The organism is Slackia sp. (genome assembly GCF_977041755.1).
Genome location: NZ_CDRRGL010000002.1, coordinates 1 through 57,512, shown reverse-complemented (window position 1 = coordinate 57,512; position 57,512 = coordinate 1). Strand labels below are relative to the sequence as shown.

The window sequence follows — 57,512 nt, the reverse complement described above, 5'->3', positions numbered from 1 at the left end:
TTCGCTACTTGTGCCTGCGTTTAAGTCTGCACTCCGCTCTTCTTTGCTCACGCTCATTTGACTCTGTCGAATTTCTTTCGATGCATCCATTTTGCCGCATGCTCCGTCTCGACGCATTCGATGCCTGAAATGATATTCAAACAGGCGCATATGCTAAAAATGGCGGCACGATGGCCGCCATACATGCATCTATCTTATTGCTACTGTTCGTCAGAGCGCTCTGACGAACTACTTCGATTCAATCATGGGAATTTCGTCTTCGCACACTTCATCAAGATTGCCATCGTAGATATAGTGCTGAGTCTCGCGTGCGATAAGGCCGGAAAGCGCGAGCACCATGATGATGTTTGGAATGGCCATAAGCGCATTGCCAATGTCGGAAACGAGCCAGACGGCGTCGCCGATACCCACAGCGCCCAAAAAGCCGATGATAACGTAGAACACCTGGTAAGGAAGCTGGGCTTTCGCGCCGAATAGATAGGTCACGCAGCGGTTTCCGTAGTAGCTCCAGCCCAAAATGGTGGAGTACGCGAAGCTCACCATGCCGAGCACCAGAATTGGGGTGCCAATGTAAGGAATGGTTGCGAACGCCGCCGAAGCGAGCGCGGCGCCTTCCTTAATGCCGCCATTTTCGATGAGGCCGGGATTGGCAATGCCAACGGCAACGAGCACGATGCCCGTAACGGCACAAATCACGACGGTCGACCAGAACGTGCCCGTCATGGCGACGAGCGCCTGGCGTGCGGGGTTCTTCGTTGCAGCAGCAGCCGCAACGATAGGAGCCGAGCCCAAGCCCGATTCGTTCGAGAACAAGCCGCGCGCGCAGCCGAACTGCAAGGCAACCATGATGCCCGAACCCACTGCACCGCCGAATGCGGCCTTCGACGTGAACGCGCATTCGAAAATCATCGCGAGCGCGGGGCCGACGTATTGCCAGTTGATAGCGAGAATAACCATGCAGCCGCCGAAATATGCTACGGCCATGAACGGCACGAGCTTCTCGGCAACGCTCGAGATGGATTTCACGCCGCCAAAAATAACGAGCGCCACGGCGATGGCAATCACGAGCGCGATAGCCCAATCGGGAACGCCCGGAAAGCTCGACTCGATGATGCCGGTAATGGCAGCCGACTGCACTGCGGAGCCCGTGCCGATGGTGGCGATAACGGCGAAGGCGGCAAACGCAACCGCTCCAAGCTTGGCCCACCAGGGCACGCTGCCGTCGGAGCGCTTGAACGCACGCTCCCATGCGTACATCGCGCCACCGAGCATTTCGCCCTTGTGGTCTTTCACGCGGTATTTGACCGACGCGAATACCTCGCAGTATTTGGTGGCGATGCCGAATACGCCGGTGAGCCACATCCAGAAGACGGCACCCGGGCCGCCGGCGATAATGGCGGTCGCAACGCCGACGATGGATCCCGTGCCGATGGTGCCGGCGAGAGCCGTGACAAGCGCGCCAAATTGGCTTACGTCGCCTTCGGCGTCTTCGTCTTTAGCGAGGGACATTTTGATGGCTGTCGGCAGCTTGCGCTGGATAAACCCTGTACGAATGGTCAGGAAGATATGCGAGCCTAAGAGCAGGCAAATCATCGCCGGGCCCCATACAACAGCATCGATTTGAGTGAGAGCATTAATTATTGTATCCATGAGGCCATATGATACCACTCGCGCAATTTAATCTGGGCTTTACAAAGATGAACGACACCAAATCGAAAGAAAAATGATGCAGCGGTGAAGTGGTTGCTCGCGGAACGAACCAATCGCCCCTGCGAGCAATTGGCGGAAGCGATTGGTTCACGTGAGGTTGTAGACTCGTGTGAGGCGGGCGAGCGGGCTGCGATCGAGCAAAACATCGGGTTGGCGTGTGGCTTAGAACTGAAACTTTCGCTCGCTGCCGTCGATGTCGCAAACGCGGCACGTGCCGTTCTTCACGCTGAAAAACGCAAGACGGCCGTCGTTGGGCGAATCGTGGTGCTCGCCGATGCCTACCATGTGCTCGAAGCCCGCTTGACGAACTTCGTCGGGGCATATCTCGTCGTCGGCGAGCTCGGCTTCGCCTTCCACAACAATCCAGCACTCGCCGGGTTTCCACCCGGAAAGCTCGAACTTGGCATTCGCCTCAAGCTCGCGCCAAACGTCTTTGTCGCGTGACGTGGAAAACCACAGCTTGCCGTCGGCCTGCGCGGCGAACGAGAACGGGCGCACGCGAGGCTGCGTGGGGTCGGCCGCGTCGATGGTGGCCAAATACCATGCGGGAATGCCCGTGAGATACTGTACGATTTCGTCCATGCGTACTCCTTATATATATTTGTCTACACGCTGTGTCGTGCGGGCTCTGTGTATCGCCTCTTACGGCGAAGCCGTGCCGTGCGGGGTGCGGAAGCTTACAGTTCCACAGGCACCCACTCTTCGTGGTCGCAAATCCATGCTTGGAGCTCATCGGCGCTGAAGAATACGAGCGTCTCATCGTTTGGTCCGTCGTAGTGCTCGCCAAGGCCTTCGAGGTGTTGCCATCCAGCTTCGCGCATTTCGGGCGACGCCTCGTCGACCAACCCCGCCTTGCCGCGCAAAATGAGCCAGCCATGCCCCGGCCACCATGAGGTAGCTTCGAAGAGCTGGTTTTGCAGAAGCTCCTGCCACACGTCTTTCGTGGTGGCGGTTACGAACCACAGCTTGCCATCTTGGATTTGGGCGAACGAGAATGGACGCACGTGGGGCTGGCCGTCGACGCTCGTCGCCAAATACCAGGCGGGCACCGAGGTCATATATTGCAGAACCTTTTCGAGCCCTTCGGCGGGCATTTCGTTTTCAGACATGGCCTTTCCTTTCTAGAGCAGCACGTTCACGGCGACAACGCCGCACACGAGCACGGCGAACGCGGCAATGGCAAATGCGTCGAATTTCGAATAGCGCAGCGGGTGGAGCCTCGTGCGGCCCTCCTCGCCGTGGTAGCAGCGCGCATCCATGGCGGCCGACAGCGTTTCTGCATGGCGGAAGACGCTCGCGAACAGCGGAATCGTCACGCTTGAAAGCATGCGCAGGCCCTTCACGGGGCTGCCGTCGAGCGCAGCGCCTCGGCTGATTTGCGCGTGGTAGACGTTGGCGAGCTCGGTTGCGAATTGCGGCATGAAACGCAGGGCAATGCCCATGATCATGCCCAGCTCGTGCGCGGGCACGCCGAAGCGGGCGAAGGGATGCAGCATTTGCTCAACGGCCGCAGTAAGGTCGAGCGTCGTGGTCGTCATGGTGATGAGGCTCATGCCCATCATCATTAAAATGATACGGCAGCCGACGAACAGGCACGAATGCACGCTGCCGGTGCTGATTTCGATGATGCCCCACTTGAACAGCGTTTCGCCGCTTTGGTCGACGAAGAGGTTCAGCAGCGCGCAAATAAGCGCGATTGCCATGAGCGGCGCGAGCGAGCGCATGGCCTTGCCGAATGGGATGCGCGATACCACATAGAGGAATGCCACGAACACCGCGATCACGCCCAGGCCAGCAAACCCCTGTGCCATAAGCGCAACGATCAAGAACACGAATCCAAGCGTGAGCTTCGTGCGCGCGTCGCATTTGTGCAAGGGGCTATCCCCGGGGTAATAACTTCCGAAAGAGAACACTTCGTTCATCGCGCACCGCCTTCCGCGATGGAGGCGATTTCGGCAGCGAGCGAGTCGATTGAATAGAGCTCATCGGCGCTCAGCGGCGCGCCCGCATCGATGAGCGCATAGGCCATGCGCTGCGGTGCGGGAAGGCCCAGGCCGATCTCGTTGAGCTTGGCGGCGTGCATGAACACGTGCGCTGGCGTGCCCTGGCGCACGATTTCGCCTTCCTTGAGCACGACCACGCGGTCGCACATCGCGGCCAAGTCGTCCATGCTGTGCGACACCATGACGATCGTCGTGCCCTGTTTGTGCAGCTGGGCAATGAGCTCCAAGAATTCGCGGCGCGCCACAGGGTCGAGGCCCGCCACGGGCTCGTCGAGCACGAGCGCCTCGGGGTTCATGGCGAGCACGCCGGCGAAAGCGACGCGGCGCTGCTGGCCACCCGAAAGCTCAAAAGGGCTCATGTCGCGCAGGCTGTCGATGGAAAGGCCCACGCGGGAAAGCGACTCGCGAACGCGCGCTTCAACCTCATCGCCCGAAAGGCCAAGGTTGCGCGGGCCAAACGCGACATCGTCGAACACGGTGGTAGCGAACAGCTGGCGCTCGGGGTATTGAAATACGATGCCGATGCGCGCTTTCGCCGCCGCGGCGGCTTTTTTGTCGGCCAGGTCCTCGCCGCCCACGAGCACGCGCCCGCGGCTTGGCTGAAGCAGGCCATTCATATGCTGAAGAAGGGTCGATTTGCCCGATCCCGTGTGACCTGCGATGCCCAAGAATTCGCCGCGGCGCAGCTCGAACGAGATATCTTTGAGAGCCCACACTTCATTGGGGTCATTGCCCCAGGCCGCGCGTTCTTCGGGTTTCGAACCGAGCTTCTTGCGCTTGCGTTCTTTCTTCGATTTCGTATAGGTGAAGAAAACGTCCTCGAAGCGCAGCAACGCGTCTTCCGAAGGCGCGGGAGCAGTCGCATGGAAGGCGGGGTCGATATCTTTCGCATGGCCCGCTTCGCCAAGTTTGCCCACTTCAGAGAGCTTCGCGGCGATTTCTGCGACCATCTGCGTTTCATTCACGTGCGGCACAACGTGCATGCCCGCCTTTTGGAGCGCCAAGCCCAGCTGGCAGGAATACGGCACGTCCAGGTTGAGCGCCGCCAGCTCGTCGGCCTGCGTGAGCACCTCTTCGGGCGTGCCTTCGCACGCGATGCGACCTTCATTCATGACCACAACGCGATCGGCCGCCGCGGCTTCTTCCATGTAATGGGTGATCATGATAATGGTCATGCCTCGGTCGTTGAGCTCGCGGCATACGCGCATGAGGCCTTTGCGGCCGCGGGGGTCGAGCATCGAAGAGGCTTCGTCCAAAATGAGCGCGCGCGGCTCCATGGCGAGCACGCCGGCAATGGCGACGCGCTGCTTCTGGCCGCCTGAAAGCGCGTGGGTTTCGTGACGCTCGAAGCCAACGAGGCCCACTTCTTTAAGCGCTTGCTTTACGCGCTCGGCGATGTGTGCGCTTTCGACGCCGAGGTTTTCAGGACCGAATGCCACGTCGTCTTCCACGAGCGATGCGACGAGCTGGTCGTCGGGGTTCTGGAACACCATGCCTGCGGTGGAGCGAATGTCGTAGACGTATTCTTCGTCTTGCGTATCGTGGCCCGCAACGCGCACGCAGCCCTCGTCGGGCACGAGCAAGGCATTCATGTGCTTCGCGAGCGTCGATTTGCCGGAGCCGTTGCCGCCCAGGATACAGACGAATTCGCCGTCGGCGATATGCAAATCGATGCCTCGCAGCACGAAGCGCTCGCCATCGTAGGTGAATCGAACGTTGGAGCAATCGATCATAATCGGGTCCTTCATAAACACGTCTGGCCGCTGCACATGCAACGGCCAGCTTGGGGAGGAGGCGCGTTATTCGGAAACGCGGCCCTTAACTTGCTTCTTCTTCGGGGTGATAAGGTTCGAGACGGCCTTATACACAACGAGCGTGAGCACGGAGTTCAAAATAGTCTTCAAAAGGTTGAACGGAATAACCGCGGGAATCATGAGCGGCAAAATCACGTCGGCGGAACCGTACCAGAACCACACGCCAATGGTGAGGTTGGCCACGATGGAGCCGAGCGTTGCGAGCACGACGCCCAGAATCAAGCCGATAATCGCGCCTTTGTAGGTGTGCATCTTCTTGTACAGAATAGCAGCGGGCAAAATGAACAGCAGCGCCGCAACGAGGTTCATGAGCGCGCCAACCCAGTCGCCGGTGATGAGCGCGTGAATCACGATTGCGAGTGCACCAACTGCCGCGCCGGGGCCGGCGCCGTATGCGAAGCCGACGACCATTGCGGGAACGAACGACGGGTCATACGTCAGAAACGGTGCTGCCGGAAGCAGCGGAATTTGCACGAACATGAAAAGCGTGGCAATAGCGCACATAAGCGCCATGGTCACGAGTTGCTTCGTGTCCCACTTATTCGTGTTCTTGAATTGGATATGCGTAGACTGTTCGGACATAAGATCACCTGCCTCTTCCATCCGGACTTTAACCGTTGGTCTTGGACTCTCACCAAATCAGCCTTGCCAACGCGCCAGCACTGGAAGGGTCGCGGACTGCCGGTTCGCGAACGGCCCAGATGCCGAACGCCTGCGTGCCCTTTGCCCGCAGCCGGTTCACCGCCAGTGGGGAATTTCACCCCGCCCTGAAACAGCGACATGAATGTTAGCACTGCTGCCTTGCCTTGTGAACCACTTTATTTAACGAAAGCAAATGACAATGGATCGTGTCGAATTCCATAGGCTCGCCGTGTTGTTTTCCGGCGGGCTGATTGAACGCGAAATGCGGGCGGCCTTCCCGCGACGCCATTTTGCTCGCAAACGGCGGCGAAGGCTCTCGTGCGAAAAGAAGAACGCCGACGCATTCACGCCGGCGTTCTAGGCTCGAAACGTCAATTTACTTTGCGCGCTTCGCGTAAATGTACCAGTAGGCCATGCCGACAAGCACGCCGCCGACAATATTGCCGAGCGTGGCAGCGCTCAGGTTGAACAGAATGCCGCCCATCGTAATTGCGCCTTCGGCGCCAATGCCCATGGAGTTGAGCAAAAGGCCGGTGGGCAGGAAGAACATGTTGGCAACGCAGTGCTCGAAGCCGCAGGCGACGAAGGCGGAAATCGGGAGGATGATGCCGATAACCTTGTCGGTCACCGTGCGTGCCGCAAAGCCAATCCATACCGCCAGACACACTAAGATGTTGCACATAATGCCCTTCGCGAACAGCGTGAACCAATCGGGCGAAACCTTGCCGGCTGCAACACTGACCATCGCTTGGCCAACGGCGCCACCGTTCATGGCGTAGACCTGAGCGAAGTAGATCAGAGCAACGGCGACGAGCGCGCCGGCGAGGTTGCCGAACCACACAATGACCCAGTTCTTCAGCATGCCGGCCCAGTCGATTTTGCCCGATGCCTTCGCGCAGCACATAAGCGAGTTGCCCGTGAACAGCTCAGCGCCGCAGCACAGCACAAGCACGAGGCCGAGGCAGAAGCAAATGCCGCCAACCATGCGTTGCGCCGCGAACGGAATTGTTGGGTCGCCTAAGAATACGCAGAAATACATGCCGCCGAACGCGATGAACGCGCCCGCGAGCATCGCCGATACGAAGCATTTGCCCGTGGCCATTCCCGCTTTCGTTACGCCGATGCCTTCGGTTTTGGCCTCGGTTTCCGCAGGTGAAAGCGCATCGGGCTTCATTGCTGCGACGCATTTCCCATCGAGCGTGACGGAGTCTTTCGCTTCCATACCAACCTCCATCCATTTTGGGGTACCATACCCCATTTTTTACGAAGCCCTCGCGGGTGAAATTGCTTCCCGCTTTCAGCATTCCGTAAATTTTCTCAACCGCCTCGTGCACCGCAGGTGTCAGCGGGCTCATAAACTCGAGCTGCGCCAGTTGGATGCCGAGGAACACGACACTACCACAACAGCTTTTGAGCTCCTTGAGCAGAAAAGAAATTGGGAGTGAGTGGGTGGTAAAAAGCATGTTTGTGGCGACGTCGGCCTCGACCGTGACGGTCACCTGGTCTTTCGCCTGCCATTCAGAAGCATCGAGAACACGAATTCGAGATGCGCGACTGAAACTCCGCAAATCGCTTCTGGTAAGGTCGTTTTTTTCTGCATTGAAAGCAAGTAAGGCTCGCTGGCGCTTTGGCCTGCGAGCCTTACTTATATATGCTTGAGCTCTATGGGGAGGGAGGTATGCTCAAGCCGCGTAGTTGGAGTGCGTTAGGCTTCCAGGAATTTCCCGACCGCCTTGCCGCATTCGCGACCAAGGGTAATCGCCATGCCGAGGCTGCAGCCCGGAATCGGTGTGATATATTCAGCGCCGAAGCGACGGCCGCAGTCGTTGCCGGAAACGTAGAGGCCCGGAATCGGTTCAAAATTTTTGTCGAGCGCATTCTGGTCTCCGTCGGTGATAATGCCGCCGCAGGTGACCATCGTTTCGCCGAGCTCAGGTTCAAATTTGCAGGCATAATACGGTGCCTTGTTCACAGGGAACAAAACCGATGCGTCGCGTCCGAATTGCTGGTCGGCGCCCGCTTCGCAGTATGCATTGTATTGCTCGACCTGCTCGAGGAATGCCTTGGCGTCCTCCCCTTCCAGGCCCATTTGGCTGGCAAGGCCTTCAAGGGTGTCATCTGCGATATACTCAACGGAAACCATGGGTCCGCCCTGAGGGCCGTTGTCTTTCTTTTCTTCTTCGGTATAGGTGCCCTTGAATTTGCCGTATGCTTTATCGAGCGATGCTCGAAGATCGGCGATATTTTGCTCACTTGCGGTAAAGCCTGCGTGCTGCGGAATCGTGTACTGGCGGTATTCGGTGAAGTTGTCGTCGACCACGGCCCATTTTGCCTTGCGGCTGCGGAATACGGTAGACAGTCCGCGCTGCTCGGCGGTCGCGTAATACTCATTGCAGAAACGCTTGCCGTGTTCGTCGATCCACATAGCCTGGGGCAGGCAGTTCATCTTGCCGGGCACCGAGAGGCCGCGGAAGTTCATGCCGGGGATCGGCGTGGTCTCGAGGTGGGCACCGGCCCAGTATGCCATTTGTACGCCACGGCCGTCATTCGCCGACATTGACTTGAGCTCTTCGTCTCCAACGAGATTGCCCTGAACGTCATAGATGAGGTCTTTCATCATTTCAGGATTGCCGCCGAAGCCGCCGCACGCGATAACCACGGCTTTGCAGTTAAACTTGATGTTGCCGTCGGAATTCGTCGCAACAAGGCCGGCAACCTTACCGTTTTCCATGACGACATACTGCGCCTCGGTCGCGAAGTAGAATTCTGCGCCGTGCTCTTTGGCTAAATCGCGGTTGTAACCATGAATCTTCGTCTGATTGCAATCGGGGCTGTAGAAGCTGCAGACACTCGGCCAGAATTTGATGACGCCCATGTGATCCATCTGATGCTCCGTTTGCGGGAAAAACGAAGTGGACATGGCCGCCTTGTCTTCGTCGGTCAAAGCCGAGAGATACCAATTCGAGTTTTCTTCCGAGTGCTGGGCGAACTTCATGACGAGTTCTTGGTTCACCGAATTGCCTGTAATCGTCATCCAGTTTTGGAAGAATTCAACAGGATCGATGTGGGGCACGCCGCGCTCCTGCAGAACTTGGGCATTCAATGCGGCGAATTCGTTACCCACAGGGGCAAATGAGTCTTCGGGCTGCTTCTCGACAAGCACGACCTTTTTGCCTTCTTCAGCAAGCTCTCGGCACGCGGTAATGCCCGCAAAGCCATGGCCGCATACGACCACGTCGCAGTCGATGGTTTGGGCGAAATCGGTGATTTCCGCAGGAGCGGTGCGCCAGGTGGCTTCGCTTGCGGATGGTGCAGCCGAATCGTTGGTTTTCGTTTTGGTGTTCGATGCGGGCGCGCATCCTGCCAATGCGGCTCCTGCTGCGGCCGTTGCTCCTACGAGCCCCATGCCCTTCAAGAAATTACGGCGCGAAAAATCGGTATTCATAATCTCCCCTATCTCCCTTATTCCTTCCTTGAAACCTATCGCTGTGGTTCCCATTGGTATGTGGGCGTGCCCCAGCGAGCGCGTGTTCCCTGTTTCACGCTGGAACCAGTATTGGCCACGCTTGAGGCATCGAGGAATCGTGGGAGTTGGGTAATTTGTCATAATCCCAGGTGGTAGGCCATCATGGGAATTAGGTATTTACTCATATTGGCGCTTCGATACAATAATTGCGGGAGGGGATCATATGAATTCACAAAGCGTACGCGCGTCGCTGCGCCTATCGGGGCTTGTTGCTTTTTTCGCAACGATGCCTATTTACTCGCCGAATATCGTGCCGCTTTTTTCGGCTCTTGCCGATAGCGATCTTACGGGGGCATTTGTATGGCCCTTTATGATCGCTGTTGCTGTTGTTTCCCTTGTTCTCTCGATTTTGCCCCATAGTGTGCTGAAAGGGACGTTTGCTTCGCATGCACCAGCATGCGTCGTTGTCGCGTACCCTTTAGTTACAGCGCTTTTCTACTTGATAATGTTGGGCTTTTTGCCGTCTTCGATGGTTGTCGCACGATTGCTGGGAGCGATTTCAGGCGTGCTGTTCGTGCCATGCTCTATCGTTCTCGCGCGCGCTCTTTCGCCCTGCCCTCTCGAGAGCGCTCTTGTAACGGTGTCCATCGCTGCGGGCTCTTCTGCCCTATTGAATTGGTTCTCGACGTATCTCTCTGCCATTCCCCTTGCGGTGCTGTATATCTTGCTCTTAGGGACGATAGCGGTTTTGTATTTTACTGAACCCAGCAAATGTTCATGCGATATTTCGTTCCCTGCAGAATCATGCGAATCGTTTCTTGAAATCGTGATCCGATTTGCATCGGTTATGGCTCCTGCTCTCATCGGCCTATCCATGTTCGCGTTTTTTATGGGCGTCTCGCGTCCGAATATTACGGAGAACACAAGCGCCGATGTTGTGGGAATGTTGCTTGCTGCTGTAACGCTGGCTCCTTTATGCCTCTTTGCGCGGCGATTCCATCACCCTTTGCAAACTTTTTTCCACCAAATGTTGCTGCCATTGCTTGCTGTTATGATTCTGGCCGCATTCGCAGTATTCGAACCGTTGGCGGGCTGCGTTGTGTGTGCTCTTTTGTCGATTGGCATGTATTATTTCTTCGGCGTTGCGGCCCTGTTTGCCGTCGCCTTCGCGATTGCGGGTTCGAGCGCTCGCGAGTTCTCTCCCACATTGGTCCTTTCGGTGGTCATGGGGTGTTTCTCTCTGTCAACTATGGCCGGAATCGCGTTCGGTGGGCACTTGCACCTGCCTGAGAGCCAGGTGGTTTTCATGCCTGTTGTCGTGGTCGCGATTTATTGCGTATTCCTTGTTGCCTATTCTATCGTGGGGTTTTGGCGCAATACGTCCTCCTGCTCGGATTCTGAAGAAGATACGGTCGATTCGGTTGAGCCGACATCTATTGCCGCGCGCTGTGAAAGCTTGTCGGAAGAATTCGCTCTCTCGCCGCGGGAGAGCGAAATTCTCGGCTTTTTAGCACGTGGCCATGCGGCAAGCTTCATCGCCAAAACGCTCATTATTTCTGAGAGCACGGTTTATACACATACGCGCAACATCTATCAGAAAATGGGGATTGGTTCGCGAGAAGAGCTTCTCTGTCTTATCGAACGCGACGAATAGCCTGTTCAGGTAGTTTTTCATAGAGCGCGTGGAGTTGAGGCTTTCTTTGATTGAACGATTGGTTGCATGGTTTTCGTACGCTCTGCAAACATCGTTTCACCACATTTGCCAGAACTGAACATGACCCCTTTGATGTTCATGCCAAACTCCAGCACAATAGGAACCCATAAAGAGAGGTCTCAAGGCGTCGGCCTTGCATCTGGAAGGAAGCTCCTATGCTGAAAGTTTCGAAAACCGCGCTGCTCTTCATCGCCGGTATCGTTTGGCTCGCGGCAGGCGTGAATATCGCTCGACTCGGCATTCTTTCGTTCGGCCAAATGAGCCAGGGCGTGTGGTGGCTGCTCATCATCGGCGCAATCGCTGTGTTCACCGTGTTTCATATCAAGATTTTCTCGAAGATGGTCGGAAAGCACGCGAACCGCATCGCCGGCTACGTTGAGGATAAAATCGCCTTCTGGCGCTTCTTCGATGCCTCCGGCTATATCATGATGGTCATCATGATGACGGGCGGCATGAGTCTTCGTGCTTTCGGCCTGGTTCCGAATTGGTTCATTGCCTTCTTTTACACCGGCCTCGGCATTGCCTTGGCGCTTTCGGGCATGAGCTTCCTGGGTCGTTTCGCTCGCCGTGGCAACCTGCCCGTTCCTTGCACCGCGCTTTTCCGCTCCTTCTCTCGCGAGTAGCATTCGATCCAAAACCTGCTAAATGCTCGTAGTATTTAGCAGGTCGCGATAAGCGAGCTCGTCACAAGGATTCTCCTCGTTAGTCCTCCCCTGCTTCCTGTGCTCATGATTGGCTTCGGAAGCGGGGGTTTCTTTTGCCTGTAAACCTGCTTAATGTTCGTAGCATTTAACAGGTTCCAAGCTTTTTCGTCTAACATAAAAGGCCCCGACGTATGCCGGGGCCTTGCTGCGGGCTTAAAGCTTTTTACGCCTCGATAGCTTCCGCGTCGTCTCCGTCGTATTCGCGATGGTCGGAAATCAGGAAGATGAAGACCAACGAGCTGATGAGCAGCATGAAGGGGTAGAACAAGCACGGAATAATCTGGAATGCCGTTATTGCATAGCCTGCGCTTGCGGTCGTTGCAATGGCAATGAGCATTTGGGCGCCATAGGGGATGATGCCCTGGAAAACGCACGAGAACGTATCGAGGATAGATGCGGTCTTGCGACGCGAGATGTTGTAGGTTTTTGCCATGTCCGCCGCGATGGGATTCGCCATAACAATTGCCACGGTGTTGTTCGCGGTTGCGATATCCATGCATCCAACTAAGATGCCCATGCCGAGTTGGCCGCCTTTGCGGTTCTTGAACGTGTTCTTGATGGCGTTGAGCAGCCATACGAAGCCACCATATTCGCGAATGAGCGCGCAGATGGCGGAGACCAGAATGGCGACCATCGTGGTCTCGAACATACCTGCGGCGCCAGTGCCCATGCTCGTAAGCAAATCGGTTGCGGCGGTGGCTCCCGTTGCAACCATGATAATGGCGCCGGAAAGAATGCCCAGAAGCAAAACAATGAAGACGTTGATGCCAATAATGCCGCCCGCCAAAACAATCAAGTACGGGATGAGCTCGATAAGCTCGTATTCATGAATCACCGCGCCTGTGATGTTCGCGTTGAACGACAGCACCAAAATAATCGCGAGCGACGCCAGCGCGGCAGGCAGCGCAATCTTAAAGTTCTCGCGGAACTTGTCCTTCATTGCGCATCCTTGACCCTGGCACGCCGCGATTGTCGTGTCCGAGATGAAGGACAGGTTGTCGCCGAACATCGCGCCACCCATGACCGACGCTACGCAGAGCGGCAGGTCGAAACCGGAGGCTGCGGACACGGCAACAGAAATGGGCGTAATGAGCGTGATAGTTCCCACCGAGGTTCCCATGGCGAGCGAAACGAAGCAGCTCACGACGAACAGGACGGCCACCGCAAACTCAGGCGGAATGAATGAGAGCATGAGGTATGCGACGCTTTCGGCGCTGTTGCGGCCTACGGTGCCTACGAATATGCCGGCCGCCATGAAGATGAGAATCATGGTGACGATCGTCTTATCGCCAATGCCGCGGCCCATGATGGCCAGCTTGTCATCGAAGCTGAGTTTGCGATTCTGGAAACATGCCACCAGAAGCGCCACAAGGAAGATTACGACGATGGGAATGCTGTAAAAGCCCATCTCAATCTTCAGGACGTACTCGAAGAGAATTCCCAGGCCCAGGTAAAGCACAAGGAATACCCCGATCGGAGCGAGCGCCCGAAGGTTACCTTTTTCCATTTTGATTATTCCTCTCTGTTTGCATAGCCTTTCTATTGTAGCGAGGAATGCGAACGTTCCAGGTGACAACGACGGTTATTGCTCATCAAATTGGATGTTTGGCTTCGATATCGTGTTGTGCGAGCTTTTATGCCAGGTTTTGAGCGCAGTTGCTCCTCCGCAGGTCAATTGATTGTTGTAGGCTCCCGTTCTGCAAACACGGCCCGCACATTGCTCGATGCCAAAAGGAATGGCTCTTTCTGATAGTTGGCTTTGAGGCAGTGCCCTATCATGGGACATGCTTTATGTATTTACGGTTTCCAGCCACCATTCGCCCTGGCTCGTTTTTATAAGCGCTATTCGATGCTTTGGTGGTTGCAACAAAACGTTATCGATTCGACAGGCGGTGTGTTGTGGGTAATTCGGTCTCTTCTTTCGCTCCGCTTGATGAAGAGGTTGTTGCGCAATGGCTCGATTCTTTCGACCTTTCATCTTCGACCAAGAATACGTATAAACGGGCATTTAAATCGTTCTGCGCTTTCGTCAGTGACACCTCCCTTGATTTCGATACCCTTACGAAGCGCGACATTGTTTCGTTTCGCGAATACCTTGCTGTTGATAAAAGCTTGAAACCAACGACCGTTTCTAATTATCTTGGTGCCGTAAGATCGTTCTTCTCTTATGCGGAAGAAAATGGAATACCCAATATCGCTCGTGGCGTTCGAGGCGAAAGGGCGTCGCGGGATTTCAAGAAAGCTTCCCTCTCGGTCGATCAAGCTCGAAGATTGCTTTCATCCATCGATCGTGAGACGGAAGCAGGCATGCGAGATTTTGCGCTGCTGAATCTTATGCTTCGTACTGGATTGCGCGATATTGAAGTGGTTCGTGCCGATTGCGGCGATATCCAAACGGTATCGGGCGTTGATGTGCTCTATATTCAAGGTAAGGGCCGACCCGGTAAGGACAATTACGTTGTGCTTACCGAAAGCGCTTTGGCGCCTATTCGCGATTATCTTGAAATGCGCGACGATTCACGTGGTGGCTCTCCCCTCTTTACCTCGGTTGCTCGTCGGAATTCTGGAGAGCGGCTTACAACGCGCTCTGTATCTCGCATTGTTAAAGAAGCAATGCGGAAAATAGGAATTGATGACCCTCGCTATACCGCGCATTCTTTGCGCCACACCGCTATTACGTTTTCTCTGCTTGGCGGCGCGAGCGAGCGTGAGGCCCAACAAATGGCCCGTCATGCCGATATCAGCACAACGATGATTTATGCCCACAACATCGATCGCATCAAGAATGCCGCCGAGAATAATATCTCGCGCCTTTTAGACTAGGCGCTTTGAAGAAAGGGGCACCATTTCATTTCGTCCTTCTCGCTACGGTTTCTTAGTACTGATATAAGCGATAGGCATCTAGGCCTGTTAATAAGGCTTTCATTTGATACCAGCCCTATTTTTCCTGCCGCCTCCCATCTCATTTTTCTTCGAGACGGGAGGCGTTTTTTATACTCAGGCTTCCAATGGCGTGACCCTGGCCGATCATTTCCTCTCTTTGGGGTTCCGAGCCTGCTGTATTTATTGGTTCCGAGAGTGCTTACTGCCTCTTCTGCTGCTGGTTTCAGTGTTCTTCTACATATTTTCGCTCGTGTTTTTTAGTTCTAGACCGCTACTTTCAAAACAATCGATACGAGCAGGGGATATGAGATAGTTTACTTTGTATAGAGCGCGATATCTTTACTTATTAGATTTTATAACCTAGCAGCAAATTACGACGATATTGTCATGGGACCGGGCCGACCGTCATCCGATCGACCTCTCTTGGCAGGGTGGGATGCCTTTCGCGCCGTTGAAGATTTCTTCCTTCAGATCCTCGGTCAACTCCAGGAATGCGGTATTGATTGAACTGCCTTTCGACCCCTTGAGGGACGTTCTAGCGGCTTCTAACGTCGGAATTTATGCGGGTAGAGCCCAATACTTGCTTTTGGTACCTAAGACCCTTAAAACGCCTTGAATTCGATGTGGAACTTGCCGTTATTTCGCTTGTTGTCCATATCCAGCCTTGAAGCGTTGGCTTACCTGCAATGGACTTTTAGGCTTTCGCGTTATAAAATCTTACCGTTCTTAGTGTCACCCTTATGGGTTTGGAAGATCGATGTTTGGAGTTGCTCGTTTTGGCTCAGCCCTCCCCTCTTTCCACGTTTAATCTCGATGAGGCTATCGCTGAAAGTCTTCGTGCTGAAGCGGAGTTTCGTCGTTACAATGCATCTGCTACGGCGCTTACTGACTGCCTTGAATCGAATGGCTTTATCGAACTTTCCGTCGACCTTACGCGCGATGAGCTTCTTCAGGGCTATGAGGCTTTGATTTACGTTGAACCTGCTTTGGTCTCATCGGGTACTGTGCATTTCGATTCCAGCATTGGTTCTTTTTCGATTCGGCCGCTTGCTCCGGTAATGACCGTTCCGCCGACCGCTTTGCAGTTTTACTTCGATTTGTTCGGACTGGGCGACCCTGAGAAACATGCGTATAACGAAGTGCTCGTTAGCTATCTGCATCTTCATGACGATCGTGAGCAGACGTATAAACTTTACGCATGCGACTCCCTTGCTGATATCGAGTTCCTCCTTTCTTCAATTCGTAATGAGCCTGCGCTCATTTTCACCGGGCGTTTTCAGACTCGAAACGGCGCATACCGCATGCCCCTTAATACCCAGCGCGCCCAACAGCGCACCTTAAATGCGATTTGCGTTGATATCGATCCGTCGCATGATGGCGTCGAGGATGAAGATGGTCCTATGGACCCCGTTGTTTTGGAGAAAATTTTCGAGCGCATTGATGGCAGGCTTTTGCCGTCATACGTCTGCCTTACTGGTCGAGGGATTCATCTCTGGTACATTTTCGATGAGCCCTTGCAAACGTTTCGGATTCATAATCCGCGGCGCATGAAATACAAAGCCTTGGCCGATGCTCTCTATGCGTATTACGGCCTCATTTGTTTCGACCTTCCTTGCGTGCTCGATACGCATTGCACTTCGCTCAATCACGGTTTTCGCGCTCCGGGATCGCTTACGAAACGCGGTGAAGTTGTTCGCTGCTTTTGTCCCGCCGACCGCGTTTTCAAGCACTCAACGGTGAATCCGCTTTCGCTTTCTCGCGTTTTGGCTTCTTTCGATCGTTTGCCATACGCTTCTGAGCTGGTTCTTTGCGAGGATGACGTGCGGTGGAAGTCGTTTGAAGACATTGCGGACGAGATTGAGGCTCGCCAAAAGGCCTTTGAGAAAAAGCCTGCAAGCGAAGATCAGCTCGTGTTTATTCGCGATTTATACGAGAAAGGGAATTTAACTCAGGCCGAGTTCGATACCGCCACCTCGTTGAATGCTCCTGGGGCGAGCATTCTCATTCAAAAGGGCGTGCGTCGTCGTGGACAAAAGCAGGAATCTGGGAATAGGCGTCCCGTTCGTTCTCGCTGGAAGACTCGCCCCCACCCCTTGATTGCAGGTGAAACGGGCGGCGTGTATCAAACGATTTACGAGAATCTGCCAAAAGTGCCTCTGGGCAGGCGATATTTGTCGCTTTATATGCTCGCCGGAGTTGCGTATATGATGGTTCAGCCTGTTAAAACACGTAAAGAATTGCAGCGCGATTATCTGGATTTGCTGAATACTCCATGGGCAAAAATGGGCACTCCCCTCACCCGTCGAGATATCGATAACGCTTTGATGGGCTACAAGAAGGATAACTGGCAGACGAGGAACTCCGAGGTTCGCACTCTCGGCTTCGATCCTTTTGGCGAGCCGGAGAAGCGCAACGGTCGTACGCGTGTTGCTCATCTTGAAGAGGTCGCTCGCCCCGCGTATTCCCAAAAGTCTCGAGACGAGAAAACGGCGGCAATCGCGAGTGTGCTGGTTGAAAACCCTGGCGCTTCGAAGAATTTCGTCTCCAAGGTTACGGGCATCTCATACCCTACCGTTTTGAAGTACTGGGTTGCTGCGTGTGATTTGGCGAATGTCGATGATACGCGATCAGGCAATCATTCTATATAGTTTATTGCCAGGGACGCTTCGCTCTTTATATGACTAGCTCGCTATCGATGTATAAAAATATTCTGCTATCTAGCTAATAAAATAGGTAGATAGCAGAATAGTAATCTATTTAGCTATTAAACAGTTATGGAAAAACGGGCAACCATACCAGGTCCATCATTTGTGACCTGGGGTTTTGCTATTGCAAGCTCAATTAGTGACCCAGAGGGAAAGTTGCCGAATGTTACAATTTCCTTCACGCATTCGATGAATTCATAGTCTTGTTGGTAGGCGCTTGTAAGAAAGCGCTCGTCGTCGGTCAACCACGCAAAAAGAGGAATATTCTCGTCATTCGTTATATCGGAAAGCACTCCTTTATTGCTCCCCTCCCCTATCGTGGCCCATAGAAGATAGAGCTGCGTTGCTTCCCCTTTAAGAGCCGGGTTGAGAATTGTTGTTCGTGCGGGGACAAACTGGTACGCGTCTCCATAGAGTGGGACGCGTACCGGAAGGCGTCTAGCCATTCTTACGCAGTTCCTTCTTGACGCTTTCCTGAATCCATTGGCTCACAAGGCTTTTGATGTTCACGTCTTCGCCTGCATACTTCTTTTCGAAGACGATCCTATCAATGTCGCGCTTAAGGCTTACAGGAATACGGATGTTCATTTGGGTGAGCTCTTCTTCAACAGGAGCCGCTTCAACCTCCTTTGCCTGTTTGACCCTTTTCTTGGCAACGGGAACCGATGCCTCTTTAGCCTGCTTTGCAGGCGCTTGGACGGCTGGTTCCTCTGGCTCCACTGCTCTTCTGGGCTTTGGCGCAAATTTGCTCGAGAGCATGTCGGCCTTAGCGGCCAGCTCGGGTTTAAGATCTCCCATCAGAATCTTGTTGGGGTCGGTTCCGGTCCTGCTCATTTACTTCTCGCTCTCTTGCTCTTTGGCGCTTTCGTTATGAAGGAATTCAGCGACAAATGCACGATAGTCGGCAATGGCCGCCGATTGCTTCGGTGCGTCAAAGAGGTCAACCGATTCCATTTGGCATTCCATAACGGCTACTGACTGTCGAATGAAGGTGTCATAAACGGGCGCTTCGAAGTATGCGCTGAATTTCTCTGTAACTTCGCGCATGACTTTCATTGCATTGAAGCGAGGGTTGAAACGCGTAAGCAGGATGCCAATTACCTTTGCTTCAGGGTTCAATTTTTTGCTGACCATGGCAAGGGTTTCTGCAAGATCGTTCATGCCTTTTGTTGAAAAAGCACCCGTATCGGTCGTGACGATGATGCCGCCATCGGATGCTACGAATGCATTGATTGACAATGTTGAGAGGTTTGGCGGCGTATCGATAAGGATGAAGTCGTACTCATCTTTAACCGATTTCAAAGCATCGCGCATATGCTCATAACGATCAATTGCGTTAGCGAGCTCAGTTTCTGATGCAAACAAGTCGTTATCTGCAGGCATCAAATCGTAATGCTTCGTCTCGTAGATTGCCTCAGAAGCTTCGCAGCGATTCGTGATAACTTCGTAAGTAGTGTTTTGGCCATCGGTGTTAAAACCGGCCCAATCGGAAATATTTCCTTGGGGGTCCATGTCTACAACAAGAACTTTGCATCCAAGTTCATTCAGGCCAGATGCAAGTGCGCCTACTGTCGTTGTTTTTGAGCAGCCACCTTTTCGGTTTGCCACGGAGTATGTTTTACCCATTCTGTACCTTCTACCTGGAATTACTTAATTCGTATCAATCTATCTGAATATCATTTTAGCACGATATTCAGATACCTCCCTATTTCACTAACAAAATATCTAAGTATCGAGATAGCAGACTAGTCCGATAGTTCACTAGTGGGCTATTCGGCTAATTAAATAACAAAATAGGAAAATACGGAGCTAATAAAATAATGAAGTAACTAAATAGTGACCTAACCAACTAATAAGATATTAAGCTAACAGAATAGCGAAATAACCAACTAAGCAAATAGCAGGGTAGCACGCTATCATAATAGAAAACTCCTAGAATATTAGGCTAGCCAAATAGCAATATATATAGATAAGTAGATAGCCAGATAGTGAGATATCCAGCAAAAAGTGATGACGCTAACCAGATAGCTAGCTATTCAAATAGACAGCTAACAAGCTAGTTACATATCAAGCTCCATACTTTATTGGATAGCATGATACTGAGATAGTAAGCTATGCAAATAACTAGATAGCTGAATAGAAAACTAGTCTCATAGCTAGATACTTGTGTAGAGAGCTATTGTGCGAATCTAATCGCATTGAAGTTTCGGCCAATTTGAATGGTGGAGGAGTGCGCGCCTATACTCGCATTGAGTAAAGATAGCAAGATAGCTCGCTACTGAAATTGCCTGCTAGTACGGTAGCTCAATCTGGGTCGGTGTGATCTTCGGTCGATTGAACAATGATTCGGGTTGCTCCAATATGCATTCTCTCATGGTTCGCACTCCCCTACCCTGCGCCTGAAGAGGCTGCGCAGGCTTATACGCCCAGGGAGCTTGAGGACGCGGCATATCCCTCTCTCTTCTCAAACCTTCTTGAAGGGCCGTTCGCGCGTACAGCTTTGGATTAGGAAGGAACCCCTAGCGTCCTTTCGTATTGAGGGAATATCGAAGCGAGTTCCCTCCCCTGCCCTCCTTATTCGTTCTTGAGCAGCCTGTCTCACCTCTTTTGTTGTCTGTGGAGCTACGTTCGTTCATCCGGCTGCCTACAGGGCGTTGTGCGCCAGTGATTTACGTAGATTGACGAGGCTCGTTATGGGCAGGAGGACTGTCTGACGGAGGGATTTGATCTGCAGCAATAAAGCATGAGCTGTTTAAATTCTTGTTTTGAACGAATCGCAGCCAAGGCTTTTGCTTAGAGAAATAGAAGGATTGGTAGCGGAATATCAAGCTAGCTAAGTAGCTACATATCCAAATGGTCAGTAGATATCATGCGTCAACGAGATAATTAATGCTGCAAAATTCATCGATAAGAGTATGACTTGTCGTTCTGAACAGGCAAAACCCAAGAAAGAGAATTGATAGATAACTAGATAGACAGCTAACAAAATAGCAAACTATTGATCACGATTAACAGCGTGAAGGGTGCTTGGTAAGAAGTAAAGAGGCAGCGATGCAACGAGGACGCAGCGGGGATGACGAAAGCACAATGAGGACGCGGCGGGTAGAGAAGAGGCGCGGTACGCCGAAATAAAATGGCGCTAAAAGCCGCCTCAGAAAGGAACCGCGCCAACCTCCGAGATGAACTCTGGGCCAAGGACGCATCCAGCTGGCGGTGATAGAGGCGAGGCCGTGGATCGGAATGGTCCGTGGATCGGAGTGGTTGAAGGGCATTCTCATAGAAAAGGCCGATGGACGATGGGCAGGAGAGTGCATGGCCAAATTTGGCCTTGAGAGCGGAAATGAGGCCCTATATTGAGAAAAAAAGTATAAGTACCCCATTTGGGTTGAAATCATGCCACAGAAGGCATCTCAGACGGATAGTTTTTGGTCGTCAATGCTCCTTTTCGCTCGATGGGAGGAATTCGCTCGACTCTCAAGCCTAGGGTTCGTGTAGGGGCTCATTGATTTTGTCACGGTGGCCTTGGGGCGAATCGAAGAATGCCGGCCCGCAATTGCATGCGATTAAGGTCGAAGGGTGCGACGTACCGAAAGCCAGGGTCAGTGTGTTTGTGGCAAGGCCAATGGGTTTGTCTCCCGTTTCCCCAAAAAATGCTCCGTTTTGCAGCACGCCCCGTTCTCGCGATTTTCAATTTAATCGTCGTCTCACCGGACGTGGCGCTCAGCGGACGAGAACGTTGCATTTCGTCGACCTTTCAATCGGAATTTGCCTAGATTGCGACGCGTCATTTGGCTTCGATATTGATATGGGGTCGTCGGGGATATTTAAATCTTATTGATAGCATGGGGCTCGGTATGCGAAAGGCGCTGAAGAGAAGGGCGCTGAAGATTATGGAGCGGTTTTTTTAAAGGAGCGGATGGGCGATTGGGTGTTGGAATCTCGTTCTTGTACTACTCCCGGTGTTTCTTCTGCGGCTCGGGGACGGAGCAGCAATGCATGAATTCATGCTCGACGCCTCAAGCAATTGACGTTCATACAATCAATCGATCGCTAAGGCGTACAGCTCTGGAGGGGGTATGGGGAATTTTGATATGGATGATTCTGCTATGTCGCATGTGAAATTTTAAGGGGGCGGGGTAGTAGAGCGCTGTATATGACGGAATGTGGGAAGTGAAGAAGCCTAGGGAACTGCGTGATTATCGGGTGTGCTGAAAGTAATTCGACCGTTGAATCGAACCTGGCGCATGGCGAAGAGCGCATGCCTCGAGAGCCGATACGAGCTTGGGGCTAAGGTCGGTTAGTTGGATTGGAAAGTGAGCACGGAATTCAATCAATGAATAGCTCAGTATATTTCGAGGTTGCAGTTGAAAGTGGGGATAGGGGCAATAAAAAGACGAGCTCGAGATAGGGTCCATTGACTAAGCTGCGCAGAAGAATTCTGGAAAAGCGATAGGTAATTGAGCTGAATGCAACGATAGGGCTCTGTGCCCAACATGCGGTTCATCGTATCGTTTTGGGGGTGCTTGTGGGGTGCGACAGAACAATCGAAGCGGAGAATGAGGGGAAGAGGATTAGCTGCGACGCCGCTGACGGATGCGAACAAGGAAGAAAATGGCCCACGAATCGAGCAATGCTATTGAATTAAAGGGTTCAAATTGGCAAACAATCACGTAAATGAACCAGCAGGCATAATATTAGTGTTTACATTGTAAAGAACCAACGAGAAAATCATGTGCGATAGGAAATATAGATGCTACGCCGCATGGGAATGAAATCGGATTTCGACATGGTGTTCGCATGATTCGATGCTTGGTGCGAAACGCCGTGATAAGGCGGGGAGCCAAGGATTGCGCGCCATTCATCTTCGTATCGAAAGGGGAACAGGAGAGATCGAAAGGCGAAGAAGAGCATCGGAAAGGTGCAGGAAGAAGAAAGCATACGAGGGATACTCGATCGATCATAGTCTTGGCACGAGATGCTATGAGGGGCAATAAACTGTGCAAACAAAAGAGGATTTAAGTAAACTTTCAAATGAAAAAGTCTCGAGCTGACCTCATATAAAGGGATCAAAGGCATCAAGAAGCAAGTTTTCTTGATGCGTAAGATGACCATAGAGAAAAGCATTGGGAAGGAAGGGAAAGGGTAAGGGAAAGGGAGAGGGGAGCGCATCGGGCTTGGGGCAAGGTGTCTTGGCTCTGGTATATGAAAAAGCGAGTAGCGTATAAAGGGCAATGATTGTAGGAGGGGATGTAATGTTATGTAAAACTGTAAAATTCCCCGCAGAGGCAGAAGTGGAGATGGCGATGGTAGTTCTCATATTCGCTAAACCTGAGAAGGACTTTCCACACTCATTGGGAAGCGGAATGACGCGCGATTCTATGGCTTCGGGAGTATTCGCGCGAAGGCGATTCGTCCTTATGGGTTCTAAGAAAATGCAATAGATTACGCGGATAGAACACTCGAAAAGTATGGAGCAGATGAGGCGCTTTGCATGCCAATTGCCAATAGAAAAAGCCCGCAAGTGGTATGAATTGGATGACTCGGAGGGCGCACGAGTTCGTCCGGCAATACGGGATTGTTCCTTGCTCCTGCAAAGATATTGCAGCGCTTCCTGTAAGGAAAAAGCGATGGTTATTGACCCGCCCGCTATGAGCATATGTTTGCTCGATTGGGGCGCGAAAGGTGGATTTCTTGGGTGTCGGTGGCCAGGTTTGATGATCTCCATGGATGGGCATGATGTCGCTATGCGGGAGCTTGTTCGCTTCATAGAATGCAACCCTTGAAACGATGAGATGCGCCGTTCGGGATGAGCATACGGGATGATCCCTTTGAGTGAGCCTTTGGAATGAACCGGGGGAACGTAACCTATGGAATGCAATCTACGGAATGCGGCTTATGGGGCGAAACCAATGAGAAGCAACCAATGGGATACACCCGCACGTTCTCGCCTTTTGCATATCCTCGGATTCACTCAAGCTTCTACGCCGACAATGCGCCCGCTAACTCGGCAATAAGCCTGTAATACTTGTAGAGTAGTAAGCTAACAGAATAGCGAGATAGCAAAGTAGTCAGATAGTATGATAGTAGAATAGCCCACTAATGCATTAGCAAGCAAGAAGACCCTACGTGTTCGAGCGCGAGAAATTGCATAACCCAAAATCAGACGCATGTCCGCGAGCGGGTGTTCTCAATTGGCCGTAAGGCGATTCCCGCCCTCGTGACTTCCTCTTACGATGAAGATGGCTACGTGTGAGGCTTCATTTAGGGAGGTGCCTGCAATGTATTCTGCAATCCTCAAAGGCAAAGCGGCAGCTTGGTTTCGCTCCGCGCCCAAGCGCTCCTGGTTCGCGGGCGTACTAATCCTGGCGCTCTGCGTGCCGGCGATTTCTGCGTGCAGCGCTGGCGGTAACGGCGAGGGCGAAGCGGGCGGCACGGCAACAGGAAAGGGCTCCTCGGCACCCGTCGGATTCGAATACGGAAATGAGGTCGAGCATTGGAATGTGGCCTTGTCCGACCGTTCGCGTGATTCGTTCGACGAGGCAGCATATATCGCGGTGCTTCAAGAATTCCGGGCAGCAATAGAGGGTGACGACGCGTCGGCGCTTCTGGGCGCCTACGACGAACTTGAGCGCCTTTTCGCCGACCTGTCGAGCGATCGCGCGCTTGCGAATTTCGACCAAGCGTGCGCCGGCTTTGACGAGGCTGCCGCAAGCGCGTATGCGGCAAAGCAGGCGGCGTATGACAGCCATTATCAAGAGTGCGCGCATGCATTCATGGATGCACTGGAATCGAAGCACGGCGAGGCTTTCAGGGCTCATATTGGCGAGGGGTTCTCGAGTGTCCTGAACAATTCGAGCGTGGCGTCTTCAGAAAGCGCTACGTTGCGAGCGAAGCGCGACGATCTGGCGGGTCAATATAGCGCGCTCGTGGCGCAAGATGCGAGCGACGCCGAGCTCAAGCGTCTCTATGTGGAGCTCGTCAATGCAAACAATGCCTGGGCGCGAAGCCTGGGATACGAGAACTACGTCGAGTACGTGTTCGCTATGGAATATGGGCGCGATTACACGATGGCCGAAATTGAGGCGGCGCAAGATGAGGTTGCGAGGGAATTCGTGCCGGTGTATCAGAGCTATGTGGCCAATGTTATGGACGACGATATCGATGGCGCCTTCGATGCTCTCGACGAAAGCGAAGAGGCGCTTATGGCGAACGCGCGGGCATGCGTGGCGCGTGTTTCGCCTGCGCTTGGGGAATCGTTTGACCACCTTGTCGATAACGGCTTGTATGACATATCGGCGTCGGAAGCTAAGGTTCGCAACAGCTATACCGTGGAAATGGCGGCGTACAACGATGGCTGCGTTTTCGTGAATCCCAATACTGAAGTGACGGACTGCGCGGCAATCGTGCATGAATTCGGCCACTTCAACCACATGTATCGGGTGCGCGCGAATTCGTTTATGCCCAATACCGTTTTCGATGTGCAGGAAATTATGTCGCAGGGCCTGGAGCTTCTGTGCTACGACCATTACGACGTGCTTTGCCCTGGGTATGGCGATGCGCTTCGAGAATATGTGCTGTTCGACAAGCTGGTTGCGGTACGCGAGGGGTTTGCCATAAACGAAGCGGAGACGCGCGTCTATCGCGAGCCCGATTTGACGGTCGATAAGGTCGATGCCATTTGGGCTGAGGTGTACGAGAAGTACTCGTGGCCGGCGGACGAGAATGAATGGCTTTCGACGTCGCACCTGTTCACCTCGCCGTTTTACTACGCCGCGTACGGCACTTCTGCGCTCGCCGCGCTCGATTTGTTCGCGGAATCGCGCAGCGACTATGCCGCGGCCGTTGGTACGTATCTGCGTTTGAGCGAGCTTGCGCCCGAAACGACGTATTGCCAGGCGCTTCGAGAGGCGGGATTGCCCAATTATCTCGAAAAAGGCCAGGTAACGGCGTTCTCGATTCGACTTGCGGACGCGCTTGGGGTGTAAGGCTCCAGGGGCACATGGGTCTACGACGCGCACGACGCGCGCGTCGTGCGCATGCGTCTGATGGCCCTGCCTGGAACTTGAAGCCTGGAACTTGAGCTTGGGGCTTTCGCGGTGGCCATCCAACAGGGGCTGTGCGTGCTGGAGATTGGGCTTCTCGCCCTATGGGGATGCTTAGTGTGAAGAGTCATCGCGTGGCTTGTGAGGCGAGGTCGAGGTGCCCATGTTTGCGGGCTTGCCCTCTTCCGGTCTTCGCACGGTTCACGGGGTGGGGCGGCATGCAAAGCCTCGACTTCGCATCTTGAAAAACCAGGGGCCTGCATCTTAGACTATCCCATGATGGGAGAGTCGGTCAGGCGTCTCCTTGCAGCAGATGGGAGATGCATGAAAGAAGAGCTGCTTTCGATTGGCGAATTCGCGAAGCTGCGCGGCGTTTCGGTGAAATCGCTTCGGTATTACGAGCGCGTCGGTGCGCTTAAGCCAGCTTACGTGAATGAGGAATCGGGGTATCGGTACTACTCAATCAACCAGATTTCCGATTTAGACATGGTGACCACCTTCATTGAGCTGGGTGTTCCGTTGAAGGAAATCGCTTCGACCGCGGCTTTGGGCTACGGGCAAAGCGAGCTTATCGAGAAGGGGCGCGAGCTGGCGAGGGAGCGCATCGGGCGCGCCGAGGCGCAGCTTCTGCAGCTCGACCGCTATGCCGACGAGATCGCCGAGTCGCAACGATTCCAATCGAAGAAGCGCTATGAGCGCGAATTTGCCGAGCGACTTTTGCTGTGCGCGCCGCTTGGCGGCGATTTCGATATGCGCCGCTATGCTCGGGTGACGAGCGCGATATACGAAGCCGCGCCGGGCATGCGGCTTGTCCCTCTGTATACGGAAGGGGTTGCGCGCGGGCTTGGCGTGCCTTTCTTGGGCGTTTCGTTAGGGGAAGAAAACGGGCTCGTCGCATACGTGCAAGTGGAGATGCTGCCGAGCTATCCCTTCGATGCCGAGGCCGCAACGCGTGTCGCGCTGGAGAAGGGAATGACGCTTGTGCGCCTTTCTGCTGGGCGATATTCGTGCGACCATGTACGCTCGGCCGATTTTTCCGAATGCTTTCAATTCGGATTGGACAAGATCGGTGCTGCGAATGGCCCCGTGCTGCTCGCAGAGCAGTGGGAACCCGCTTCGACGCCCCGCGCGTTTGTGCTGGAAGCGCAGGCGTTCGTCGGCCAGTTTTTGCGTGCGACCGAGGCGTAGGCGATGGGTTTTCTGCGCGGTTATTCGCGAGCATTGTCGCTCGATACTGGCAATTTTGGACGGCATCTTTCACTCGTTATCGCAGATGAAACGACTGGTTTGCCTATTGCTATCTTGGTAGATAGATAGCAAGATAGCAAAATAACATACGGAAAGCTGCTGGTAAGCGAATCGTGCTGGCAGCATTCTTCTGCGTTGGCGCAATTTGTAGAGCCCTGCGTTAATTCGACATGCTTGCAATCCGCTTTGTTCGACATGTGGGCGTTCAAGTTGAAATGGTTTTGCTTTCGCGGCATCAACTGCATGGGCGGCAACTGCGCTAGAATCCAAGGCATTGTTTTTGGAAAGCGAAAGGGCGGGCGTGCGAGGCGACCATCGAACCATATTGGGCATCGACCCCGGCCTGGCGAATACCGGCTGGGGCATTGTGGAACAGGATGGGTCGCGGCTTCGATGCCTTGCTTACGGCTGCGTGTCAACGCCCGCTTCCATGGAGCTTTCGCAGCGCTTGCTGAAAATCGCGCAGCAAATAGGGGCGGTGGTTGATCGCTTTAAGCCTACGTGCGTCGGCATCGAAACCGTGTGGTTTGGGCAAAACATCACGGCGGCGTTTTCCACGGGCCAGGCTCGTGGCGCGGCGCTCGTGGCGTGTGCGCAGGGTGGGCTTATGGTCGGCGAATTCACGCCGCGCCAAATCAAGCTCGCGGTAGTGGGCGAGGGCACCGCCGAAAAAGACCAGGTCCAGTACATGGTGAAGCAGATTTTGGGCTTGGACGAGGCGCCTCATCCCGATCATGCTGCCGACGCGCTCGCTGCTGCGATTTGCTATGTGACCCACGGGCCGCGCGCCCAGCGCACATAGGCTGTAGCGCTCGGTTAGCTTGTTGCCGTGGGCGGCTAGGGTATTGGCGGCGTTTTCGGCGGGCCAACGGCTTGTTGCGTGTTTGCCGTAGGCCGGGCCCGCCGTTTGGCGTGGGTTGATGGTTCTACTGAGCGCAGGTTTGCGTTGCGTGCGCGGTTCATCGGTTCGTACCCAACGCACATAGGCTGCTGCGTATTTGTTCGAGTTCGAGAAAGGGCTGTTCATGAGCGTGCTGTTTTTGGAATATCCGAAATGTTCCACCTGCAAAAAGGCCAAGAAATGGCTTGACGATCATGGCGTGGAATACGTTGATCGCGACATCACGACCGAAAACCCCACGGCGACCGAGCTTGCCGAATGGCATGCGCGTTCGGGGTTGCCGTTGCGACGCCTCTTCAACACGTCCGGCATGAAGTATCGCGAGCTTGGCATTAAGGCGAAGCTCGACGCCGGCATGACCGACGCCGAGTGTTTCGATGTGCTCGCGACCGATGGCATGCTCGTGAAGCGTCCGCTGCTCGTGGGTGACGATTTCGTGATCCCCGGTTTTAAGGAAGAGACGTGGGCCGAGGCGCTCGGGCTCGATCGCTAGACGCCTGGTTTGGCAAGAGTATCGTTTCAGGTTGGTGGCGTCCAGCGGTTTGATTGAGTGTTTCCGAATGGCGGGCTTGCTGACCTGCGTCGTGAAACGCTCGCGCGTTGCGGCGAATGCGTTCGCGCGTGCCCCACGAAGTCGATTTCGATGAAATAATCGAACGGGGCGCTTCCCTGTGCGTAGTTGCGTAGAATGGGCTCAATGAAGCGGCGCGGCGAAAGGGAGCAGGTGCATGATTACCGTTGAGACGATTCGAGAGCGCCATTCCGTGCGCGAATATGACGGAGGGCCTCTTGATCAGGCCGAGTTCGACGCGCTTGGTGCCGTGGTGGAGGAATGCGCGCGCGAAAGCGGCCTTGATATTCAACTTGTGGGCGACAATCCCGAGGTTTTCAACGTGATTGCGCGTTTCGGTTTGATTCGCGCGTGCCGCACGCATGTCGCATTCGTAGTTGATGACGCCAAGGCGCGCGGCGTGGCCGCCGACGAGGCCATTGGCTATTGGGGCCAGAAAATCGTGCTTGCCGCGCAAGATATGGGACTCAATACGTGCTGGTGCGCGCTGTGCTCGCGCAAGAAATCACGCGCCGTTGTGGCGCCGAGGAAGAAAATTCGCCTGATCATTGCGGTGGGCCACGGGAAAACGCAAGGCTTTTCACGGAAGACGAAGAGCGTCGAGGCGCTTTCTTCCGTCGAATGCGTGAAGGCGCCGGCGTGGTTTGCGGCGGCCATGGAAGCCGCGCAGCTGGCACCTACGGCGATGAATAATCAGGATTTCAAGATCACGCTGCTTTCCGACGCGAAAACCGTGCGCATTGATGCGCCGCAAAGCGGGCTCAATGTGATTGACGAGGGCATTGTGAGGTGCAACTTCGAAATCGCCGCGAACGAGGCTGGCGCCGATTGGCGCTGGGAGCGTGATATCTAGGAAGTGATGGGCGCTTCTCTAGGGGCGTGCTCCGGGGTGCTCTGGGATTTGGCTGCTGTCGATTGGGGTTTGTTGCGGCGGCGATTGAGTGGGAGGAGCTGAATAAACGTTCGATTAATGATATTGCCAGATAGCAGGCGTGGTTTTAAGCGAATCCGCGCCTGCGTTTATATACGGGGCTATGCTGCCGATTAATGTCCGCGATGCTCTTGCTTGCGCTTCGGATTTCGCTGCTCGAAGTTCGTCGCCTGGGGTTTCTCGCCGGCAGTCTGCCTCCTCACCGAAGGGGAACTGACCGTTCCTTGCGAAGCCGCGGGGCCGGCTATATCCGCTTGTTGCGGGCTTGCTTGAGCCAGTTCCTCTTGAAAGAGCCGATGTCGCCGAAGAATTTGTTGTATGTCTCGCCATCCTCCTTGGCCTCGTACTTGACTAGGCCGAGTTCGATGGTGCAGAGATAATCCGCCACTTGCTCGAGGCGGTAATCGGTCATCGACGTCTTGCGTCGATGGACGGCCCCTTTTGAGAGGACCTTGCCCACCGAGCGGTCGAGCGCTTGCTTGGCGATGTCCTGGCCGTTGTCGTAATAGACCTTCACATCGTCGAAGGATTGGAAGAAGCCCAGGTGTTCAATCATAGCGGAGGAGATGCCGCGCCCCATGCGCTCCATTAGCCTTGCCGGGTCTTCGAACTGACTGCGGCGGTAGACGCGAACGTGATATAGGAGATGGGGAGCTTGCGAACAAACGAGGAGAAGTAGGCGAGCATCACCTTGCGCTGCTCGATGCCGCGAAACTCATAGTCCTTGTGCCCGTTCATGAGGGGCTCGGAGTGAAACGGAATGTTAGGGAGATCGGCCCTGGCAAGCTTGGCCCCTAGCCCGTGACCGCCTCGGCGACGCTGTCTGCCTGGTTGCGAAAGACGAGTGTGAGCAAGTAGTAGCGAGCCTTGCCGCCGCGGTCCGCTCTCATCGACGGAGATGCTGAGCTCCTTGGCCAATGGGAACTCCTGATGGAATGGACAAAAAATAGCCGGGGGACTCCCCCGGCACTTGGAGGTAGCTAAATAAGCCACCAAAAATCATATAGCATGCGCTGGCGGTGAGTACAAGAGGGGAGCGGGATGGAGCTACTGTTGATAGTGCCCCTGAAATAGATTCGCAGCTTCTTCAAGATTACGGAACACGAGAATTGATCGTCGAAGCTGGCTTGCGATAGCAACCCGAAGCTTGCCTTTGTCCGTACGAACCTGATTCAGAGGCGCAGTGACACCATCCACGAGGGCGTGCCTGAGATCTTCTCGTCTCGAGGCTCCCTCGTGTGCCCGGCCGCGGGCGGCTCCCGGGGCGGTCGCCGCCGTCATTTCCTCCCGCTCCTCGACTCGATGTAGGCGTCAACCGACGCCCTCGACACCAGGAGCTTCCTGCCGAGCCTGTACGAGTCAATCTCTCCCGACCAGATGAGGTCGTACGCCTTGCTCCGGCTCGCCCCCATGTATTCCCGCATCTCGATCACCGTCATCCACTCGTCGCGGCCCCGCTGGTTCTCGGACGCGGCACATTCCGTCGCTTGCGCCATGGTTGCCTCCAATCTCTCTGCGCGTGTCGCGCGGTGCGTCCGCGCGGTCTCGCATGTCATTTCGTCTGCGCGACGATTGAATCGCCTGATTGCGGTTGGCGCGCACGGCGGGAGTGGGGATGGGTCGAGGTGGGTCGAGCTAGCCGGGCCTTCACGAAACGGCCACGAGCCGCGTGCCTTAGCTCGCGGCTAAGTCCCTGAAAAGTAAAAGGCGCCATGCGGGCGTCTGCCTAGTAGCTGGAATTGTTCGGTTGTGGTCGGAATACTCGTCTTACGCGGTGCTGTCGTCCGGGGTCCGGCATCTGTCGTTCGCCTCTTTTGTCGTGTTTGGTGTTGCGTGTTCTGCGAGCGACCTTGCGCGGGCCTGCCGGCCCGTTGCCCCAGGTGCACCCAGATAAATGGTACCCATCCGTTGGGACGCGGCTCGCCATGGCCGGCATTTCGGATGCGAGTCGTCGGGTAAACGGCTCTGTTCTGAGTGAAATTCGATTCAGGCGTTTAGCGAGCTTAGCTGCGGTGTGCCCATGTTCTTTCGCAAATCCCGGCTATGCGTTTACACAAAGCCGGGATCGAGCGTAGATAGCCGATATAATAACGGAATGCCTCAACATGCCTGAGTAGCAGGTGGATGGGTTGGCACGCTGTGACCATAAAAAGAGGAAATGAGGGCGGCATCAAAGACAGAAAGAAAATCGAACAAGACGCTGTCAATGCGGTCAATCTCTGCTTTAGAGGGGTTAATCGCGTCTCTGCCGATATTCTCACGAACGATAAGACTCCGTGCGTTGATGGTTCCATCAGCCTCTATTCGAGCGAGGCCATGTCGAATATAACGCTCGTCGGCAGCATTGACGTTCAGGTGAAGGGCACTGAAGCTAAGAGAAGGGCCGATGAGCCGAAAAGAAGCGTGAGCATTGTTGATCTCGAATACTATCAAACTCATGGCGGGGCGCTTTATTTCGTTGTGTTCGAGAACAACGAGCGCGATGAAGTGTTTTACCGCTTGCTGCTTCCGTTTGACATAAAGCGAATACTTCGCGACCACTCTGGCCAGAAGAGCGTCATGCTGCGATTCAAGGCCTTTCCCGACGACCGCGATGAAATAACAAGACTCATCACGAAAGCGATTCGCGAAAAGGCGGCGCAGCAGCAAAGTGCCGCACTGGCTTATTGTTCAGTGGATGATTACGAAGCGGGCGGGTTCAACTTTCCCGAGTGCGTGCTCACTGTAGACGTGACCCCCAATGAGAGCCTTGCCTCTCTCGGCCCGTACAAAAGCGGTGTTTATATCTATGGAAAGGACGAGCGTGGGCTTCGCTTTCCGGTTGACAAAATAGAGGACCTTACTGCCGTTGCGATTGGCGGAAAATGCGTCGTTTCCGCAGGAGAAATCTCGTTCGAGACGTTATTTTTCAAAGGCGAGGACGAGGTAAGCGGGATATTTTACAAGTTTGATGACTTCAGGATAGAGGCGAGCAGCAACACTCTTCGCTTGAATGAAAAGGGCCCTTTGTCCATTAGGTTGAGAGACCTGAAACTGTTGCGGGAGTTGAGGAATGGCGCTTCTCTGTTGGTGGATGGGCGTCAGTTCCTGCATGGTTTCGCCCCCGATGAGCGGACGGGCAGCAAGAGCCTCGATTCTAAAATCGAGGCTCTTGACTGCATAGATGCCGTCATGAAGTGCCTCAACGTTAAGGTCGACCTTGACGTCGAAGCGCTTACGGACCAGAACCTTCGTGATTTGCACATTGCTTACAGGGCCCTTATCGGCGGAGAGCTGCTTCATCGCTCAAACAAGTCCGCCGGGATGTGCTTGATAAAGCTGCCTGGGTTTAGTCTCAAGTTTCTGCTCTACGACAAAGGCAATGACGACTTCCTGCTGATGGACGCTCTTAACGTGGATTCTTCGATAGTGACGCCCGTCCTTACTGACGACGAAGGCGTTCCCGTCGTCCCCGTGCCGCCCCTTCTGATTCAGACGGAACAAGAGCTGCTCGAGCTCGGCAACATAGATTCGGAAACGTTTGAAGAGACATGCGACTCCTTTCCCGTCAGTGGAGACAACTCGTATTACGTCAACAATAGAATGCTTGATTTAATCGCCGCCGCCGATAACAAGGCGGTTTGCGCCAGCGACCTCTTAAAATGCGCTGCGATTCTGGTTGAGCGTTTGGAACCGTTCACCGATCCTGAGATAACGGTGATCAATCGTCTCCAAATCAAGAAGCGAGTCGGTCGCCTCACCTCCGATGACGAAATGAATCTCGCCTCGCTTGTTGCCACTGGCAATAGCCTTGAAGCAAAGGCGTGCGCTGCGATACTGCGCGGTGACGAGATGCAAGCTAACGTGCTAATAGGAATGCTTCCGCCAGAAAGGGCAAACGAGCTTCGCGGATGGCCCGTGTATCACCTCCTGGAGAGGAGCGAAGCAGACTAGCTCGATCCGTTTTGGTCCGTATCGGCCCTGGCCCATGGTTAGAGCGACAGCCGAAACCCGAATCTTTCGTGCAAGAGGCGTGCTAGGGCTGTTCAAAAGCATGAACTTATAATTGAAATGCGAACAAAGGGAGGTGTTGGCAGATGTCGCTCGGCTATGTAGGGCATGCCCGGCTCGAAGCTGAGGATACCGAAATTGCCATCTACTCCTATACGGGCGAAAACTGGAACGTCCAGGATGAGGCGATACGCAAGAGGCTCGAAAGCGCTATCGGGCAGATCACAATCGACAAGTCCTGCCTTATCGAACCTGAGCTGCACGGCAAGGTCAGAAGAATGCCCAACGGCAGAAAGAAACTTTTCGAAAAGAGAATCATTAGGCATCCCGACATATCAGGACTGATTAGCGACGGAAGCATCGTGGTTGACGAGTTGTGCGGCGTCGACGCCGAGGCATCGGACCACCGCCCCTGCATTTACATTCGGTTGCTGTGCATCATTTTTGAGAGTTACCAGCTAAACGGGCGACTTCCCGAAAAGGAAGGCTTCATCCTCTAATCACGCCTGTGCCCTAAATCGCGAATTCGGTTCGACTCATGGGCAAGCCATCTGAGACTACTCGCTTTGCCCGTCAACGACGAAGAGCTGCGACCTGCGGTTTTTCAACCAGCATCAAAGCCACCCGCGTTAGTTCACTTACGATTGTAGCTGGTGGCTTGCACGCTAAAAGAGGGCTGAGTTTCAAAACGGGCGTTTTCGGCGCCATCGAGCCTCCAAAGGCGGCCCGCCGCGCCCTTTGGGACAAAAACAAAAACTCAACGTCCGGGGGTGCGGACGAATAGTTGGACCGTTTGGTCCGGTCAGGAGTGGAGAGGGTAAGATTTCTTGGACACCAAGTTAAGGGCGAAAGGTGTTCTATATGACCCAGAAGAGGAAGCGTTACGACAAGCAGTTCAAGATAGCGGCGGCGCGGGTGGTCCTCGGCGGCGAGATGAGGGCTGTCGACCTTGCGAGGGAGCTCGGAATCAAGGACTCGACGCTCAGGCGGTGGGCGTAGGAGTACGAGGAAATGGGCGAGAACGCCTTCCCCGGAAACGGCAGCCCGAAGGTCAACAAGGATTACGAGATCGTGAAGCTCCGCAAAAGGATCGAGGAACTCGAGCGCGAGAACGAGCTGCTAAAAAATTTCCGGGCCTTCTTGAGTCAAGACCATGCGTGAGGTGCGAGTTCCTCAAAGAGCATAGGGGCGAGTTCGGCCCCATCAGGAAGGCATGCGGGATCTTGCGCGTGCCCGAATCCGAATACCACGGCTACGTGAAGAGGAGGAAATCCAACGCACAGATCGAGCGGGAGGCCCTGGAGGGCTTCGTCGCCGAGAGGTTCGATCTTCACAAGGGCCGCTACGGGTACCGCCGAATCAACCGCGAGCTCAGGCGCGACGGCATCGTCGTCAGCGAGAAACGAGTGCTCGCCGTCATGCGCAAGCTGGGGCTGCAGGCGAAGGGGGCGAGCAGGAAGCACAAACGCGCGAAGGCGGTCGAGATGGGCGACCCGCGCGTGAACCTCGTGGACAGAGCGTTCGACGTCGAAGCCCGCAACAAGCTATGGGTGGGCGACATCGCCTACATCGGAACGGGCGAAGGATGGCTCTACCTCGCAGCTGTGATCGACGCGTTCCACAGGAAAGTCGTGGGCTGGTCGATGTCCGAGCGCATGACCGAGAAGCTGGTCACGGATGCGCTCGAGCAGGCAGTCGGAAGGGAGAGCCCGCCCGACGACTTCAGCCTCGTCTTTCACGACGACCAGGGTCCCCAGCACGCTTCCCGGGCGTTCCAGCGCTGCCTCGAGTCCCATGGAATCGCCCAATCCATGTCGCGGCCGGGCAACCCATGGGACAACGCGCTCGCGGAATCCTTCTTCAAGACGCTCAAGCGCGAGCTGGTGAACGGCAAGGGCCACAAGACGAGGGAGGAGGCGAAGCAGGACGTGTTCAAATACATCGAGCTCTACTACAACAGGCAGAGGATGCACTCATCGATCGGCTATAACGCCCCGTGCGACCTAGAGCGAGATGTTGCCTGAAGAAGCTTATTTTTCCGTCCAAGAAACCTTGACCAGTCCACCTAACCGGACCGATTCGGTCCAACTATTTGTCCGCGCCCCCTGGTTACGACGAAGAAATTCGTCTCGCCCATCGAGCGGTCCATAAGACCTAAGAAAAGCCAATCGAGCGTTTTGGCGACGGCCGAGCTGATCTTTTCCGCGATTCGGCGAAGCGAGAAGAAGACGAGGTCGCATTCGCTTTTAGCTGCAATTTCGAGTTCGCCGTTGCAGGTGTCGAAGTTTTTCTCGCCGGTTTCTGCGGGCTCGTTCAGGACATTGCCTTCGGAGTTGCTTGGGTATGTTGCGATTCCTTTTGGCCCGCCGTCGCAGGTGGTGGAGTGCGTCGCATTGGCCTTAAGTAAGCTGTCGCTTCGGGTGCCGCCCTCGCGAGCCGGTTTTGCAGCGTTTTTGGCATCGTCTACATAGATTAGCTCCTTGAGCCAGCTTGGGGCGCCTTTCTGTCGCGCGGTTTTGTCGATCCTCACGATTCTTCCTTTCATGCGTTGGTGTTGCGAGTTCGTCGTGCGTAAGGGGTTAGACAATCCATCCCATGTAGCTCAGGTACAGAGGCGCTGCGCCGTAAGCGATTTCGCGTGCGATGTAGGGCGCGAGTTCCCAAATAAGAGCTGCGGTGGCGCCAATGGCCGCTCCCCAAAAGGGGATGAAGAAAACGCGCTCGCACGCTGCGTCTTCGCAGGTGGTTGTGGTTTCGTCTTCGCATGCGCTGGTGCTTCCGCATACGCTGGTGCTTCCGCCCTCATTCTCGACCTCGCTTCGGCTTGCTTTTTCGTGCATGCTCGCGCCTTCGCCTTCGCCTTCGCTCGTGCTCGTGCCTCTGCCTCCATTCATGCTTGCGTCCTCGTCTTCGCCCCCTTCTTCGTCGCTAAACGGATCAATTAGGGTTCCCGCAATCAGAAGAGCTGCGCTGCCCAGACAGCCAACCAGCGCCCAGTTCGTGATGCGGTTGAACGCGTCGGCGTCCGAGCCGTTCACCGCGCAGGCGGTGGCGACTTCGATGAGGGCCGGCAAGCACGCGATCACGAGTGCCGTAAGTGCGTTGGCCGGGCATTTTTCGGAAATCGTGCACATGCCGAGCGCGCTCAGCGCCACCACGAAGGCAAAGGCGTTGAGTTCGCTCAAAGCGCTCGAGTCGATGAACACGGCGCCAATCACGCGCATGCAGACGAGCAGCATGAGCGTGACCGCCACGAAATCGATACGATTCATCGAGCGCGATGCAGGCTTTAATGGATAAGAGGTCCCCGAAGAAGTCGTCCAGCTCGTCGTCGCGGTTGCTGCGATCGCCGTTGTAAGGTGCGCCGAAGTTGCCCTGGACGCTGCCGGAGCTTTCGTTGTGGGTGTTGTCGTTGCTGCTGCTGTTGCCGCCGCCAGTGTTGCTGGTGCTGCCGACGTCTCTCTTGTCGCCTTCCTTATGAAATTCGTCGTCGCAGCTGTAGTGATACTTGCTTTCGGGGGAGTGCATCACGAACCCTTTGTCGGTTCCGATTCCTCCGTAGTATTTCTTGCCCATGGTTCCTCCTTGCGCGTGGCTATCGAAGTGGGAGAGGGTTGAGAGGGCCGCTTCCTCGTTTGCCGCCGAGCTTGCTCGAGAAATCGTTCATGGCCGTTCCTTTCGTGCATTGGCTTTTGCCAACCATATGGAAAACGGGCGCAAAGTTTTCTGGAAAATGGGAAGGGTCGTCGGCGTGGCTGATGGCGACTCGTCGGCGGACCGGTGCGCGCAAGCATCATGGGGCCATTGCGATATGCGTTGCCGAATTCGTCGCCTGCATTACGGCCTTCTGACTTGTCGGTGCCCATGAGAAGCATGTAGAACGGCTTGGGAGGCACGCCGGGCAGGTCGTTCGGAAAGCTCGCCGGGCAGATCGTTCGGAAAGCTCGTCGGGCAGATTGCTCGGAAAGCTCGCCAATCGGATTGTTTGGACGGGCTACCGAGAGGGCATTGCGGGCTCGCGGGGCTCATTTGGCAGAAAACGCCGCTAGGGGGCCTCGTTGCGGGGTTCGGATTTTGGGCGTCTTGGGGCAATTCGTGATGGATGATTCTCTGACCTGCGGTTTTCCTTCTTGGTAGGAGAGAGCCTTTCCCGATATAGTCGAGCGGCCTCTGCATTTCCTGTCGGATGAGGCCCCCTAGCGGCGTTTTCTGCCAAACGGGGACATTTTCTTTGCAATCAGGCCCCCTATTGGCGTTTTCTGCCAGGGGAAAGCGTGAAGGACGCGAAAGACGAGGGGCGTGGAGTGCGAAAGCCGGGGAAGGTTGGGCGCGAATCGAAGGGGACTGAGGGCGAATCGAGGAAGGCGGGAAGGCGCGGAAGGTGCGGTGCAAAGGTAGAGAGAGCGGGGTGTGAAAAGTGCGAAAGCCAGGAAAGGCGGGGTGCGAATCGAAGGTCGCTGTGGCGTTTTCTGTTGAGGGAAGTGCGAGAAGGGTGGAGTAAGAATTGGAATGGTGCTGTTTTTCAAAATCCTAGCGCTCGTTTTTCTCGCAGCAGTTCTCTCATCTGTTAAACGCTACGAGCATTTAACACGAGCATTTAACAGGTTTTCGTGCGGCGTTTGGCTTGCGGCGCAAATTACAATGGACAGCAAGGATAAAAAGGCTTCGTGGGAAGGTGCTGTCGTGTCAAAGGACGAGTTTGCCGAATACGAGCATGGCGCCAACGAAAGCCATGGCGACGACGAACGCCGCGATGCCAACGAGGATGGAGCTGCCGCTGGGGAAGCTACGGCCGACGCCACCGCAGCCGCCGCAGTTGCCGCGGCCGACGCCGCCGCTGCCGATGATGCGGTCGCGGGTGCCAACGCCGGCGAAGGCGCCAACGAAAGCGCCGCCGCTGACGAAGACGCCAAGGCCCGCCGCCGCGCCCATCGGGCGGCCATTCGCGCTCAGCGCAGGCAGCGGGGCGCTTTTGGACAGCAGGGCTCCGAGTGGGGTGGCCTGCCGTATTCGGACGCGCTACTGCAGGAGGGCCTCGAACATGCGCGCGTTATCGCCGAGAAGCGAATCAGCGGCGCACCGCGCACTGCGGAAGATTGGCTCGACAACAACGCGGAAGTGAACCTCGCGCTGCTTGCGAAGGCGGGCCGCCTCGCGCGGGAATGCCTCATTGAGGCGCACCTCGATGCCGTCTATGCGGCCACGAAGGGATACAAGCGGCTTTTCGAGGCGCACGACCTGGGCGCCGAATACCACCGCGCCGTGCGCCTTGCTGTGGAAGATTCGATAGACAAGTTCAATTTGTCGGAAGGCCACGTGCTGAACAGCTGGGTTTCGACAAACAAGAAACCTGTGGAGCGTCGCCTGTGCGAGTGCTATGCGCAGAAAACCGCGCTTCGCAGCGAACATGAGGCGCGGAAATATTTTGCGATTATCAAGGCGCATCGAAAGCTTGAAGATTCATTGCAAGGCGCACGCAGGCCGACCGAGGACGAGTTGCTTGAAGCCCTCGCGGAGCACACGGCAACGCGTGGGCTGAGCCGGGAAGCCATGCTCGACATTCTTGATCGTGGGTCCGATGGCGTGCATAGGGTGACATTCTCCGCCGCACCGCCGTGCGGTCGAGGAGCTGCGCCTGCTGCCGCCCGCGCGAGTGTGGTTCCTGCCGCGAAGCTTGCGGCTGGCGCAATGGATGCTGTGAGCGTCGTGGGAGCCATCAATGGTGCGGAAGATGCGGACGCCGAGGGCTTTGCGGACGCCGAGCGTGCGCGGCGGGTCTCGGGCGCCGAAACCGCTGCTGTGGAGGGATGCGTTGCGGGTTCCGAAGGTGCCGCGGGCTCCGCATCGATGGGCGGCGAGCCGGTCGTTCATGATTCCGATGCGCTCATCTTCCGAAACGGCATCGAACAAGATATGACTCCGCTCGAACGCGCGGTGTACAAGGCTCGTATCGCCCCTATTGTCGACGCCGACGCGCACTTGCAAACGCTCGCGAAGACGGCCGAGGGAATTCGTGTTTCGTGCGGGCTGCCGATGATGCAGGCCGACCGCGTGCGACGCATTGAGCTGCGCCTGCGAGAGCGCTTCGTACTTGGCGGCGAGCTCGGCGTGTATTCGGGCGCCGAAACTTCGACCTGGTTGCGTCAGGGGCGCTCGCGCCTCCACAGCGATTACTGGCTCTTGGACCTGTTGGCGCTGCGTCTGGCCGAGATGTTTCCGAAGCAATCGGCGCCTTCGAAGGCCAAGGCAAAATCTGCGGTCGAAGCAAAAGCCAACGATGGGTCGGCGGCTCGCCCGCAAACCGTGGGCGTTACGCGCGACGATTGCTACAGCATGCTGCTTCCGATGGCTGTCAAAACGGACGATTTATCGGGGAAGAACGGAAACGGATACGCGAAGGCGCTGTGGGAAAACAAGAAGCTGTCCGAGGATGCGGCCGAAAAAGAAGGCCGTCTTCAGGCGTATGAGGAATATCTCGAGAATCCGCTCGCCGTTGTGCGGGGCAAGATGCTCGCGAGGGTGTCGGGCGAGGCTTTCTCTGAAGAGGACCCGTGGCACGTGCTTCTGTGGCATTTCTTCTTCGATGAAGCGACCGACACGGAAATCGAGGAATTCGTCGCGGCGCTCAAAGATGCGCTCATTCACGATGCGGCGGTTACGGGGTCGAGCGAGTACGTCGCATCGACGGCGCGCGCCTATGTGGTGAAAAGGCTGCTCGCGTCGGCAGCGGCGCGCGGCGACGACTGGGATCGCGCGCTTGAGCATGCGCTTGGTCTTATGCTGTGCTGGATGTTCGACGTTGAATGCGCCGACGACGAATCGGTGGCGCTTGCGAACGACGGCCTGCTTACGGGCGGCGGCGTGGCGCCTTCTCGCAAGAAGCCGAAGGCGGGCCGCGTGCTTTCGTTTGACGCGTATATCGTTGACGGCCCTGCGCGTATCGGCCTCGAAGAGGGTCGCGAATTGCGCGTTCATCCGTGGCTTCGCCCGCGTGTGGGCATTGGGCATGCGTTCGAGAAAGACGAATGCCGCCAGCTTGGGTGCCGCCGCGCGGAATTCTCAGGCGAAAAGGCATGGGGTGCCATGAATCTTCCGGGGCAGCAGGAATGCTTGGCCCTCGGTGCAAATGGTCGCGCGCAAGACCCGGTTTCCAGAGAGCATGCCTTGCTGCTGTATGCGGGAAGCGAACCGCAGGGCAAGGAAAAGGGGTGGCTTGTCTTTGATTTGGCGTCCACGAATGGCACGCTCATCGTGCGTTCGAATGCCGATGGAAGCATGTCGAATGTGATTGCCGGCTTTGGTGCGAACAACTACGCCGATGCGAGGGCGCTGTCGTTTGGGCCTGCGTGCGCGGGCGATGAGCTGCTTCTGCGCGAGGCGGCCAGGCGTGCGGGTGCGGCGGTTCAGATGCGCGGAGCGTGCATTATGTCTGGTGACACGCTCGTATTCGGCTTTGCCGTGATGGAAGATGCCAACGGCGTGGTTTCGTTCGGTGCACGAAACGGTGCGTTGTGTCTGCGCGTGCGCGAGGCTTAGCGGGCGCGTTTGGCCGTACGCGCGCATGGGCTATTCAGTCTAGCGAACTGAAACGTTCACCCAGCCCGAATGTTGCGAAGATGCGATGCGGCTTCCCTCGACAAGAGCGCAGCTTAAACCGGGGCGCAGTTCGAGCACGTTCGTGGTTGAAAAGCTCGGTTGCTGCACATAAAGCGGGCGCTCGCTTGTGTTGGTCGCGATCCATCGGCCTTGGTCGCTTTCGTCGGGATGCACGGCAAGCCCGCCAATCGTGCGCGGGCACCTGCGCGCCTGGCCGGCATCGATGCGCGTCGCGACGGAGCAGGTGTAGAAAATGATGCAGCGGGAGCATGCGGTGGCATTGCCTGTGTAAGGCGTATCGGTGGCGTATTCCATGGTCGCTTCCTGCGCTTTCGTTGCTGAAGTTGTTTGACCTGCGATTATGCGTGCGGTCGCAGCGGCCGAACTGCGCCCGCGTTGCGGTTGGGCCGTATCTGGATTCAGCCGAGCTGCGCACGCATTATGGCGAAGTCTGCGCCCGCTTGCGGATGGGCAGCGCTTGCATCGCGGTTGGGCGGCGCTGCGTTGGCATCGGCCGTGCTCGTCGGCCATTTCCGTGCGACTCGCCGTGCGGCTTCGCCCTTCGACCTTGCGGCGACCTGTTAAACGCTATGAGCATTTAACAGGTTCCAGTCCGCGTCGGCGCCGTGCGCGTCAATTCCCCCCCGATCGCTTCGGGCGGCTTCAACGCGCAGCGTGTTCTCCGGTCCCCGCTCGTTGTGCGTGATTCTGCCTTAGCCCATGTGCGGCCCTACTCTGCGTGTTCCGCGAAGCCGTTTTCCCTAAGCCACGCTTTCGCGGGTGGGAAGCCTTCCTTTTGGTGTGCCTCGTCATGCGCGGCCGACTTTCTAATATAGGAAAGCCCGAGCTCGCGATTTTCCTCGACGTGGTGAACCGCGCCCTGCGCGATGTATGACCCTGAATACAGAGCACATCCCAGGAAGAACTGCGCCACCACGGCGCCCTTCGCCGCCGCCTCGCCCATAAACAGCATGACGTCGGCTTCTGAATACTTGATCGAAGTTCCCCCGAGGTTGTCGCGGGCGCAAATGGCAAGGTAGTACAGGGCGCTCACGCAGCCTTGGCGCGCGAGCCGCTCGAACACGCCTACTGCCTGCGCATAGTGCCCCGAGTTGAACTCGTCAAGCGCTTGCGCGAGCGTGCCCGCTTCGAACGAGGGCGCGTCCTGCGCCAAAATTCGTCCGCCGCCAAGGGCGGCGTTCAGGCCAAGCAGGTGGAGCTCGTGGCGATACGATGCCTTGTCGCGCGGTAGGGCATTTTTCAGCTGCGTTGTGGTCGGACGCTGGGCGGCGTTGATGGCCAGGCATGCCCCGAGCGTCGCGCGAAGCTTCGCGTCGAACGCGTCGACTGCGGCGCGTGCCGCCTTCTCGACGGCAGCGGCGGATTCTTCGGTGCCATATGTCGAGCGCAGGGTTTCGGCGATGTCTTTCTTCAAGAAATCGAGCGTTTCGGCGTCGTGCGTGAAATCGTTGAGCGCAGCTTCCTCGAGGTAGATGCCTTTTTCTCGTCCGCGCTCGATAAACCCGGGAAACGGCGCAGCCGAGTGTTCGCGCGCGAGGCGTTCGCGCTCGTCGGTCCAAGCAGGGTCGTATCGAAGGCTGCCGTCGCTATTCTGGGCGACCACGCCATACGCGGGCGGCTTGTTTTCGCCTGCGAGCAGCGCGAGCATCGTTGCCGCGAGAGAATACGCGTCGCTGCCTTTGCGCAGGTCAGTTTCGCCACTTGAAGGAAAGCAGCTTTCTGGAGACGAGAAGCCCTGCGTTCCCCAGGCGAGTCGAGCCTGGTCGCGCGAGGTTTGCGCGATGCCGAAGTCGATGAGGCGCACGCATCCCGTTGAATCGAGCAAGATGTTGCTGGGCTTCACGTCGTGGTGGATCACGCCTACGCGAAGTTCCGTTTCCGCCGTGGCGAGGAAGGCGATGACGGGCGACATGGTCGAAAGCGTCTCCTCGACCGTCATGCCTCTTCCCGTGCGGCGAAGGTGCTTCGCAAGGGTGTCGCCATCGAGCCACTCCTCGACGATACAGCTTTTTTCTTGGGCGCCGACTGCGTGCGGCATGCACACGGTGCCATGCGCGAGGGCATTGGGAAGCACGCGGAAGTTCGAAAACTTCTTCAACGAACGCCATTCGAGCAGGCATTCCTCGCCGTTTTCGAACACCTTTACCGCGACGGGCGTGCCGCTAGGCGTGTGCGCTTTGAAAATGGTCGCTTGCCCACCGTGGCTTGCTGCTTTCTCGAATGCGAGATTTTGCGGCGTTTGGCGAATGTCGCTGTGCTCGGGTGTGGCGGGGATGAAAAGCAGCTTGTGCGAGAAAGGGGTGCTCGGTGCCGACATGGCGCCCGAATCCGCCAGCGTAGGCGCTGACGCATCTGCCAACATGAATGTTGCCGATGGCAGGGTCGCCGCCGCGGCTTCCGGCATCGCTGTCGAGGTCGACGACCCCGTTCCCGTGAGAAGTTCTTGGCTCATGCCGACCTCCTTTGCGCTCAGACCTTCGCGTGCGATGTTGCTTTGTGATTACGCTAAGGATAGCGTAACCACCACGCGGCGGTCGCTCTTAGCTGCTGTTTCGTCGAACGTTCCGGTGTTCATGGAGGTTGCACCTTCATCGCCGCGGCCGATCGCCTCGATAGAGCCGGGGTTGACGCCCGCTGCAATCAGGGCGTCGCGCACGGCTTCCGCGCGGCGCTGGCTCAAGTCGACCAGGTCGCTGCGCGAGAATGCGGGCGAGGTGGCAGTGTAACCTTCGACGATCACGGTGGCGCCGCTGTTGCTCGTAATGGCGCCTGCGAGCTCGGCGAGCGTCGTTTTGGCCTGGGTGGGGTCGATGAATTCGGCGGAGTCGCCCACGAAGGCGAGCACCGTTTCATTCAGAACAACCTGGGCGCTCTGGCCGCGCTCAAGGTGGGGGAAGCTGAGCGAATCCTGTTCGAAATCGATGGTCGAAACGGTTGGCAGGTCGGCGTCGCAGCCAAGGCGCGTGAGCACGTCGGGCTCGACAATCGCCACGCCGCCGGTCGCTTCAACGAGAGTGGGATAGAGGCTTTGGAGCTTTGTCGCGATGGAGTTTGGGATTACCTGCTCGCCGCTCGCCTGGCCGAGGCCGTAGAAGTGCACTTCGATGCCCGAGAAATTCGCGAGAGCGCCCATGCTTGCCAGCTGGTTTGCGATGTCGTTCGCATCGGCGTTCAGAAGGTCGCTCGATCCGGCCAAAAGCCCCGTGGGGTTCAGCCCCGAGCTAATCACGTTGATCACCATTTTCGAGCCGTTGTCGTGGGCGCGCAGCTCGTTGGCGGCGTTGTTGAGGGCGGAGAGGGTGTCGATCTCGCCAGTTTGGGCGCGGGCGCCGCACACGCTCGTAAAATAGTCGGCGAGGAAGGAATCGATTTCTTTCTCTTGGCCGGCCTGCGAGTTCTTCGTGGTGGCGAAAGTTTTCCCGTGCGGAGTCGAATTCGCGTCGCAGGTGAGGTAACCCGCGTAATTGCCCTGTTCAATGGCCGCCTTTGGGTAAGCGAGGCACGTTGTGGGAATGCGGAACGCGCTGTTCTGGCTAGCGGAAGTCACGACCATGCAGCTCACCGGCTCGGTAATGGTGGATGAATCGACCGCTGCGGGGTCGATGGCGTAGCTTCCGGGTGCAGCGCTTTGCGCGCCGCTGGAACCCTCGGCCGCGCAACCCGTGGCGAATGCCGCGATGAGAAGCGTGAGCAGAAACGATGCTGCGATGGTTGCCGTGCGAAGGGCGGTGTTGTTCTTGAAGCTCATGGCAATCGGTCTCCTTTACGCTGCTTTTGCCTGGTCAGAGGCGGTGTTTTCAGTGTCGCCGATGTCGTTGGGGGTGGCGGCTGCGTCGGGGTCGACTGCGGCCTCGCTGGCGTCGCCCCCGATTTCGGCGTCGGCAGCGGTGCCGGTCGGGTTGGCGGCCGCAGCGTCAACGTCGGCCGCCGCGTCGCCGCCCTTGCCAGGGCTGTTGGCCGCTGCCTCATTCGTCGCTGCGGCTTCGGCTGTGGGGGCTTTCTGCTCGGCGGCAATCGCGTTGGGGTATTTCTTTGCGATGCGCGCGTCGAATTCCGTGGAAAGCTTGGCGAATTGCTCGCGTTCCGCCTTGCGCTGGGCCTCGATTTCGTCCACGAAGCCGATGAAGCAGTTGTGGCTGTCGTCCGATTTCGCGACGAGTTGCTGGAACACCTGCTCGCACGAACCCTTCGCCGCGGCGATGCTCTGGCGTCCGGCGGCGAGCGCGACGCGGGCGGCGGTGGCGATGTCTTCGTCGATGTGGTTCTCGATGATGCGCATGCGCTCGATTTCGGCCTGCAGGGCTTCGGCTTCTGCGCGAATGTCGAGACTCTTAATAAGGAAGGCGGCGATGGCTTCACCAAGCGCGATGCCCGCCATAATCAGGACAAACGCCATGCCGTCGATCGAGAGGCCGGAAACGACCTCGCCCGAGACGCTCGTCGTGGTCGAGGCCGCTTCGGTGGTCGCACGCAGGAAGGCACCGGCCATGGCCACGAAAAGCGATCCGATGATCGCGCACGCGGCGGGGCCCTTCTCGCCTGCGGCGATTTTCTCCGACGCGACCCAAGGCAGAATGATGAGCAAAAGGCTTTGGGCGATGGCTACGAGCCTGGCGAAGAAGTTGTTCGGACTGAAGGTGCCGAACGGGTCAACGTCGAGGAAGACGCACACGGCTGAATAGTCGAGGCCTGCGTTGGCCAGCGCCAACATACCAAGCAGTGCGGTGCTCGTGACTTTGTTCATGGCCTACTCCTTCGTCTCGAGGGTTGCGCGAGGCGCGCGTGTCTGACTGGTTTGGCGGGCTTGGCGGGCTTGACGAGCTTGGCGGGCTGCGCGTTTCGGGGTGATGCGCTCCAGGCGCTGTTCGGCCTGGATGATCTGGCTGCGAACGGCTGCGCGATAGGTGGACTCCATCGTTTCGGTGTAGCGAGTGAGCGCCTCCTCGATTTCCGCGAGGTGCTTTTCGGCCGTGCAGGCGGTTTCGTGGTAGAACAGGCCCACGCCAGTTTTGAAGAACGTCGCGTAGCTGTCGGAACGCGCGAGCTGGCGGCCGCGTTCCTCGTCATAGTTGGGCGCTTCGGGAATGACGAGGCCGATGCTCGCGGCCGGGTTGCCGATTTCCTTCTTCGAGGCGGAAGGCGAAACCGACATGCGGGCAGGGCCTTCAGGCAGGGTGGTCTTTTTGCGGAACAGGTTCATTTCCTAGCCCTCCTTCTCGATGACGTCGACGTTGCGCGTGCCCAGCACACCGACCAGGTTGTAGGGCGGCTGCACGTTTCCGCGGCGCGCGGCCCATTTGAGGTGCGTGTCGCTGAGCACTTCGTAGTTGCAGGCGGTGAAGGCGTGGCGCGCTTCGAGCGCTTCCGATGTGCGGTTCACCATGCGGTTCGCGCGCGTCTGCATGGCGGTCCAGGCGGAAAGCTCGCTTTCGACCTGGCGCGCGGCCGCTTCGCGTTTTGCCACCTGAACGGCCTTGTCGTGCTGTTTGATGGCCTCGCGGTCGGCCTCGGGCAGCGCCGAGATGTTGCGGTCGTCCACATGGACGGGCTGGTCAACCGCGGCTCGGGCTTCGTTGGCCGCGCCGCTGAGGCGGCTGCAGGTTTCCTCGCACACGGCTTGAACCTCTTTCGCCGTGTTCATGACGCGGCTCAGCTGGATTTCCTGGAGGCTCTGGTCGCTGCGCGCGGAACCCTCGAGCTTCGAGAGGAAGGGCGAGTTGCAAACGTGGTCGGAGGTTTTCTGTTTGACCTGTTTCGACCACAGGATGCCGCTAATGGCGGTGGTCCACTTCTTCGGCGAGAAAATCGCCCTGCTTGTGATGCGTATGTTGCGGTCGAGCTTGTCGAGCTCGAGGTCGATCCACTCCAGGGCCTCTTCGCACTCCTTGATTGTCGTGATCGACGTTGGTTTTTTGACTTTGCTCATGGCGCGCTCCTTTCCGGCGGGTGCTTGTTGGGTGGGCCGCTTTCGCGTTTCGCCTTCTACATGGAAAACGGCGGATGGTTTTTCTGGAAAACCAACGCCGCCTTGGCCGGCGGGTAAAGCACGGTTGCGTTGTCGCGGGGCCGTGCTTCGCGCTCTATTCCGACGAGGCGGCGTGGGGCAGGTGGGGCGAGTGGGGAAGTATGCCGTCGGGTGCGTTGCAGGCTCGGCCTCGTTCATCTTCGGCGGCCGATGTGCGTTGCGTGCCTGGCTTTGGGTCGCTTCTGCTCGCCCCGTCTCATTGTGGCCTAGTACGGATATGCTCTGCCTCCGCAGCGGGGGCATTGGGTCCACAGCACCTCGGTGGTGTGTTCCTTGTTGAAAACCTCGTAACAGTTGCTGCATTCAAATGTTTGCTCGACCATGGCGGGCTCCTTTTCCGGCGGGGGATGCGTTTCGGACGCGCCGCCGTTTGCGCGTCTTGCCCTCTACATGGAAAAGGGCGGCTGCTTTTTCTGGAAAATGCGAAAGGCCTGGTGGGAGAGGCATTGGAGGTTTAGTGGACATGGAGTTGGGTATGCGGCTAGCAGCTTAGCGGGCGTGGCGTCGGCGTGCCGCTTGCGGCCTGGTGGGCGATGTGGGAAATGCCTGGTGTTCGAAATGCTGGCTGTGCTGGCGCGGCCTTGCGGTCGAGATGCTTAGGGCCTGGGTGCGCGGAAACGTAGCTCGTGCCGCTTGCGATTTGGTGCGCGGGTCGGCTCTGGTTGCGGTCTGGCGGGTGAAATGATGCGCGTGCCGTCTGTGGCCTGGTAAACGGATTGTCGACCTTCCGTTCAAACCTTGCGTTGCGTCTTGTTGGGTCGTTTCTGCCAGGAAATGCCACAAGGGGGCCTCATTGCAGGCATGTTGTTTGGACGAAATGGGGAATTCGGCGTTGAAGATATTTGCGACCTGCGGTTTTGCGGTCGCAGTATCGGATTGCTCGTCATGGGGAGCCTAAAAAGAGGCCCCCTTGCGGCGTTTTCTGACAATTCAGAACGATTTCTCTGCAGGGAGGCCCCATTGTGGCATTTTCTGCCGGTTTTGATTTCTTTGCGGGGCGTTTCTTCCGCGTTGTTTTCTGCCGGGTGGCGACGATGTGGGTCCGGATCCCATGTGCCAAGTGGGGAAGGCCGTTCGTTTGATAGCTAAAATATCGCGGTGATTTGCGCCTTCTCGAATGGGTTTTAAGGATGCTCGATAATCGGCGGCGATGCGCTCGTGGAATCGTTATTTGTATGCTCGCAAGGAGTATACTCATGCCCACACGAGGCTTGATGTTGCCGACACGTGAAATTGGGCCGCGTCTTTCAGATAAGAGTAAAAGCTTGGCGGGCTCAATCGCTTGCGCAGCCGCCTGTGTAGCAGGGCGGTTTCGAATGGTCGTTCTGAATGGGCGCAGGCATGTTGGCAAAACAATGTGCAGGGGATTCGTGCGATTGCTGGGTCCTGCTATTTGCATGGGCATTGCCTCGTTGGACACGCTATGGCCGAAATTGAGCAGAGTGTGGCCGGGCTCGTTGCTGCCGATGCTTTTTGAAATCGAAGTTTTGCCGACGTGGGTGCGCGAATTGCGCTTGGAATACGAGGTGGGCTCATGAAAACGCTGGTTGTGGGCGATTTGCATTTGAAGCAGCAATTTGTGCTGCCCCGTATCGATGGGATGCTGGCTGGTGATGCAGAAATTGGGCGTGTCGTATTTTTGGGGGACGCGTGCGATGACTGGGGCGCGAACGAAGCCGATGAGCTAAACGCTATGGAGTTTTATGCAAAATGGGTTCGCGAGCATCGCGGGCGCGGCATGCGAATCGACGTGCTGCTGGGCAACCACGATTTTTGCTACGTGCGTGGCAAGCGTGGCCCGGGCTCGATCATGTCCATCATGCGTAATCTGCGAACGATTCTGGAAGATGCCCTGCAGGCAAAGGTCGCCTGTGCAGTTGGACCGTATTTGTGCTCGCATGCCGGTGTGACGGGGGTGTGGGCGAAGCGGTTTCTGCCCGATGCGTCTGCCGATGCGTCTGCCGATGCGTCGGCAATCGCTCAGCGCTTGAACGAGATGCTTGCCGATTCGTCGCATTGGGGCGATTTGGACAGCTGTCCGCCGTCGCGTGGGGGCTGGTCGCTGCCGGGGCCTTTGTGGGCCGATTTGCGCGATATGCTCGACGATGCGTTGCCCGGCGTACCGCAAATTGTGGGTCATTCGCCGGTCGAGCGTGTGGAGAACTATGCTAGCGGTTGGATGACGGCAGGTCGCGACCCCCTGTGGGCATGCGATACTATGTCGCTCATGAGCTACGGCTCGCCCATCGGCGACGGATCGATGCTTCTTGTTGACGAGCCGGGCGAGTCAAGCGATTCGTGCGACCTGGGTTTGTCAGGCGAGCCAGATGGCGTCGACGAAGCGCCTGAAGCGCGCGCAGTGCCGTTCCCGGGCGAGGGCTCGTTTGCCGAAGCGTGCAGGCGGTATTGGGAAGCGCGCTAGGCGGCGTAATGTTGGGCGGTTCCTTTCGTTTTCGAAGAAGACCATGGTCGAAAGCCATAAGCTTCTCATAAGGAAATTCATTGATATTTACAGAATAAATTTGCTGACGAGGCAAGTGCGGAAAGCCCCTCACTTCGCTCAATCGTGCTCGTTTTTGCTTCTCGCTTGTCGCATGCGTTCCCGCTTCGTTTCTCGACGCACGAGGCGCTCGTATGGGACAATGCGAGCAACGAACAGCTCAGCGAAAATCGGGCGAAAGGGAGGCGGCAATGGCGAAGCATATGACAAGGCGTACATTCGTGGCGGTGGCGTGTGGCGCCGTTGCTGCGGCGGCGTGCGGTTCTGTGGCTGCGACGATGCTTGGCCGCACAAAGCAGGACGCGAGCGGCTCCGCGTGGACGTGGGAAGAAGACGCCGACCTGCCCGTGTTGTGCATGGAGGTTTCCGGTGGCGCGATTGTCGCCATGCCGGGCAATGGCTGGAAGCCGCAAGGCGAGTGGATCCAGCTGCAGCTTTCGGGTGGCTCGATTCCGGGAAAGGAAATCGAGGCCATAACCCAGGAAGGCGCCACGCTGGTCGTGCGTTTGAAGAAGCCGGCAAGCGACATGGAAACCATGGATTTGTGCCTTACCGAATATCGTGTGGCTGGCGGCGACGTCTCGAGCGTTGAATCGGTTGTGGTTGAAGATAAGGGCGAGCGCTTCGATGCTCAGCTCGGCGTCGATGGCGAGGCTCGCGCCGTGCAATAGGAAGAAACTCGTGCGCCCTTTCTCCGTCGATGTTTTTCGCTTTGAGGGTAAAACGTGCAGTTGTCGCAAAAAGAGCGGCGACTGCACGTTTTTGTTTGTGCCGCTATGGTATATTTGCGAACAGACGTTTGTAGATTGATTCGTGGCACGCGCGGTTCTCGCCGCTTGTCGCTTGTGAGAGGTTGCCGATGATTGCATTCCTGAAAGGCACGATGGCCGGCCGAAGCGCCGATGTAGCCTTCGTCGACGTGAACGGCGTCGGCTTCGCCGTGTACATGCCCGCGACCGACATTGTGAAACTTCCCGAGTCGGGCGCCGACGTGGCGCTGTTCACGCATCTTGCCGTGCGCGAAGACGCCATGACGCTGTATGGTTTTTTGTCCCAGGAAGAGCATGCGTTGTTCCTGCGCCTTATTGGCGTGTCGGGCATTGGCCCGAAGGCGGCCCTTGCGGCGCTTTCCACATTCAAGCCGGCCGAGCTTATTTCTGCCATTCAGTCGGAAGATGTGAAGGCCGTGTCGACCATTCCGGGCGTGGGCAAGAAAACTGCGCAGCGCCTTATTCTGGAATTGAAAGGCAATTTGGCGCAGGCGGGCGAACAAGACCTGTTCAGCGCCGCGACGGCAGCGGCAACCGAGCGCTTGCAGGGCGCGCGCGACGGCCTGCTTGCCATGGGCTTCACGCTGGCCGAGGCCGATTTGGCGCTGAAGGGCGCTCCCGAGGAACTGAATACCGAGGGCGCGCTGTTGCAGTATGCTTTGAAGCGACTTGGCTCGGTGGGGTAAAGGAAGTAATTCGTGGCTGAAGGCATTCAAATAGAGGGCATGGTGTTCGAGGCGTCTTCGGGCGGCTCGGCGGCGGGCGGCGCGGGCTTCGCGCAGCAAACGCCGCGCGAGCGCGTGGTTTCGAGCGACCTCACCGAAGACGATTTGGCGCTCGATCGCTCGCTTCGACCGAAATACCTGGACGATTATCTGGGCCAAACGCGCGTGAAAGACAGTCTGTCTATTCTTATTCAGGCGGCCAAACAGCGCGGCGAATGCATGGACCACGTGCTGTTCAGTGGCCCTCCGGGCTTGGGCAAAACCACGCTCGCTACGGTTGTCGCCAACGAGCTGGGCGCGAATATTCGCACCACGAGCGGCCCGGCCATTGCTCGTCCGGGCGATTTGGCGGCTATTTTGACGAATCTCGAAGAGGGCGACGTGCTGTTCATCGACGAGATTCATCGCCTGAATCGTCAGGTGGAAGAAGTACTCTATCCCGCGCTGGAAGATTGCGTGCTCGATATTGTGGTGGGAAAGGGGCCGGCTGCTCGAAGCATCCGCCTCGATTTGCCGCACTTCACACTTATCGGCGCAACCACGCGTACGGGTTTGCTTACCGGGCCTTTGCGCGATCGCTTCGGCATTGTGTTCCGCCTGGATTATTACACCCCCGAAGAGCTGGCCGACATCGTAAAGCGCTCGGCGGGCATTTTGGATGTGGCGGTCGACGAAGAAGGCGCCATTGAAATCGCGCGCCGCAGCCGCGGTACGCCGCGTTTGGCGAATCGCCTGCTCAAGCGCGTGCGCGACTGGGCGCAGGTGCGCGGCAACGGCGATATCGACGAAGATACCGCGGCGGCAGCGCTGAGCTTCTTCGAGGTCGACTCGCTCGGGCTCGATGGCCTTGACAATAAAATCCTCGAGCTTCTGTGCGATTCATTCGCGGGGCGTCCTGTGGGCCTTACCACGCTTGCGTCGGCGCTTTCGGAAGACCCGGGCACGGTGGAAGACGTGTACGAGCCGTTCCTTATTCAGCAAGGACTTATTATGCGCACGCCCAAGGGCCGCCAAGCAACGGCGAGAGCGTTTGATCACCTGGGGCTGAAGATGCCCGGGGCGGAATAGCGAATGAGCCTAGGCATGCCCAAATGCATGCGCCAAATGTATGGAGCTTGGGTATACGCTCGGGTATGCGCCAAAAGCCAGCGAGCATGCTGTTTCGCCGTTCTGCCGAACGGCGAAAACTGCCCATGCTGCGCGAAAGCGTGGCGGGGATGAGCTTGGTCATGAGCTAAGGGTCAGCGAGCGCGAGATTCGCGGAGCGAATTCGCCCAAAAGAGGAGCGAAGCGTACTTAGGTGCGCGAGCGACGATTGCGGGCGAAGGCGTCCGTGCAGCCCGTGCGCAGCGTCGAGCGGTTTCTCCGTTCGGCAGAACGGAGAAGCATAGATGTTTCAGCAAGACTACCTTATGCGTTTGATTTGGCAATTCGTCGAGGCGATGCGTCGCACGGTCGAGAAAGACGACGATCCCGATGCGAAAGCCGAATCGGTGGAAGACGCTATCGCGAATGCGCTCGAAATGGATGCGAATGTGGTGCTGGGCCTGGCGCCCGAAAGCTTCGCGGGCATTCTGAGCGTTTCGGGAACCGACCCGCATGTGGTCGAGTATTTGGTGCGCGGCATGGCCCTCGAGTCGTATTACCTTGAGCAAGCCGGCAAACAGCAGGCGGCCCAGCTGCGATTCGACCAGGCTTGCGCGCTGGCCGCGGCATACGGCATCGATGCACCTGAGGCGGGCGAGATTCCCGTGATGGACGATTTCGACGAGATGCTCGAAGTCGACGGCATCACGGGCGAGGAGTAGTTCTCGCCCGCCCATAGAAAAAGGGGCCGCCGCCCACAGCGAAAGAAGAGGAGGAAGCTGCGGGCGGCTCATAAGGGGAAATAAAGAGAGTTGTTGAAAGGGGCGCCGCTCGGGTTGCTCGCGGGTGGCGAACTAGGAGGGATGCCGCCTACGGGCAACCCGAGGAGCGTGTTCAGGCGACGTCGGGGTTGTTCAAGACGGCATGTTGAAGCGCCGTCTGGGGGCAAGCCAGACGATGTGCTCAGGTGCCGCCCGGGTAGCGCTCGGGCGCCGCGGTGTTATTTGGCTTCGGGCAGCTGTGCCGCGTCGACCAAATCTTGGCTTTCCTGATAGGTCAGCCAGCCATCGGGCACGACGGCGTCGGTGTGGCACTCGGTGCAATACATCACCGACGCGCGATGTGCCTTGTGACACGTGCTGCATTTCTGCTCGCCGTGGCGGTCGGAGTGCGGGTTCACGGCGCCCATCCATTCCGTCTTTTTCTGCAGATCTTCGCGCGAGAAGGTGTGGCACGTGTCGTTCATGCAGAACTCGTCGGAATTCTCCAGGCCGCGCGCCTCAACGAGCTGCGTTACGGTGCGCTCGCCCAGCGGGCTGTCGTAGTTTCCGGAAACCCATTCCATGCCCTCGGTCACCTGTTCGCCCAGCTGGGGAACGTGGCAATCCATGCAGGTTTTGCCAACCTGGCCGTGCACGGCGGCGAGCATCGAGGAAGAATCGGCAACTTCGTTGCCCCATTTATCGGTGCCCGATTCGCCAGGTGTCGCTTCGTACGTCGGCAAATACGGGTCCATGGGGTCGTGGCAAATGGCCGCGCAGAAGCTCGGCTGTTCGTGCCATACCATAAGGCCCGCGGCGGCCGCCACAACAACGGCTGCCACAACGCCGGCGACGATGCTGCGACGTTTGCGCTTCGATGCACGCTCGGCCTGGTCGGGTTCGGTCGCGGTTTCTTCCGCGGCGGTTTCGGTCTCGATTGCGTCGAGCTTTTCTTCGGAATTGCTCATGATGTAATCCTTATCTTAGGCTCGATGCCGCTTAGGCGATGCCCAGCACGTTGCGAACGGCGATGCGACCGAACGCGCAGCATTCGCCCAGGTTGCCGCCGCCGTTGTACATGTCGCACCACACGCTGCCGAATTCGCCAGCCGAATACAGGTTGGGAATGGGCTCGCCGTTCAGGTCGATGATCTGGGCGCGCTCGTTGCGGCGCGGGCCGCCGTCGGTGTTAAGCAGGGTCGTGGAGCAGTGGCACGCGTGGAACGGGGCTTTCTTGATGGGCGTGAGCGTCCATGCGGGGCGGTGGAACGCGGGATCTTCGCCCGCTTCGCAGTACTGGTTCCACAAATCGACCGTGCGCGTGAGCTCGCCGGCGGGCAGGCCGGCGGCTTCAGCGAGTTCGGCGATGGAGTTGGCGCGGAAGCCGTAGCCGTCGCTCGAGGGCTCGAAGTTCGGGGCCGTTTCGTAGGCCATCATCTTCTTATAGCCATCGTCGTCGAGGATGTACCACGTGGTTTTCGGCATGGGCAGGTGCGGCCATTCGCCGCCGAACTGCATGTGGCCGTGGCGGCTGCCAACGTTGATCGACAGCGGGTTCTGGTCGATGACGTCCCAGTCGTGCTCGTGGTCGCTGTCCCAGTCCATGAAGAAGCGGCGGCCGTTCACGGCAACGGTGATGCCGAACTGTTTCGGAGTGCGCATGGTGACGTCTTCGCCCTCGATTGGCGAAACGCTCGTCCAGAAGCCCGCGCAGCTGTTCATGTGCCACATGTCGGCGCCAATGCGGCTGCAGATGTAGTGGCCGTCGCCCGTGTTCATGCGGCCGGCGATGCAGCGAGCCGTGGTGCCCGACAGGTAGTCGCCGCGCATCTGCGGGTTGTTCTCGAAGCCGCCGCAGGTCATGATGACGCCCTTGTTCGCTTTCACGTAGACGGTTTTGCCTTCGTAGGTGTACACGCCGCCGAGCACTGCTTTGGTGCTCGGGTCCTGCACCAGGGCCGTAAGCGGAGCGTTCAGCTTGTGGGTGATGTTGTCGTTGTTGGCGAACGCGTGGTTCACGAACTTGATCACGTGGTCGAATTCTTCGCCCTTGAAATGGAGCACGCCAAGGTTGTAGCCGTGCGGAAGCTCGGCGTATTCGGGGTAGCAGGTTTCGCCGGAGCCCTTCTGGAAGTGTTCGCTGAAATTCACGTCGTCGGCGTTGAAATCGGGCAGGCTCTCGATCCAGGTGCGGTTCTCGTGGATGCCTTCGGCGAATGCGTCGAGCACGGCGTCGGGCGTGTTGTCCATCTCGCCACGCAGCTCATAGAGATACTGGCGGAGGCCTTCGGCATGCTCGTCGTCGGTCCACAGCACGCGGCCGGCGGAAAACGGGCTGTCTCCCTGGCCGAGCGTCATAGCGCCCTTTTCGAGCAGCAGGGCCTTCGCGCCGTTGCCTTCGGTTGCCACGGTGGCAGCCGCCGCCTGGCCGGCAAGGCCGCCGCCAACGATGAGCACGTCGGTCTCTTCGTCCCATTCGATTTCATCGACGGAATTTGCGGCGTTGTTCTTGTTTTCCGCGTGGCCTTTGGCAGAGCAGCCGCCCAGCATGGCGGCGGCAGCGCCTGCGAACACGGTTGCGCCGGCGGCCTTGATGAAGTTGCGGCGGCTCGCGTTCAAATTCAAGCTTTCGTTGAGGTCCATCGTTTCCTCCTTCAGGGGACCTGTGGGTCGCGCTTCCTTTCGTGCGCTGCTCGCTTTTCGCGCAGCGCTGCGACCCGGTTTCGTCGCGCGAAACCCGACGAGCTCCTACGCGCTTCCCGTGGAGGCCTCCATGCTCGCCGACGTATCGAACGTCGTTTGACATCTCGGAATCCTAGGCGCCTGGCGCGGTGCGCGCGCCGTCCGAAGGGGGTTGTTTTTTGGCGAAAATACCGCGGAATGCGTGCAACCCGAAAGGGGTTATTTATCGTTTTGCCTGTTCAGATAGGTAAGCTCAATATATGTCTCGCGCAGGGGCTACGGCGAGCGTGGTAGCATGTCGCACGGAAGGAGGAGTTATGGTTGAACGACAACTGGACCACGAGCCGCGTGGTAAGCATAAGGAAACTGCCTCGAGCCGCGTGCGCTCTTGCACGAGCGGCGGGCGCAGCGTTTCGTATATCGGCATCGCGTGTACGCTTGCGTGGGCCTTTTTCGTGAACGCGGCGGGCGGGGGCGTTCCCGGCCAGCAAACTTCGTGGCAGTTGTCGTATGCCGTGCTTTCCGTGGTGGTTGTGGTGCTCGGTTTTTCTGCGAGCAAGCACCCGGCGGTGTTGGAATCGAAGCGCGCGGGCGCTGTTGCGGCGAGCGTTGGGTGCATCGCTTCGGTTGTGTTGGCGATATCGTTCGCCATGCCCGGCATGGATGCGTTGCAGGCGCTTTCCTCCATCGCGTGCGCGTGCGCGTTGGGATGGCTGTATTTGCAATGGGGACTGTTCTACGCGCGCATTGGCTGTCGCGAGGCGGTCGGCTGCTTGTTCGCGGCGAACATCGCGGGCTCGGTGCTCAAAGCGCTTGGCCATTTCAGCCCCGGGCCGCTTGAATGGGTTATAGCGGCGGCGCTGCCCATTGCGTCGGTCGTGTTGTGCCGCGTGGCGCTTTCCCACTTGGAATCGGGTGCCGCAGCGACGAAAGAACCCGAAGTCGTGTTCGAATCGCACAATATTCGCGGCCTTTGGAAAGTGGGTGCGGCCATTGCCGCGTTCAGTTTCGTGACGGCGTTTCTTATCGCGCGCTTCTCGGGAAACCAAAGCGCTGTTCCCGCGGCCGATTTCCTTATGGCTCGCGTTGTCGAAATCGCTATTTCGGGCATTGTGCTGTTCTTGGTTTTGAGGCTGAACAAGTCGTTCAATTTTTCGGAACTTTGGCGCATAGCGCTTTTGGCGCTTGCTGCCGACATGCTTTGCCAGGCGGCGTTTCCCCAGGTCACGTTGCTGCGTTGCGTTGAAAGCAGCGTGTGGGACCTGGTGGTGCTGTTCACGTGGCTTTCTCTGGCCGATATCGCGAGGCACTCGACGATGCCCACGCCGCTTGTGTTCGGCGTAGGCTGGGCGTGTTACACGGCGCCGTTCACTGTTGGTTCGGTTGTGGCGAGCTTCGCGCCAATGGGCTCGCTCGATGCGCCCACCGCGCTTGCGCTTATGTTCGTGCTGCTTATTGTGGCGGCGTTTTGCTTGGAGCTGCGCGACCAAGATACGAAGTGGATTTTCGCGGAGCTGTCGGGCGAGCGCGCGAGCGCTCCGGTCGATTTCGCGAGCCTCGACGATCGCTGCCGCGTTGTTGGCGAGGAGCATGGCCTAACCCCGCGCGAGCTGGAGGTGATGCAGCTTTTGGTGAAAGGACGCACGAAGGCCTACATCGCCGAGACGCTCTACCTTACCGAAAACACGGTGAAGGGCCACGCGCGCCATATTTACACGAAGCTCGACGTGCACAGCAAGCAGGAGCTGCTCGATTTGGTCGAGCGATAGCGGCGGCGCACGGACGCGAGGTTGCCGGGGCGGTGCGCGGGCGTTCGCTCGACGCTTTTTTAACCGCACGTCAACAGTTCGCGGGCGAATTGCAAGTTTTCAAAATTCATAAAGAAATGCCGCGCATTCTCACTAAAATGATAACAATCGCCGAAGTAAGACCGAATGGCACCCGTGCCGTCGTGGACGATGGAAGCGTTTTGTTCCATCGTAAACGGTGGGGCAGGTTTTGGTGGACCCAGAGCAATCTGGG

General features: G+C 57.0%; 49 protein-coding genes, 1 pseudogene and 1 riboswitch (1 of these 51 running past the window's edge). Of the genes and pseudogenes, 23 read left to right on the top strand and 27 right to left on the bottom strand.

Annotated features, from left to right (window positions below):
* The 10 genes and pseudogenes from ACWI8T_RS00520 to ACWI8T_RS00475 all read right to left on the bottom strand — a co-directional run.
* Positions 1-90 carry the start of a helix-turn-helix transcriptional regulator gene (locus ACWI8T_RS00520; RefSeq protein WP_449137540.1) on the bottom strand. Its footprint begins 285 nt before the window's first position, so 90 of the gene's 375 nt are visible here — the first part of the coding sequence; the start codon lies at positions 88-90; its stop codon lies off the left edge, out of view.
* Between the two features lie 138 nt (positions 91-228).
* Positions 229-1,650, bottom strand: a complete 1,422-nt coding sequence (locus ACWI8T_RS00515) for an alanine/glycine:cation symporter family protein (protein WP_302854619.1) — start codon at positions 1,648-1,650, stop codon at positions 229-231.
* A gap of 222 nt (positions 1,651-1,872) precedes the next feature.
* Positions 1,873-2,292, bottom strand: coding sequence for a pyridoxamine 5'-phosphate oxidase family protein (locus tag ACWI8T_RS00510; protein ID WP_449137539.1), 420 nt, complete (start codon positions 2,290-2,292; stop codon positions 1,873-1,875).
* A gap of 95 nt (positions 2,293-2,387) precedes the next feature.
* A complete protein-coding gene (locus tag ACWI8T_RS00505; protein WP_449137538.1) occupies positions 2,388-2,819 on the bottom strand; it encodes a pyridoxamine 5'-phosphate oxidase family protein in 432 nt (143 codons plus the stop codon).
* Positions 2,820-2,831: 12 nt separating this feature from the next.
* Positions 2,832-3,632, bottom strand: coding sequence for an energy-coupling factor transporter transmembrane component T family protein (locus ACWI8T_RS00500; protein WP_302854613.1), 801 nt, complete (start codon positions 3,630-3,632; stop codon positions 2,832-2,834).
* Entirely contained in the window at positions 3,629-5,446 is a 1,818-nt protein-coding gene (locus ACWI8T_RS00495; protein ID WP_449137537.1) for an energy-coupling factor transporter ATPase, read from the bottom strand. The genes ACWI8T_RS00500 and ACWI8T_RS00495 overlap by 4 nt, the downstream gene beginning before the upstream one ends.
* A gap of 66 nt (positions 5,447-5,512) precedes the next feature.
* A complete protein-coding gene (locus tag ACWI8T_RS00490) occupies positions 5,513-6,109 on the bottom strand; it encodes an ECF transporter S component (protein WP_114616372.1) in 597 nt (198 codons plus the stop codon).
* 5 nt (positions 6,110-6,114) lie between these two features.
* Positions 6,115-6,306, bottom strand: a riboswitch (FMN riboswitch).
* 239 nt (positions 6,307-6,545) lie between these two features.
* Positions 6,546-7,391, bottom strand: a complete 846-nt coding sequence (locus ACWI8T_RS00485) for a formate/nitrite transporter family protein (protein WP_449137536.1) — start codon at positions 7,389-7,391, stop codon at positions 6,546-6,548.
* A gap of 91 nt (positions 7,392-7,482) precedes the next feature.
* Positions 7,483-7,737, bottom strand: a pseudogene (locus ACWI8T_RS00480) (hypothetical protein); the annotation flags it as partial.
* A 137-nt stretch (positions 7,738-7,874) separates the two neighbouring features.
* Positions 7,875-9,614, bottom strand: coding sequence for an FAD-dependent oxidoreductase (locus tag ACWI8T_RS00475; RefSeq protein WP_449137535.1), 1,740 nt, complete (start codon positions 9,612-9,614; stop codon positions 7,875-7,877).
* Between the two features lie 1,060 nt (positions 9,615-10,674).
* Between ACWI8T_RS00475 and ACWI8T_RS00470 the strand changes: the two genes are divergently transcribed.
* Both ACWI8T_RS00470 and ACWI8T_RS00465 read left to right on the top strand, forming a co-directional pair.
* Positions 10,675-11,289 (top strand): helix-turn-helix domain-containing protein, encoded by a 615-nt coding sequence (locus ACWI8T_RS00470; RefSeq protein ID WP_449137534.1) that lies wholly within the window; start codon positions 10,675-10,677, stop codon positions 11,287-11,289.
* A 215-nt stretch (positions 11,290-11,504) separates the two neighbouring features.
* Positions 11,505-11,972, top strand: a complete 468-nt coding sequence (locus ACWI8T_RS00465; RefSeq protein ID WP_449137533.1) for a hypothetical protein — start codon at positions 11,505-11,507, stop codon at positions 11,970-11,972.
* Positions 11,973-12,216: 244 nt separating this feature from the next.
* On the opposite strand, the gene ACWI8T_RS00460 is transcribed toward ACWI8T_RS00465, so the two are convergent.
* Positions 12,217-13,560, bottom strand: coding sequence for a Na+/H+ antiporter NhaC family protein (locus ACWI8T_RS00460; RefSeq protein ID WP_449137532.1), 1,344 nt, complete (start codon positions 13,558-13,560; stop codon positions 12,217-12,219).
* A 392-nt stretch (positions 13,561-13,952) separates the two neighbouring features.
* Between ACWI8T_RS00460 and ACWI8T_RS00455 the strand changes: the two genes are divergently transcribed.
* Positions 13,953-14,876 carry a site-specific integrase gene (locus ACWI8T_RS00455; RefSeq protein WP_449137531.1) on the top strand — a complete coding sequence of 308 codons (924 nt, stop codon included), beginning with the start codon at positions 13,953-13,955 and terminating at the stop codon, positions 14,874-14,876.
* An 821-nt stretch (positions 14,877-15,697) separates the two neighbouring features.
* Complete coding sequence (locus ACWI8T_RS00450) at positions 15,698-17,584, top strand: hypothetical protein (RefSeq protein WP_449137530.1); 1,887 nt, start codon at positions 15,698-15,700, stop codon at positions 17,582-17,584.
* Between the two features lie 116 nt (positions 17,585-17,700).
* Here ACWI8T_RS00450 and ACWI8T_RS00445 read toward each other — a convergent pair whose 3' ends face one another.
* The 3 genes from ACWI8T_RS00445 to ACWI8T_RS00435 are packed head-to-tail and all read right to left on the bottom strand — an operon-like array spanning position 17,701 to position 19,267.
* Complete coding sequence (locus ACWI8T_RS00445; protein ID WP_449137529.1) at positions 17,701-18,087, bottom strand: hypothetical protein; 387 nt, start codon at positions 18,085-18,087, stop codon at positions 17,701-17,703.
* Positions 18,080-18,475, bottom strand: a complete 396-nt coding sequence (locus ACWI8T_RS00440) for a hypothetical protein (protein WP_449137528.1) — start codon at positions 18,473-18,475, stop codon at positions 18,080-18,082. The genes ACWI8T_RS00445 and ACWI8T_RS00440 overlap by 8 nt, the downstream gene beginning before the upstream one ends.
* Entirely contained in the window at positions 18,476-19,267 is a 792-nt protein-coding gene (locus tag ACWI8T_RS00435; RefSeq protein WP_294375747.1) for a ParA family protein, read from the bottom strand. It lies immediately after the preceding gene.
* A gap of 4,652 nt (positions 19,268-23,919) precedes the next feature.
* On the opposite strand from ACWI8T_RS00435, the gene ACWI8T_RS00430 reads away from it, so the two are divergent.
* The 6 genes from ACWI8T_RS00430 to ACWI8T_RS00405 all read left to right on the top strand — a co-directional run bounded on the left by ACWI8T_RS00430 (position 23,920) and on the right by ACWI8T_RS00405 (position 29,256).
* Positions 23,920-25,626 (top strand): hypothetical protein, encoded by a 1,707-nt coding sequence (locus tag ACWI8T_RS00430; RefSeq protein ID WP_449137527.1) that lies wholly within the window; start codon positions 23,920-23,922, stop codon positions 25,624-25,626.
* 381 nt (positions 25,627-26,007) lie between these two features.
* Positions 26,008-26,871, top strand: a complete 864-nt coding sequence (locus tag ACWI8T_RS00425; protein ID WP_449137526.1) for a MerR family transcriptional regulator — start codon at positions 26,008-26,010, stop codon at positions 26,869-26,871.
* A gap of 361 nt (positions 26,872-27,232) precedes the next feature.
* Complete coding sequence (ruvC, locus tag ACWI8T_RS00420) at positions 27,233-27,733, top strand: crossover junction endodeoxyribonuclease RuvC (protein WP_449137525.1); 501 nt, start codon at positions 27,233-27,235, stop codon at positions 27,731-27,733.
* Positions 27,734-27,956: 223 nt separating this feature from the next.
* Positions 27,957-28,325, top strand: coding sequence for an arsenate reductase family protein (locus ACWI8T_RS00415; RefSeq protein ID WP_449137524.1), 369 nt, complete (start codon positions 27,957-27,959; stop codon positions 28,323-28,325).
* A 57-nt stretch (positions 28,326-28,382) separates the two neighbouring features.
* A complete protein-coding gene (locus tag ACWI8T_RS00410; protein ID WP_418861024.1) occupies positions 28,383-28,484 on the top strand; it encodes a 4Fe-4S binding protein in 102 nt (33 codons plus the stop codon).
* Positions 28,485-28,560: 76 nt separating this feature from the next.
* The gene (locus ACWI8T_RS00405) at positions 28,561-29,256 is read left to right on the top strand and encodes a nitroreductase family protein (RefSeq protein WP_449137523.1); all 696 of its coding nucleotides are present in this window, start codon (positions 28,561-28,563) and stop codon (positions 29,254-29,256) included.
* A 322-nt stretch (positions 29,257-29,578) separates the two neighbouring features.
* Here ACWI8T_RS00405 and ACWI8T_RS00400 read toward each other — a convergent pair whose 3' ends face one another.
* Both ACWI8T_RS00400 and ACWI8T_RS00395 read right to left on the bottom strand, forming a co-directional pair.
* Positions 29,579-29,923, bottom strand: coding sequence for a hypothetical protein (locus ACWI8T_RS00400; RefSeq protein WP_449137522.1), 345 nt, complete (start codon positions 29,921-29,923; stop codon positions 29,579-29,581).
* A gap of 688 nt (positions 29,924-30,611) precedes the next feature.
* On the bottom strand, positions 30,612-30,830 hold the full coding sequence (locus ACWI8T_RS00395; RefSeq protein WP_449137521.1) for a helix-turn-helix domain-containing protein: 219 nt from the start codon (positions 30,828-30,830) through the stop codon (positions 30,612-30,614).
* Between the two features lie 643 nt (positions 30,831-31,473).
* On the opposite strand from ACWI8T_RS00395, the gene ACWI8T_RS00390 reads away from it, so the two are divergent.
* From ACWI8T_RS00390 to ACWI8T_RS00370, 5 genes are all read left to right on the top strand, one after another.
* Complete coding sequence (locus tag ACWI8T_RS00390) at positions 31,474-33,267, top strand: hypothetical protein (RefSeq protein ID WP_449137520.1); 1,794 nt, start codon at positions 31,474-31,476, stop codon at positions 33,265-33,267.
* Positions 33,268-33,410: 143 nt separating this feature from the next.
* A complete protein-coding gene (locus tag ACWI8T_RS00385; protein ID WP_449137519.1) occupies positions 33,411-33,824 on the top strand; it encodes a hypothetical protein in 414 nt (137 codons plus the stop codon).
* A 361-nt stretch (positions 33,825-34,185) separates the two neighbouring features.
* On the top strand, positions 34,186-34,323 hold the full coding sequence (locus ACWI8T_RS00380; RefSeq protein ID WP_449137518.1) for a transposase: 138 nt from the start codon (positions 34,186-34,188) through the stop codon (positions 34,321-34,323).
* Positions 34,324-34,335: 12 nt separating this feature from the next.
* A complete protein-coding gene (locus tag ACWI8T_RS00375) occupies positions 34,336-34,485 on the top strand; it encodes a hypothetical protein (protein ID WP_449137517.1) in 150 nt (49 codons plus the stop codon).
* Entirely contained in the window at positions 34,482-35,348 is an 867-nt protein-coding gene (locus tag ACWI8T_RS00370; RefSeq protein WP_449137516.1) for an IS3 family transposase, read from the top strand. The genes ACWI8T_RS00375 and ACWI8T_RS00370 overlap by 4 nt, the downstream gene beginning before the upstream one ends.
* 41 nt (positions 35,349-35,389) lie before the next feature.
* Here ACWI8T_RS00370 and ACWI8T_RS00365 read toward each other — a convergent pair whose 3' ends face one another.
* Together ACWI8T_RS00365 and ACWI8T_RS00360 are read right to left on the bottom strand one after the other, a co-directional pair.
* Positions 35,390-35,854, bottom strand: a complete 465-nt coding sequence (locus tag ACWI8T_RS00365; RefSeq protein ID WP_417305214.1) for a hypothetical protein — start codon at positions 35,852-35,854, stop codon at positions 35,390-35,392.
* A 49-nt stretch (positions 35,855-35,903) separates the two neighbouring features.
* Entirely contained in the window at positions 35,904-36,596 is a 693-nt protein-coding gene (locus ACWI8T_RS00360) for a hypothetical protein (protein ID WP_449137515.1), read from the bottom strand.
* A 127-nt stretch (positions 36,597-36,723) separates the two neighbouring features.
* Between ACWI8T_RS00360 and ACWI8T_RS00355 the strand changes: the two genes are divergently transcribed.
* Positions 36,724-36,942: a hypothetical protein gene (locus ACWI8T_RS00355; RefSeq protein ID WP_449137514.1), complete on the top strand. Its 219-nt coding sequence runs from the start codon at positions 36,724-36,726 to the stop codon at positions 36,940-36,942.
* Between the two features lie 1,065 nt (positions 36,943-38,007).
* Positions 38,008-40,860 carry a hypothetical protein gene (locus ACWI8T_RS00350; RefSeq protein WP_449137513.1) on the top strand — a complete coding sequence of 951 codons (2,853 nt, stop codon included), beginning with the start codon at positions 38,008-38,010 and terminating at the stop codon, positions 40,858-40,860.
* A 39-nt stretch (positions 40,861-40,899) separates the two neighbouring features.
* Here ACWI8T_RS00350 and ACWI8T_RS00345 read toward each other — a convergent pair whose 3' ends face one another.
* From ACWI8T_RS00345 to ACWI8T_RS00320, 6 genes are all read right to left on the bottom strand, one after another.
* Positions 40,900-41,235 (bottom strand): hypothetical protein, encoded by a 336-nt coding sequence (locus ACWI8T_RS00345; protein ID WP_449137512.1) that lies wholly within the window; start codon positions 41,233-41,235, stop codon positions 40,900-40,902.
* 415 nt (positions 41,236-41,650) lie between these two features.
* On the bottom strand, positions 41,651-43,393 hold the full coding sequence (locus tag ACWI8T_RS00340) for a protein kinase domain-containing protein (RefSeq protein WP_449137511.1): 1,743 nt from the start codon (positions 43,391-43,393) through the stop codon (positions 41,651-41,653).
* 48 nt (positions 43,394-43,441) lie between these two features.
* Positions 43,442-44,689 carry an OmpA family protein gene (locus ACWI8T_RS00335; RefSeq protein WP_449137510.1) on the bottom strand — a complete coding sequence of 416 codons (1,248 nt, stop codon included), beginning with the start codon at positions 44,687-44,689 and terminating at the stop codon, positions 43,442-43,444.
* Positions 44,690-44,704: 15 nt separating this feature from the next.
* Entirely contained in the window at positions 44,705-45,685 is a 981-nt protein-coding gene (locus ACWI8T_RS00330) for a hypothetical protein (RefSeq protein WP_449137509.1), read from the bottom strand.
* A gap of 3 nt (positions 45,686-45,688) precedes the next feature.
* On the bottom strand, positions 45,689-46,141 hold the full coding sequence (locus ACWI8T_RS00325; protein ID WP_281668268.1) for a hypothetical protein: 453 nt from the start codon (positions 46,139-46,141) through the stop codon (positions 45,689-45,691).
* Positions 46,142-46,144: 3 nt separating this feature from the next.
* Entirely contained in the window at positions 46,145-46,867 is a 723-nt protein-coding gene (locus ACWI8T_RS00320; protein ID WP_337493187.1) for a hypothetical protein, read from the bottom strand.
* Positions 46,868-48,500: 1,633 nt separating this feature from the next.
* Here ACWI8T_RS00320 and ACWI8T_RS00315 point away from each other — a divergent pair.
* From ACWI8T_RS00315 to ACWI8T_RS00295, 5 genes are all read left to right on the top strand, one after another.
* Positions 48,501-49,388, top strand: a complete 888-nt coding sequence (locus ACWI8T_RS00315) for a metallophosphoesterase (RefSeq protein WP_449137508.1) — start codon at positions 48,501-48,503, stop codon at positions 49,386-49,388.
* Positions 49,389-49,657: 269 nt separating this feature from the next.
* On the top strand, positions 49,658-50,137 hold the full coding sequence (locus tag ACWI8T_RS00310) for a hypothetical protein (RefSeq protein WP_449137507.1): 480 nt from the start codon (positions 49,658-49,660) through the stop codon (positions 50,135-50,137).
* Positions 50,138-50,325: 188 nt separating this feature from the next.
* Complete coding sequence (ruvA, locus tag ACWI8T_RS00305; RefSeq protein ID WP_449137506.1) at positions 50,326-50,922, top strand: Holliday junction branch migration protein RuvA; 597 nt, start codon at positions 50,326-50,328, stop codon at positions 50,920-50,922.
* Between the two features lie 39 nt (positions 50,923-50,961).
* Positions 50,962-52,029 (top strand): Holliday junction branch migration DNA helicase RuvB, encoded by a 1,068-nt coding sequence (ruvB, locus tag ACWI8T_RS00300; RefSeq protein WP_449137544.1) that lies wholly within the window; start codon positions 50,962-50,964, stop codon positions 52,027-52,029.
* A gap of 323 nt (positions 52,030-52,352) precedes the next feature.
* On the top strand, positions 52,353-52,769 hold the full coding sequence (locus ACWI8T_RS00295) for a hypothetical protein (RefSeq protein ID WP_449137505.1): 417 nt from the start codon (positions 52,353-52,355) through the stop codon (positions 52,767-52,769).
* A gap of 278 nt (positions 52,770-53,047) precedes the next feature.
* Here the strand turns inward: ACWI8T_RS00295 and ACWI8T_RS00290 are convergent, their stop codons facing one another.
* Together ACWI8T_RS00290 and ACWI8T_RS00285 are read right to left on the bottom strand one after the other, a co-directional pair.
* Entirely contained in the window at positions 53,048-53,776 is a 729-nt protein-coding gene (locus tag ACWI8T_RS00290) for a cytochrome c3 family protein (RefSeq protein WP_449137504.1), read from the bottom strand.
* Positions 53,777-53,807: 31 nt separating this feature from the next.
* A complete protein-coding gene (locus tag ACWI8T_RS00285) occupies positions 53,808-55,451 on the bottom strand; it encodes an FAD-binding protein (RefSeq protein ID WP_449137503.1) in 1,644 nt (547 codons plus the stop codon).
* A gap of 356 nt (positions 55,452-55,807) precedes the next feature.
* On the opposite strand from ACWI8T_RS00285, the gene ACWI8T_RS00280 reads away from it, so the two are divergent.
* Positions 55,808-57,259, top strand: coding sequence for a response regulator transcription factor (locus ACWI8T_RS00280; protein ID WP_449137502.1), 1,452 nt, complete (start codon positions 55,808-55,810; stop codon positions 57,257-57,259).
* Between the two features lie 59 nt (positions 57,260-57,318).
* On the opposite strand, the gene ACWI8T_RS00275 is transcribed toward ACWI8T_RS00280, so the two are convergent.
* Positions 57,319-57,512: hypothetical protein (locus ACWI8T_RS00275; RefSeq protein ID WP_449137501.1), on the bottom strand; the 194-nt coding region annotated here is incomplete at its 5' end.

What these genes read in the sequence shown, in the direction of transcription:
- ACWI8T_RS00430 (WP_449137527.1), top strand. Translation starts at nt 23,920, where the DNA reads ATGTATTCTGCAATCCTCAAAGGCAAAGCGGCAGCTTGGTTTCGCTCC.
- ACWI8T_RS00445 (WP_449137529.1), bottom strand. Translation starts at nt 18,087, where the DNA reads ATGGCTAGACGCCTTCCGGTACGCGTCCCACTCTATGGAGACGCGTAC.
- ACWI8T_RS00460 (WP_449137532.1), bottom strand. Translation starts at nt 13,560, where the DNA reads ATGGAAAAAGGTAACCTTCGGGCGCTCGCTCCGATCGGGGTATTCCTT.
- ACWI8T_RS00330 (WP_449137509.1), bottom strand. Translation starts at nt 45,685, where the DNA reads ATGAACAAAGTCACGAGCACCGCACTGCTTGGTATGTTGGCGCTGGCC.
- ACWI8T_RS00515 (WP_302854619.1), bottom strand. Translation starts at nt 1,650, where the DNA reads ATGGATACAATAATTAATGCTCTCACTCAAATCGATGCTGTTGTATGG.
- ACWI8T_RS00495 (WP_449137537.1), bottom strand. Translation starts at nt 5,446, where the DNA reads ATGATCGATTGCTCCAACGTTCGATTCACCTACGATGGCGAGCGCTTC.
- ruvA (WP_449137506.1), top strand. Translation starts at nt 50,326, where the DNA reads ATGATTGCATTCCTGAAAGGCACGATGGCCGGCCGAAGCGCCGATGTA.
- ACWI8T_RS00375 (WP_449137517.1), top strand. Translation starts at nt 34,336, where the DNA reads ATGGGCGAGAACGCCTTCCCCGGAAACGGCAGCCCGAAGGTCAACAAG.
- ACWI8T_RS00285 (WP_449137503.1), bottom strand. Translation starts at nt 55,451, where the DNA reads ATGGACCTCAACGAAAGCTTGAATTTGAACGCGAGCCGCCGCAACTTC.
- ACWI8T_RS00295 (WP_449137505.1), top strand. Translation starts at nt 52,353, where the DNA reads ATGTTTCAGCAAGACTACCTTATGCGTTTGATTTGGCAATTCGTCGAG.
- ACWI8T_RS00500 (WP_302854613.1), bottom strand. Translation starts at nt 3,632, where the DNA reads ATGAACGAAGTGTTCTCTTTCGGAAGTTATTACCCCGGGGATAGCCCC.
- ruvB (WP_449137544.1), top strand. Translation starts at nt 50,962, where the DNA reads ATGGTGTTCGAGGCGTCTTCGGGCGGCTCGGCGGCGGGCGGCGCGGGC.
- ACWI8T_RS00310 (WP_449137507.1), top strand. Translation starts at nt 49,658, where the DNA reads ATGGCGAAGCATATGACAAGGCGTACATTCGTGGCGGTGGCGTGTGGC.
- ACWI8T_RS00405 (WP_449137523.1), top strand. Translation starts at nt 28,561, where the DNA reads ATGATTACCGTTGAGACGATTCGAGAGCGCCATTCCGTGCGCGAATAT.
- ACWI8T_RS00435 (WP_294375747.1), bottom strand. Translation starts at nt 19,267, where the DNA reads ATGGGTAAAACATACTCCGTGGCAAACCGAAAAGGTGGCTGCTCAAAA.
- ACWI8T_RS00380 (WP_449137518.1), top strand. Translation starts at nt 34,186, where the DNA reads ATGACCCAGAAGAGGAAGCGTTACGACAAGCAGTTCAAGATAGCGGCG.
- ACWI8T_RS00325 (WP_281668268.1), bottom strand. Translation starts at nt 46,141, where the DNA reads ATGAACCTGTTCCGCAAAAAGACCACCCTGCCTGAAGGCCCTGCCCGC.
- ACWI8T_RS00475 (WP_449137535.1), bottom strand. Translation starts at nt 9,614, where the DNA reads ATGAATACCGATTTTTCGCGCCGTAATTTCTTGAAGGGCATGGGGCTC.
- ACWI8T_RS00510 (WP_449137539.1), bottom strand. Translation starts at nt 2,292, where the DNA reads ATGGACGAAATCGTACAGTATCTCACGGGCATTCCCGCATGGTATTTG.
- ACWI8T_RS00395 (WP_449137521.1), bottom strand. Translation starts at nt 30,830, where the DNA reads ATGGCGCAAGCGACGGAATGTGCCGCGTCCGAGAACCAGCGGGGCCGC.
- ACWI8T_RS00335 (WP_449137510.1), bottom strand. Translation starts at nt 44,689, where the DNA reads ATGAGCTTCAAGAACAACACCGCCCTTCGCACGGCAACCATCGCAGCA.
- ACWI8T_RS00440 (WP_449137528.1), bottom strand. Translation starts at nt 18,475, where the DNA reads ATGAGCAGGACCGGAACCGACCCCAACAAGATTCTGATGGGAGATCTT.
- ACWI8T_RS00415 (WP_449137524.1), top strand. Translation starts at nt 27,957, where the DNA reads ATGAGCGTGCTGTTTTTGGAATATCCGAAATGTTCCACCTGCAAAAAG.
- ACWI8T_RS00360 (WP_449137515.1), bottom strand. Translation starts at nt 36,596, where the DNA reads ATGAATCGTATCGATTTCGTGGCGGTCACGCTCATGCTGCTCGTCTGC.
- ACWI8T_RS00465 (WP_449137533.1), top strand. Translation starts at nt 11,505, where the DNA reads ATGCTGAAAGTTTCGAAAACCGCGCTGCTCTTCATCGCCGGTATCGTT.
- ACWI8T_RS00320 (WP_337493187.1), bottom strand. Translation starts at nt 46,867, where the DNA reads ATGAGCAAAGTCAAAAAACCAACGTCGATCACGACAATCAAGGAGTGC.
- ACWI8T_RS00385 (WP_449137519.1), top strand. Translation starts at nt 33,411, where the DNA reads ATGTCGCTCGGCTATGTAGGGCATGCCCGGCTCGAAGCTGAGGATACC.
- ACWI8T_RS00490 (WP_114616372.1), bottom strand. Translation starts at nt 6,109, where the DNA reads ATGTCCGAACAGTCTACGCATATCCAATTCAAGAACACGAATAAGTGG.
- ACWI8T_RS00345 (WP_449137512.1), bottom strand. Translation starts at nt 41,235, where the DNA reads ATGGAATACGCCACCGATACGCCTTACACAGGCAATGCCACCGCATGC.
- ACWI8T_RS00425 (WP_449137526.1), top strand. Translation starts at nt 26,008, where the DNA reads ATGAAAGAAGAGCTGCTTTCGATTGGCGAATTCGCGAAGCTGCGCGGC.
- ACWI8T_RS00340 (WP_449137511.1), bottom strand. Translation starts at nt 43,393, where the DNA reads ATGAGCCAAGAACTTCTCACGGGAACGGGGTCGTCGACCTCGACAGCG.
- ACWI8T_RS00315 (WP_449137508.1), top strand. Translation starts at nt 48,501, where the DNA reads ATGAAAACGCTGGTTGTGGGCGATTTGCATTTGAAGCAGCAATTTGTG.
- ACWI8T_RS00505 (WP_449137538.1), bottom strand. Translation starts at nt 2,819, where the DNA reads ATGTCTGAAAACGAAATGCCCGCCGAAGGGCTCGAAAAGGTTCTGCAA.
- ACWI8T_RS00400 (WP_449137522.1), bottom strand. Translation starts at nt 29,923, where the DNA reads ATGGAGCGCATGGGGCGCGGCATCTCCTCCGCTATGATTGAACACCTG.
- ACWI8T_RS00280 (WP_449137502.1), top strand. Translation starts at nt 55,808, where the DNA reads ATGGTTGAACGACAACTGGACCACGAGCCGCGTGGTAAGCATAAGGAA.
- ACWI8T_RS00290 (WP_449137504.1), bottom strand. Translation starts at nt 53,776, where the DNA reads ATGAGCAATTCCGAAGAAAAGCTCGACGCAATCGAGACCGAAACCGCC.
- ACWI8T_RS00485 (WP_449137536.1), bottom strand. Translation starts at nt 7,391, where the DNA reads ATGGAAGCGAAAGACTCCGTCACGCTCGATGGGAAATGCGTCGCAGCA.